This is a genomic window from Chromobacterium sp. FG89, assembly GCF_057808735.1.
In genome coordinates this window covers 1-57,671 of record NZ_JBMDIQ010000002.1, presented here as the reverse complement: position 1 = coordinate 57,671, position 57,671 = coordinate 1, and the positions used below count along the sequence as shown (strand labels likewise).

The window sequence follows — 57,671 nt, the reverse complement described above, 5'->3', positions numbered from 1 at the left end:
CCTTGCCGTCTGCCTGTCGTCTGGCTTACTCGATGATGAACAACGGCTCGCCGAATTCCACCGGCTGGCCGTCTTCGACCAGAACGGCCTTGACCACGCCGGAGCGGTCGGCTTCGATCTCGTTCATCAGCTTCATCGCTTCGATGATGCACAGGGTGTCGCCGGCGTTGACGCTCTGGCCCACTTCGATGAAGCTCTTGGCGCCCGGGCTCGGCGAGCGATAGAAGGTGCCCACCATCGGCGACTTCATCGCGTTCTTGTCGTTGTTGGCCGGCGCGGCGGCTTCGGCTGCCGGCGCGGCCACGGCGGCGGCTTGGGCGTTGGGCACTTGCAGCGCGGTCATCGGCTGAGCGTAGGCCATCTGCGGCGCGGCGGATACGCGGGTAATGCGGACTTTTTCTTCCCCCTCGGTCACTTCGAGTTCGGCGATGCCGGATTCCTCGACGAGATCGATCAGCTTCTTGAGTTTACGGAGATCCATTGATAATCCTTCGAGTGGGATATTCGGTAGAGTGAGTTAGGCCTGCGCGGCAAGATGCCGGATGGCGTGCGCAAGCGCCAGTTCATAGCCGTGGGCGCCGAGTCCGCAGATCACGCCGACCGCGAGGTCGGAGAAATAGGAATGCTTGCGGAACGGTTCGCGGGCATGAACGTTGGAAAGGTGGACTTCGATAAACGGCACTTGCACCGCCGCCAGCGCGTCGCGCAAGGCGACGCTGGTATGGGTGAAAGCGGCCGGATTGACCAGAATGAAGGCAGTACCGTCATGCAGGCACTGCTGCACGCGATCAATCAACACATGTTCCGCATTGCTCTGCAATGCCGACAATTCAAACCCCGCGGCGCTAGCCTGCTGTTCCAGCCGCTGGTTGATATCGTCAAGCGTTTCCCGGCCGTAGTGCTGCGGCTCCCGCTGTCCCAGCAGATTGAGGTTGGGGCCGTGCAACACGAGGATTTTTCCGGTCAAAGCCTGCTCCTGTTTATCATCTTGGGCGCGAGTTTGCCGCAATTCGCTGCAAGATGTCTAGCTTTTGCATCATTTCAAACAGTTGTTTGGATGGCGAACACGGCAGATCTTCGAGTCAAAGCACTAGTATCCACGGGCGTTTTTCCGCCTGGCAAGTTTTTACCGCCTGGCCGAAAATCGATGTTGATTCAGCGCAAATCCCGCCACTTCGCTCACTAAGCTGATGCCGGCCGGCGGCGGCGCGGGTATAATTTGCCGATTCTGAATCTTTTACGCCTTATGCAGCTTTCCGACTTCGACTACCACCTGCCCGAGCACCTGATCGCCCAGCACCCTCCGGCAGAGCGCGGCGCCAGCCGCCTGCTGCGCGTGGCCGGCCATGACCGCGCCAATCTGCGCTTCACCGACTTCATCGATCAGGTCAGCCCCGGCGACGTGATGGTGTTCAACGACACCCGCGTGATCAAGGCCCGGCTGTTCGGCGAAAAAGCCAGCGGCGGCAAGATCGAGGCGCTGATAGAACGCGTGCTGGACGCGCATACCGCGCTGGCCCACGTCCGCGCGTCCAAATCGCCCAAACCCGGCACCCGGCTGATCTTCGCCGATCGCTGGGAGGCGGAAATGGTAGAGCGCCACGGCGAACTGTTCAAGCTGCGCTTCCTGGCCGAGGACAATCTCTTCGACATCCTGGAAGCTTCCGGCAAGCTGCCGCTGCCGCCTTATATAGAACGCGGCGCCGGCCACGAGGATGACGAGCGCTACCAGACCGTCTACGCCCGCGAGCGCGGCGCGGTGGCCGCGCCCACCGCCGGCCTGCACTTCACCGAAGACATGCTGGAACAGCTGCGCGCCAAGGGCGTGCAACTGGCCTATGTCACCCTGCACGTCGGCGCCGGCACCTTCCAGCCGGTGCGGGTGGACAATATCGCCGAGCACAAGATGCACAGCGAAATCTACGAAGTGCCGGAAACCACCCGCGCGCTGATCGCAGAAGCCCACGCCGCCGGCCGCAAAGTGCTGTCGGTGGGCACCACCAGCATGCGCGCGCTGGAATCCGCCGCGCGCGGCGGCGAACTGGCCGCCGGCTGCGGCGAAACCGACATCTTCATCACCCCGGGCTACCGCTTCCGGGTGGTGGACCGCCTGCTGACCAATTTCCACCTGCCCAAGTCCACGCTGCTGATGTTGGTGTCCGCCTTCGCCGGCTACGAGGAAATCCGCGCCGCCTACCAGCACGCGGTGGAGCAGGAATACCGTTTCTTCAGCTACGGCGACGCCATGCTGCTGGAACGCAAAGACTGATGCGCGGCTTAATCGGCCGCCTTTGAGGATCAGACCATGTCCGGACTCTCTCCCGACGCGCCCGCGCCGCAGGAAATCCAGCTGCACGCGGTGTCGCGTGTGCTGGAAATCAGCTTCGACGACGGCGCCCGCTTCGAGCTGCCCTGCGAATACCTGCGCGTCTACTCGCCCTCGGCGGAAGTGCGCGGCCACGGCGCCGGCCAGGAAGTGCTGCAAGCGGGCAAGCGCCATGTCGCCGTCACCGCGCTGGAGCCGGTGGGCCATTACGCGCTGAAGATCACCTTCGACGACGGCCACGACAGCGGACTGTACAGCTGGAGCTATCTATACGAGCTGGGCGCCAAGCGCGACCAGTACTGGCAGGATTATCTCAATCGCCTCGCCGCCGCAGGCGCGAGCAGGGAGTGACCATGGACAAGACGACCCACTTCGGCTTCAAGACCGTTGCCGAAAGCGAAAAAGCCGCCAAGGTGGCCGATGTGTTCCACTCGGTGGCCAAGAAATACGATGTGATGAACGACCTGATGTCCGGCGGGCTGCACCGGGTGTGGAAACACTTCACCCTGACCACTTCCGGCGTCAAGGCCGGCGACAAGGTGCTGGACATCGCCGGCGGCACCGGCGACCTGTCGCGCGGCTGGGCCAAGCGCGTGGGCAAGAGCGGCGAAGTGTGGCTGACCGACATCAACAGCTCCATGCTGACCGTGGGCCGCGACCGGCTGCTGGACGACGGCCTTGTGCTGCCGGTGTCCTTGGCCGACGCCGAGAAGCTGCCCTTCCCCGACAATTACTTCGACGCGGTGTCGGTGGCTTTCGGCCTGCGCAATATGACCCACAAGGACGCGGCGCTGAAGGAAATGTGCCGGGTGCTGAAGCCGGGCGGCAAGCTGATGGTGCTGGAGTTCTCCAAAGTCTGGAAACCGCTGTCGCCGTTCTACGACTTCTACTCCTTCAAGGCGCTGCCGGTGATGGGCAAGTTGGTGGCTAACGACCCCGACAGCTATCAGTACCTGGCCGAATCCATCCGCATGCATCCCGATCAGGAAACGCTGAAGCAGATGATGCTGGGCGCCGGCTTCGGCAAGGTGGATTACCACAATATGAGCGGCGGCGTGGTGGCCCTGCACAAGGGCTACAAGTTCTAAGACCCTGTTCAAGGTCTGCAGCGCTTCAGCGATACGGCGTTGAAACCAAGCTCAAAATGCTCATGTGCCACGCGTACATTCCGCTTTTTCGCTCGTTTTCGCCTTGTCTCGCTCTTGCCCGCAAGACTTTGAACAGCTTCTAAGAGCCTGATTACGATCCGCGGCGCTCCGGCAATGCGGCCTTAGACCCCTTCACCTTCCAATCACGGCGGAGACAGCGCATGGGCATCCAGATCGCGGCATTCAACCATCTGTTGAACCAACACCCGGCGGTGCGGGCGGAACTGGCCGCGCACGCCGGCCGGCGCGTCGCCGTGGCGCTGCCGCCCTTCCACGTGGCCGGCGTGTTCACCGACGACGGCTGGCTGGCCGCCTGCGAGGGCGAGCCGGAAGCCACGGTACGGCTCAAACACGCCGTCGCGCTGGCGGCGGCGGCCGGGCGCGACCCGGCGCTGAGCGACATCCAGCTGGAAGGCGACGCCGAACTGGCCGCCGCCCTCGGCCGCCTGCTGGGCCGCCTGCAATGGAACGCCGCCGAGGATCTGTCCCGGCTGGTGGGCGACGCCGCCGCCCAGCGCGCGGAAACCCTGGCCCGCGGCCTGCTCGGCTTCAAGGGCCAGGTGGCCTGGCGGCTGGCCGCCAACTGGGTGGAACATCTGCGCGAGGAAACGCCGGTGCTGGCCGGCCGCCGCCAGGTGCAAGGCTTCGTCGCCGCGGTGGACACCTTGCGCGACGACGCCGGCCGCCTGGAAAAACGCCTGGCGCGGCTGCAGGCCGCGCTGCAACAAGAACAGACAAAGGCCTGACGGCACATGCGGACTTCGCGCTTCATCAAGATCGTTTCCACCTTCTACCGCTTCGGCCTGGACGACTTCCTGGAAGGCCATTCCAAGCTCGGCTTCGTCCACAAGCTGTTCGGCCTGCTGCCGCTGCGCCGCGACACCAGCGCGCCGCTGCCGCAGCGGGTACGGCTGGCGCTGGAAAGCCTGGGACCCATCTTCGTCAAATTCGGCCAAGTGCTGTCCACCCGCCGCGATCTGCTGCCGCCGGACTACGCGGACGAACTGGCCCGGCTGCAAGACCGGGTGCCGCCCTACGACGGCCTGCAGGCGCGCGAGATGATAGAACGCAGCCTGGGCCGCAAGGTGGACGAACTCTACGTCGATTTCGACAACACCCCGGTGGCCAGCGCCTCCGTAGCCCAGGTGCACAAGGCCTGGCTGCGCCGGCCCGACGGCGGCCGCGGCCGCGAAGTGGCGGTCAAGGTGCTGCGCCCCGGCATCCAGCCGGTGATCGAGCAAGACCTGGCGCTGATGGGCACGCTGGCCGGCTGGGTGGAGAAGCTGTTCACCGACGGCAAGCGGCTGAAGCCGCGCGAAGTGGTGGCCGAGTTCGACAAATACCTGCACGACGAACTGGACATGATGCACGAGGCCGCCAACGCCTCGCAGCTGCGCCGCAACTTCAAGAACTCGGACATGCTGATCGTGCCCGAGGTGTTCTACGACTACACCAGCCGCGACGTGCTGACGCTGGAATGGATGCACGGCATCCCGGTGGGCCAGGTGGACCGGCTGCGCGAAGCCGGCGTGGACCTCACCAAGCTCAGCCGCTTCGGCGTGGAAATCTTCTTCACCCAAGTGTTCCGCCACGGCTTCTTCCACGCCGACATGCACCCGGGCAATATCTTCGTCGCCGCCGACGGCCGCTACATCGCGCTGGACTTCGGCATCGTCGGCACCCTGACCGACACCGACAAGCACTATCTGGCGGTCAACTTCCTCGCCTTCTTCAACCGCGACTACCACCGCGTGGCCACCGCCCACATCGAATCCGGCTGGGTGCCGAAAGACACCCGCGCCGAGGAGCTGGAAGCGGCGGTGCGCACCGTGTGCGAACCCATCTTCGAGAAGCCGCTGTCGGAAATCTCCTTCGGCATGGTGCTGCTGCGCCTGTTCGAGACCAGCCGCCGCTTCAATGTGGAAATCCAGCCGCAACTGGTGCTGCTGCAAAAGACCCTGCTCAATATCGAAGGCCTGGGCCGCCAGCTGGATCCCAATCTGGATCTGTGGGACACCGCCAAGCCCTTCCTGACCAAGTGGATGAACGAACAGATAGGCTGGCGCGGCCTGCTGCGCACGCTGAAGCACGAAGCGCCGCAATGGGCCACCACCCTGCCCACGCTGCCGCGCAAGCTGAATGACGCGCTGTCCTCCGCCAACAGCGAGCTGCTGATCAGCGGCTACATCCAGCTGATGCGGGAACAGAAGCGCCAGAACTGGCTGCTGGCGCTGATCGCCATCCTGCTGGCGGCCTTGCTGCTGAAGAACTGGCTCTGAGGCCCTCGTAAAGCATGATTTCACTCATGCCCTGCTTCAGCAGGCCCTCAAGCAGACATGACGGGATCAAGGTTTCCAAGCTTCAGCCGCCCGCCATCCTGCAAACAGGAGCGCCCGTTTCAATGGCGGCGCTCCGTGCATCTGCAAGCCCCCTTGCCAAGCCAAGCGGGGCTTTTATCTTTATTGGGTGCGGCTGACGGGACGGACCGCGCTTCCATTCTTCACAGGGAAAACTCGAAACGCCGGTTTGAGGGCGACAACATGTCTTCCTCGGCAATCGCCACGCCCATTTCACCCATCCGGATGCCAATCCGATCACGCAAGGCCTGCAAATCTTCCCATGCCTGCGGGTGAAGCGCCTCGGCCACCATCAGCACGGTGTCCGTGGTCGGGGAAATCACAGACTGAGCGCCTTGCCGGAAAACCCAGCGGCGGGAATGCGCCTGATGATCTTCATCGGCGAAAATGATTTCACCCACGGCCGGCCGCTCAATCTCGCCGGAAAATGCCTGATACGCCTCCAGACCGTTCGCCGGTCTGACCACCACGCCTCCTCTAAGGCATGCGCAATCGAATGCCGCAATCGGAATGGCCGCATGCATGGACTCCGCGTTAAGCGCGTCGATCAGCGGCAAGACATGAGGTAGGCATCCCTCCTTCCGGAAACGGCGCAGCAGCGCCTCTGCCGCGCAGCGATACTGCGTGGGCTTCAAACCCATCTCAGCATAGGTTTGGCGCCATGCCTGCAGCGACGGGACCTCGCTCTCGGCCCTCTCCGCCTGCAGAGCGGCAACCTCTGCATAAGTGGAGTCAAGCGCTCCCGCATTCAGTCCGGCGTTTCCAGCCTGTCGCAGAACCAGAACCAGGGCTCTCAGTTCCGGGAATCGCCCCCACACTTCGTCAGAATGATGAAAGTACATCTTGCGTAGCCCCCTTTGTCGTCATGCCTGGGTTTGCCATCACGGGATGAACGAATGCCGCTCACACTTGCGGCACCGTCTCCAAACGCGCCGGAATCGTCAGCACCAGAATGGCGAGCATCACCGCCGCGACGCCAACGGCTTGGCTCATTTCAATTTGCTCGCCCAGAACCAGCGCGGCAAGCAGCACCGCAGTCAAGGGCGCAACGGCGGTGAATGTGGCGGCCTCGCTTCCGCTTACCCGCGCGGCCCCGCCATACCACAACAGAAAACCGCCGACGGTCGGCACCAGCGCATACCAGATCACCGCCGCAATCGCCTCGGAACCCGGCATGGCAAACGGCAGCTCGAGGAAGGCAACGGGCAAGGACACCAACAGACCCAGAACCGTCATCGCCGTGGTCTGCAACAATGGCCGCAAAGGCACTCGCATGCGCTTGTTGAGCAGAATGAAAGCGCTTTCGCAGACGACGGCCCCCAAGATGCAGGCCATGCCGATGAGAGACAGCGGCCCGGAGCCTTTCCACGCCACCGCCATCACGCCAATGGTGGCGAGCCCTACCGCAATGAGCAGCCGCGCGCTTGGCCGCTCCCCCAAAACCATGACAGAAAAAAGCGCGGAGACCGCGGGAAGCGTTCCAATGATTACACCCGCATCGGCGGCAGGAAGATAGGACAGGCCGGAAATCAACAAGGTCGTGTAACCGACGCTCCCCGCCCCCGCCTGGAGCAGAAGCAAAAACCCGTCGCTGCGCGTAAGTTTTGGCCACCTCTCCCTCTGCAGGAGAAGCAAGGGAATCAACACAGGCAGTGCGAGAGCAAACCGCAGCGCCGTCGCAAAAAAAGGAGGCATGCTCCCCGCGATGAATTTTGAGGCGATCACGGTAGAACCAACAGTCATCATCGCCAACGTCAACATCAGATATCCGAGAGTGCGGTTTGACAATTCCACCTCCGTTCATGGCTAAGCTCACAAACGGATTTACTTCACGCGCTATTTAAAATCAAGCCTTTAAAAATATCGTCAATAGCTATTGATTTTTGTAGCTTCCAAGAAAGTTCGCTTCGCAAGCATCCATCCATGGCGATGGCGTTCAGCGAATTCCTGGGCAAGTTATGCCATACAGCACTTATTCACATCGATACATTTCAAATAAGGCGGCCAAGATGCTTTTGACTTTCTGAAGGGGAATGCTGGCCCTGGGTTTTCGCAAGGGCGGGCACCATGAATCTCTCCCGAGCCCCAGGCGTTCATACCGCTTACGCCAACAAGCCGGCTGCCTATGCAACGGCTGAGCAGGGGTTTCATGAACGGACAAAACAAGGCATCTCATGTCCGCCCCGCCTTTGACCACGCTTGCCCGGCGGCGGCATCAAGCCTTTTATAACCATGACATGCAAAGGACGGACAGAGGCGGTGTAATAAAAAAGGGAAACGCCCGCCTCCGCGCATCGCCTTAAGGTTCCGGCGGCGGCCCGGCGCGGTTTGAGCTGTGCCCGCATGATTATCCGAGCCCGAGACGGGCATGAATGCAACAGCGCATCCATTCACAGCTCGCGCAGCGCCGTGCCCTCCGCCGGCTTGCGCAGCCAGCCTTCCAGCAGCTTGTAGCTGTCCAGATCGAAGGACGGCGCGCCCTCCAGCGGGCCGCCGTCGCCCTGGCGCGAGCCCAGATAGCACCAGCGGTCGAACACATGCTCGGCGCGCTCGCCGGTCACCTCATCGGTTTCCACCACCGCGATGGCGCCGGCGAACGGCCAGGCCTTCACCTTCAACTTGGCCAAGGCGCCCAGCAGCCGGATATTGTGCACCTCCGCCGGCTCGCGGCCGATGCAGGCGCCGCGGCAGCGGCCCAGCTTCAAAGCCGCGCACGGCGCGCCCTTGCGGCTGGTCACCGCCTCCACGCCCAATACCGACTGGCACAGCGCGTTGCCCAGCGCGATTTCCGCCAGGATCTTGCGCGCCTCGCGCGCATGGCGGAACAGGCCGTACAAATCCGCGGTGCGGCTGAAATCCAGCTCGCGCGCGTACACCACCTTGGGGCGGGTGAAGCCGTCCTCCGTCTCCAGCTGGATGGAGCACAGCTCCGGGCTCAGCTTGCCGCGGTGGTTATGCTGCGGCTTCAAGGCGTGAATCAAGCGCAGTTCCAGCAAGTGCGCGCCGAACTCGCCCAGGGTCTCCTGCCACTCCACCCGGCCGATGGGCTCGCCGATATGCACCTCGCGGCTCTTGCCGCCGCCCTTGACCGCGGCGAAATGCGCCAGCACCCGCGTGCGCAGATTGCCGCCCTTGCCCACGTACAAGGGTTTGCCCTCCTCCCCGTACAGCGCGTACACCCCCGGCACGTCCGGCAGCAGCTCCAGTTGCTCTTGCAGCGCCGCCGGCAGGCCGGCCAGTTCCGGCGGCGCGGCCAATACCGCCGCCATCGCCGCGCCCACGGCCGCTTCGCCCAGTTCCTGGCTGGCGATGCCGAGGAAGCGATGCACCGCTTCCGCGTCCGCCAAGGCCCGGTGCCGCTCCGGCAGGCGGATGTCGTAGCGCTCTATCAGGCTGTCCAGGCTGTGCTTGAAAAACTGCGGGTAGAGCCGGCGCGACAGCTTGACCGTGCACAGCGACTGGCTCTGAAAGCGCAGTCCGGCGCGGCGGAATTCGTTTTTCAGGAAGCCGTAATCGAAGCGCGCGTTGTGCGCCAGGAACAGGCGGCCGGACAGCATGGTCAGCAAGCGCTCGGCCAGATCGGCGAAGCTCGGCGCCGCCGCCACCATGGCGTCGGAGATGCCGGTCATGTTCTCGATGAAGGGAGGGATGGGCTGGCCGGGGTTGATCAGAGAGCTGAAGCGCTCCACCCGGTCGCCGTCGATCAGGATGACGCCCACCTCGGTAATGCGGTCGCGGCTGATGTGGCCGCCGGTGGTTTCCAAGTCGACGATGGCGCAAGGCTGGGCAAACAGAGGGTTCAATGTCTGGCTTTCAAGTGCGGCGCGCGGCGGCTTGATTGCACTATAGCCGCCGCCCTGGCCCCGCAGGTTGCAAATCAAGAGCGGCATTTTACTCCAAGAGCCGGGGCCCCATCCGCTTTCCGCCGCATCCGGCCGCGCCTACTTCGCCTTCGCCACCGGGATGTCCTCCCAGCGCGTGGTGTAGGCCGGCGACAACATGTCCTGCTTCATCTTCCACGGCTGCTCCAGCCCTTCCGCCAACAGCTTGACCGTGCCGCGGCCCATGCGATGGTTGATCGCGTCCAGCGCCGCCATCAGGCGCCGCGCCTTTTCCGGATCCGGTCCCTCCGCGAACAAATCCGGCTGCGCCCGTTCCGCGTCCACCAGCTGCCAGGCCATCACCCCGCATTTCTGATAGCCGGCGCCGGGCCGCCACAAACGCTCCACCGCCCGTCCGGCCGCGGCCGCCAGCACCCGGCTGTCCGCGCTGGCCGGCAACAAGGGCACCACCTCGCTGTCCCGCTGCACCGTGCCTTGCTGATACACGCCGCGCTGCAAGCTCACCTGCAGAAAGGAAGCCAGCGAGCCCTGACGCCGCAAGCGCTCCGCCACCTGCGCCGCGTGCATCGCCACCGCCTCGCGCGCCTCCTCCAAACGCGTCACCTTGTGGCCGAAGGAGCGCGTGGACATCAAGGATTGCCGCGGCGGCAGCGCCTCTTCCAGGCTCAGGCAGGACAGGCCGTCCAGTTCGTCGGCGATGCGCGCCACGGTGACGCCGAAACGGCGGATCAGCCAATCCCGGTCCGCCGCCGCCAGCGCCGCGGCGTGGCCGATGCGCTCCAGACGCAGCTTGGCCGACAGCTTGCGGCCCACGCCCCAGATCTCCTCCACCGCCACCTCGGCCAGCAGCGTTCGCCGCTCCGCCGCGTCCAGCGCTTGCAGATTCATCACCCCGTCGCGGGACGGGTCCAGCTTGGCCAGGTGGTTGGCCAGCTTGGCCAAGGTCTTGCTGGGGCCGATGCCGACGCATACCGGCAGGCCCAGGCCGCGCGACATGGCGTCGCGCATCCGCTGCGCCAGCCGCTCCGGTTCCGGTTCGCCGCCGATGTCCAGAAAGCATTCGTCTATCGAATACACCTCCTGCGCGCGCGCGAAGCCGGCCAGCAGCCGCATCGCGCGGCCGGACAAATCGCCGTACAGCGTGTAATTGGACGAGAACACCGCCACGCCCAGCTGCTCCAGCCGCGCCTTGTGCAGGAAGTAAGGCGCGCCCATCGGCACGCCCAGCGCCTTGGCCTCGGCCGAGCGCGACACGATGCAGCCGTCGTTGTTGGACAACACGACAATGGGCGCGCCGGCCAGGCGCGGGTTGAACACCCGCTCGCAGGAAGCGTAGAAGGAATTGCAATCGACTTGGGCGTAGCAGGTGGACATGGCTGGGCTAAGGGGCGCGAATCCGGCGCGGCGGCGATGCTTGCAGTGTAGCGCCCGCGGCCCGGCGGAGGCGAGCGCGCGGCAAAAAACGGCGCGCCGTCATCGGAGGGCGCGCCGTCTTCAACAAGCTCCAGCGTCTAAAGCCGTTCAGAGGCCCAGGCTGTCCAGCAAGGGCGAGGAGAACAGGCGGTAGGGGTCATACGTCGCCAGCGCCGCCTTGGCCGCATCCCAATTGGCCGCCGCCGGCTGGCCGGCGCGGAAGGCGTTGGGAATGGTCGTTTGCAGCATGGCGGAATCCGCCCACGCTGCCTGGTCGGTATAGCCCCAGCCCTTGGACCATTCCGGACGCACCGCCGCGTAGGAGCCGTTGAAATTGGCCTCAATCCACTGCTCTATCTCGCGATAGAACTGGTTGGCGTAAGGCGTGCCCGGCAGCGTCAGGATGTCCAGCCACACCGCGGCGTTCCATTCCGGATGGTCCGGCCGCGGGCGGATGGCGGACAAGGCCGGCGCCACGCCGCCGCTCAGCGCCACTTCGCTAGCATCGTCCAGCCCGGTCACGCGGATTTCCACCGGCCCGTTCATCGGATAGCGGCCCTGTTGCTGATAGGCCTGCACCCGCGCCTGATAGAAGGTGACGAACTCGTTGAGCACGCGCTGCACGTTTTCGCGGCGGGTCAGCACCGCGTAGCCGTTGGCGGTGACGCGCAAGGTGGTGGGCTTGACGTAGAGCAGCAGGTTTTTGGACCAGCCCCACAGGTCCCAGCTGGCCGTCGCCACCAGGCCGGCGCTGGCCGCGGCGAACTGCGCCTTGCCGAAGGCCGGCGTCAGCTTGCCGTCGCCCAGCGACAGAATCTTGTTGGCCAGATCGGTCACTTCGTCGGGCAGATTATCCGAGAAGGGGTAGTTGAACGGCTTGTCGGTCTGACGGGAGAACAGCGGCTTGTTCGGCGTCACCGTCCACACCTTGAGCCAGGGATTGCTGGTGAAGGGGAACCAGATCGCCTCCACCCGGCCGGCGCTGTCCAGATAGCTGGCGAAGGTGCGCCCGCCGCTGCCCGCCGCGGCGAACATTTCGCCGTAGGGAATATTGAACCAGCTCTGACAGCGCAAGCGCTGGTTGGGCGCCGCCTGCAAAGTGGCCTCCACGATCAGCGAACGGCCCACGTGCGCCAGCAGCGGCGCGATCTGCGGATCGTTGCGGGCAAACTTGCGCAAGGCGTAGCTGCCGCTGGCCTTGTCGTAGACCACGGCGGTGAGGCTGAGCACCAGATTGCTGATCGAGCCGTAGCTGGCGCCGGCCAGGCGGCGTTCGCCCTTGGCCGGAATCGCGGTGCCGTGGCCGTTGATGGCCAGCACCCCGCCCAGGGTCAGATCCCCGGGCGCCGGCGCGGCGGTCACGCCCAGACCGGCCTTTTCCATTCCGGTGAGCAAGGCTTCCATGGTGATGCCGGCCTGGGCGGTGACCTTGGCCACCGGGCCCGAGGCGTCGACGGACATCGCGGTCAGATAGCGCGTGGTGTCCAGCAAGACCACCGCCGGGCAGCTGACGCCGGCGGCCAGCGTCAACGGCGACCAGTTGTGCATCATGCCGCGCGCGCGCACTTTGTAGCCGTTGTCCTTGGCCCAGTTGGCCACCTTCACCACTTCGTCCGCGGAACGCGGCGCGCAAGTCCAGACATCGTCCACCTTGATGTCGCCGGCCCAGTTTTTGAAGCTTTGCTTATATAGGGGAATGTCCGCCGGGAAGTTATTGGGCTGGCTGCAAGTCAGCCTCGCCGCCATGATCCGCTCGGCCGGCAACCAGCCCGCCAAAGCCCCGGCGGAAGTCAATTTCAAGGCCCCGGTCAAAAAGTCGCGACGGCTGGCGGCCAATGGTTTTTCCGCATCATTCGAACTCATTTCAAAACTCCTCGCAAATGCAAAAGTAAAGATAAAAACAATACGAGTTAAACAAGCAACATTTAAACCGTATTCAGCAAGAATATTTGAAAATCAATAATGCGAATCGCTGCATCAGCTATCCCATTATCTTAATAGAATGACGCTATCATGTACCGCAAGTATTAAAAACCTGACTTATTTACCAGTTAAATTGCTTCACTAATTTAATTCACATCGGTGTAGATTTACGCGACACACAAGGCAGTACAAAAGCATATTTCGGCATAATACTTTCTAAATAAGATTGGAATAACTCAAATGAAAACCTTCCCGCTTACACGCCGGCAGCTGGAAATCTATTTTCATCAATCGTTATTCTCCGCGCCCGAACTGTTCAATATCGGCGGTTTCATCAAGATCCAGGGCGCTCTCGATATCGAAACCCTGCGAACCGCGCTCGTCTCCCTGATGGAACACACGCCGGCGTTGCGCATCGCCATAGACGAAGCCGGCGGTCAGCCGCGCCAAGTGCTCTGCCCGCGCCACCCTTGCCCGCTGACGGTGATAGACACCCGCGGCGAGGCGGACCCGGAGGCCGCGGCCAAGCAATGGACCGAGCGCGATTTCGCCCGCGCCTTCCCCTTCGACGGTCAAACGCCGCTGGCCGCCTACACCTTGCTACAGCACGGGGAAGAGGATTTCATCCTGTACGGCCGTTTCCACCACATCGCCTTCGACGGTTGGGCCATCGCCCGGCTCTACGGCGAGAAATGCCGCTACTACAACAGCCTGCGCCAAGGCCTGTCGCCGGAGCCGGCGTCGACGATGACGCCGGCCGAGCAGGTGGAGGAAGAGGATGGCTACTACGCGTCGCGCCATTACGAGAAAGACCGGCAATACTGGCAAGACAAGCTCGCCGGCTACTCAACCCGGCTGTTCGCCGACGCCGGCGGACAACTGGCCTGCGGTCAGCGCAGTTTCCAGCTATCGGCGGAAAGCTATAGCCGCATCGGCGAACTGGCCGCCGCGCACCAGGCCACCGTCTTCCACTTTTTCATCGGCCTGATCTACACCCACGCGCTGCGGGAATTCGGCGCCGACGATCTGCTGCTGGCGCTGCCCATCCTCAACCGCCGCAGCGCCTTGGCCAAGAACACCCCCGGCCTGTTCGCCAGCCTGTGCCCGCTGCGTCTGAAGCTGCGGCCGCACTGGAGCTTCGCCGAGCTGCTCAGCCTGATCCAGCGCGAGCTGAGAGCCGACTTCCGCCATCACCGCTTCCCGATAGGCGAAACCGAAGGCCTCGGCCGAGACCGGCTGCCCTACGAAATCAGCCTGTCGTTTGAGAAGCACGATTACGACGCCATGTTCGACGGCACCGTCAGCAATATGACCGCGATGCGCGCCTTGTCGCAGCACTATCCCTTGAAGGTGTTCGTGCGCGAGGCGGACTCCCGCCAGCCGGTGAAAGTGGACCTCGATTACAATCTGGCCGGCTTCGCCGAGCTGGACGCCGCCGCCTTCATCGACGGCGTGGAGCCCTTGCTGCACAGCCTCTTGCGCGATCCGCAGCAAACGCTGGCCAAGCCGCCGCGCGCCGTCGCCTTGCCCGCTTCCGTCGCGCCGCCGCATCCCGATCTGTGCAGCTGGTTCGAACACGCCGCCCAGGCCTTCCCCGAACGTATCGCCGTTCAGGGCGACACCGCCGCGCTGCGCTACCGCGAACTGGACGCCCGCGCCAATCAACTGGCTCGGCAATTGCTCCAGCTCGGCGTGCTGCCCGAGCAGCGCGTCGGCCTGTGCTGCCAGCGCCAGCCCGATCTGCTGGTCGCCATCCTCGCCATCCTTAAAGCCGGCGCCGCCTATGTGCCGCTGGACCCCGGCTATCCCGCCGAGCGCCTGGAGTTCCTGGTCCGCGACAGCGCCATCCACGTTGTCGTCGGCGACGCCGAATCCGCCGACGCCCTGCCCGCCGGACTGGCGCTGCGCTGGCTGGACGTCGCCGTCTCCTCCGGCGACGACACCCCGCCGCCGCGCCGTCTGCACCCGCAGCAGGCCGCCTACGTCATCTACACCTCAGGTTCCACCGGCACCCCCAAGGGCTGCGTGGTCAGCCATCACAATGTGGTCCGATTGATCGCCGCCACCTCGGAGCGCTTCGCTTTCGGGCCCGACGATGTCTGGTCGCTGTTCCACTCCTACGCCTTCGATTTCTCGGTGTGGGAGATCTGGGGGCCGCTGCTGTTCGGCGGCACTTGCCTGGTGGTGCCTTATTGGGTGTCCCGCTCGCCCGAGGCCTTCGCCGGCTGGCTGCAACAGCACCGGGTGTCGGTGTTGAACCAGACCCCGGCCGCCTTCCGCCAGTTGATTCCCGCCGCCGCCGCTCACGCCTTGCCCGACTTGCGCCTGGTGATCTTCGGCGGCGAGGCGCTGGAGCTGGCCAGCCTGGAACCCTGGTTCCAACAACGCAGCGATAGCCGTCCCGAGCTGGTCAATATGTACGGCATCACCGAAACCACCGTGCATGTGACCCAGCGCGCCATCCGTCAGGCCGATCTGGACGCTCGCCGTGGGCAGGTCATCGGCCAGCCGATTCCCGATCTGGCCTTCCATCTGCTGGACCGCTTCCTGCAGCCGGTGCCCGTCGGCGTGCCCGGCGAGATCTATGTCGGCGGACCCGGCGTCGCCCGCGGCTACTGGAACCGCCCGGCGCTGACCGCCTCCCGTTTCCTGCCCAACCCCTTCGCCGCCGACGGCTCCCGCCTCTATCGCTCCGGCGATCTGGCTCGCCGCCGCGCCGACGGCGAGATCGAATACCTGGGCCGCGCCGATCATCAGGTCAAGCTGCGCGGCTTCCGCATCGAGCTGGGCGAGATCGAAGCCGCGCTGTGCCGGCTGCCCGCGGTGCGCGAGGCGCTGGTGCTGCTGGACCGCCCCGCCGCCGGCGAACCGCGGCTGGTTGCCTACGCCGTCGGCGACGCCGAACCCACCGCGCTGCGCGCCGCGCTGGCCGCCGAGCTGCCCGAACACATGCTGCCCGCCGTCATCGTGGCGCTGGAGCGTTTCCCGCTGACCCATCACGGCAAGGTGGACCGCGCCGCGCTGCCCGCACCGCAAGCGGCCAGCGCCGCCCTGCGCGTCGAAGCCCGCTCGGACGCCGAACGCGCGCTGGCCCAAATCTGGGCCGACGTCCTCGCCGTGCCGCTGCCCGGCATCGACGACAACTTCTTCGCCCTCGGCGGCGACTCCATCCTCTCCCTGCAAGTGGTCGCCCGCGCCCGCGACCAGGGCCTGGCCCTGAGCGTGCAAAAACTGTTCAGCCTGCCCACCATCCGTCAGCTGTGCGAAGCGCCGGACGCGGCCGGCAACGACGAAGCCGCCGCGCGGCAAGCCTTCGCCCAGATAGCCCAAGCCGACCGGCTGCGCTTGCCCGACGATGTGATCGAAGCGCTGCCGATGTCGCGGCTACAAGCCGGCATGCTGTTCCACAGCGAGCTGTCGCAAAACGGCGCCATCTTCCACGACATCTTCAGCTTCGACCTGCGCCTGCCCTGGGATGAGGCCGCCTGGCGCGCCGCCGTTCGCCGCCTGGCGGAACGCCACGCCGCGCTGCGCACCACCTTCCACTGGAACGCCTACTCGGAACCGCTGCAACTGATCCATCGCGACGGCGACATTCCCTTGAGCGTCGCCGACTTGCGCGCACTGGCGCCCGAGGCGCAAAGCCGGGCGCTGGCCGACTTCGTCGCCGCGGAAAAAGCCCGGCCCTTCCAGCCGCAATCCCCGCCGCTGCTGCGCCTCGCCCTGTTCCGGCTGGAAACGGGCCGCGCGCGGCTGACGCTGAGCTTCCATCACGCGATTCTGGACGGCTGGAGCGTGGCCACCCTCGTCACCGACTTGCTGCGGCTGGCGCGCCAGCCGGCCAGCACAGCCGGCAGCGACGCGGACGGCGCGCTGAGCGCGCTGTTCATCGAACAGGAAAAACAGGCCGAGAAGGACCCGGCGCTGAAAGCGGCCTGGCAACGCCGGCTGGCCGGAACGGAAGCGTCCATCCTGCCCCGGCTGAGGCCTGCGCGCCCAGCCGCCGGCGCGCGCAGCGTCCGCCGCCTCAGCCGCATGCTGCCGGCCGAGCTGTCCGGCGCGCTGGACGCCGCCGCCGCGCGGCTGGCGCTGCCGCTCAAGACTGTGCTGCTGACCGCCCATCTGCGCGTGCTGGCGCTGCTGACCGGTTCCGCCGCCGCCAGCACCGGCTACGTCACCCACAGCCGCCCCGAGCGCGAAGACAGCGCCGCCGCGCTGGGCCTGTTCCTGAACACCCTGCCGCTGAACGTGGCGCTGCAAGCCGGCAGCTGGGCGCAATTGGCACGCGGCGTCTTCGCCGAGGAAACCGCGCTGCAGCCCTTGCGCCGCCTGCCGCTGGCCGCCGTCATGCAGCTGAATCAGGGGCGGCGCGGCTTCGAGGTCGGTTTCAACTACATCCACTTCCATGTCTACGGACAGGCGCTGCGCTTGCCTGAGGTGACGGTGGAAGGCGTGGAAGTGTTCGAGGAAACCGACTTCCCTTGCCTGGTGCAGTTCAGCCGCGACCCCCGCGACCAGGGCCTGGAGCTGACGCTGGCCTGGGACGAGGCGGAATTCGACGCGCCGCAGATCGAAGAGATGGCCGCCTATCTGCAACAGGCGCTGACGGCGCTGGCCGCCGACCCGGACGCCGACTGGCTGGCCGCGCCGCTGCTGAACGCCGAGCAAACCGCCCAGGCCCTGGGCCCGACGCCTCTCGTCGTCGCGCCGCCGCATCCTGATCTCTGCGCCTGGTTCGAACACGCCGCCCAGGCCTTCCCCGAGCGTATCGCCGTCCAGGGCGACAGCGCCGCGCTGCGCTACCGCGAACTGGACGCCCGCGCCAATCAACTGGCTCGGCAATTGCTCCAGCTCGGCGTGCTGCCCGAGCAGCGCGTCGGCCTGTGCTGCCAGCGCCAGCCCGATCTGCTGGTCGCCATCCTCGCCATCCTTAAAGCCGGCGCCGCCTATGTGCCGCTGGACCCCGGCTATCCCGCTGAGCGCCTGGAGTTCCTGGTCCGCGACAGCGCCATCCACGTTGTCGTCGGCGACGCCGAATCCGCCGACGCCCTGCCCGCCGGACTGGCGCTGCGCTGGCTGGACGTCGCCGTCTCCTCCGGCGACGACACCCCGCCGCCGCGCCGTCTGCACCCGCAGCAGGCCGCCTACGTCATCTACACCTCAGGTTCCACCGGCACCCCCAAGGGCTGCGTGGTCAGCCATCACAATGTGGTCCGCCTGATCGCCGCCACCTCGGAGCGCTTCGCTTTCGGGCCCGACGATGTCTGGTCGCTATTCCACTCCTACGCCTTCGATTTCTCGGTGTGGGAGATCTGGGGACCGCTGCTGTTCGGCGGCACTTGCCTGGTGGTGCCTTATTGGGTGTCGCGTTCGCCCGAAGCCTTCGCCGGCTGGCTGCAACAGCACCGGGTGTCGGTGTTGAATCAGACCCCGGCCGCCTTCCGCCAGTTGATTCCCGCCGCCGCCGCTCACGCCTTGCCCGACTTGCGCCTGGTGATCTTCGGCGGCGAGGCGCTGGAACTGGCCAGCCTGGAGCCCTGGTTCCAACAACGCGGCGACCAGCGTCCCGAGCTGGTCAATATGTACGGCATCACCGAAACCACCGTCCACGTGACCGAGCGCGCCATCCGTCAGGCCGATCTCGACGCTCGTCGCGGCCAGGTGATCGGCCAGCCGATTGCCGATCTGGCCTTCCATCTGCTGGACCGCTTCCTGCAGCCGGTGCCCGTCGGCGTGCCCGGCGAGATCTATGTCGGCGGACCCGGCGTCGCCCGCGGCTATTGGAACCGCCCGGCGCTGACCGCCTCCCGTTTCCTGCCCAATCCCTTCGCCGCCGACGGCTCCCGCCTCTATCGCTCCGGCGATCTGGCCCGCCGCCGCGCCGACGGCGAGATCGAATACCTGGGCCGCGCCGATCATCAGGTCAAGCTGCGCGGTTTCCGCATCGAGCTGGGCGAGATCGAAGCCGCGCTGTGCCGGCTGCCCGCGGTGCGCGAGGCGCTGGTGCTGCTGGACCGCCCCGCCGCCGGCGAACCGCGGCTGGTCGCCTACGCCGTCGGCGACGCCGAACCGGCCGCCTTGCGCGCCGCGCTGGCCGCCGAGCTGCCCGAACACATGCTGCCCGCCGTCATCGTGGCGCTGGAGCGTTTCCCGCTGACCCATCACGGCAAGGTGGACCGCGCCGCGCTGCCCGCGCCGGAGCCGCAGGCCCGGCGCGCGTTCGAAGCGCCGCGCACGCCCAGCGAATACCTGGTGGCCGAAGCCTTCGCCGAGCTCTTGCAGCTGCCGCAAGTCAGCCGAGACGAAAGCTTCTTCGAGCTGGGCGGCGACTCCATCCTGGCAGTGCGCGCCGCCAACCGGCTGCGCGAGCGCCTGGGCGTGCCGCTGCCGCTGCGCCTCTTGTTCGAACATCCGCGCGCGGCGGAACTGGCGCAAGCCGCCGACGCGCTGCGCGGCCAGGCCTCGGCCGCCGCGCCGGTGCGGCCGGCGCGCCGCCAACTGGCGCGCGTCACGCCCGGCGCCGACGGCGACACCTCATTCCAGCAGTCCAAGCAAGGCCAACCATGAACGCAATCGACGCCCACGCCTCTTTCGACGCCTATGTTTTCCCGCAATCCGGCGCCCAGCGCCGCTTATGGACGCTGACGGACCTTGAGCCGGACTCCACCGCCTACCACATCCCGCTGGCCCTGCGCCTGCGCGGCGCGCTGGACGCCGACGCACTGCAAGCCGCGCTGGGCGCCCTGGTGGCGCGCCACGAGATCCTGCGCACCCAATACGATCTGATCGACGGCGAACCCTGCCAATTGATCCGCCCGGAAGCCGGCTGCGAGCTGCCGCTCACCGCCTGCGACGAGGCCGGCCTGACGGCGCTGCTGCGCGCGGAAGCCGCCCTGCGCTTTGATTTGCGGCGCGATCCGGTGATCCGGGCCCGCCTGTTCGTCCTCGGCCCGCAACATCATGTGCTGTCCATCGTGATCCATCACATCGCCTGCGACGGCTGGTCGCTGGGCGTGCTGGTGCGCGAGCTGGGCGCGCTCTATCCGGCGCTGGCCGCCGGTCTGCCCGCGCCGGCCCTGCCCGAGGCGCTGCAATACGCCGATTTCTCGGAATGGGAACGCGAAACCCGCGTCCAAGACGACGAGGCCTTGAGCTACTGGCGCGAACGGCTGGCCGGCCTGGACGGCGAGATGGAGCTGCCCGGCGATTACGCCGCCGGCCCAAGCCGGAGCGAAGCCGCCGGCCACGTCAGCCTGACGCTGCCGGCCGCGCTGGTCGACCCGCTGCGCAAGCTGGCCCGCGCCGCCGACGCCACCTTGTTCATGGCCCTGCTGTCCGGCTTCCAGGCGCTGCTGCAGCGGCTGAGCGGACGCGAGGATATCTGCGTCGGCAGCCCGGTGGCCAACCGCGACCGCGCCGAGTTCGAACAAACCCTGGGCTTCTTCGTCAACACCCTGATCCTGCGCCAGGATTTGAGCGGCGCGCCCAGCTTCGCCCAATTGCTGGCGCGCAACCGCGCCGCCTGCCTGGACGCCTTCGCCCATCAGCACGCGCCCTTCGATCAAGTGGTGAAGCTGGCCGGCCCGCGCGCCCAGGCCCAGGACGCGCCGTTCCGCGCCTTGTTCGCGCTGCAGAACGCGCCGCTGGGCCGCCTGGACTGGCAGGGCGTGGAGGCGGAAGCGCTGCCGCTGTTCCCCGCCGACGCCAAGTTCGACCTGAGCCTGATGCTGGAGCCGGACGGCGACGGCCTGCGCGCCACGCTGGAATACCGCGCCGGCCTGATCGGCGCCGACACCGCCGCCCGCTGGCTGGAACACTACCGCCAGCTATTGCAGGCGGCGACGGCGCAGCCGGATTGCCCGCTGGCGCGGCTGCCGCTGCTGAACGCCGAACAAGCCGCCCAGGCCCTGGGCCCGACGCCTCTCGTCGTCACGCCGCCGCATCCCGATCTTTGCGCCTGGTTCGAGCATGCCGCCCAGGCCTTCCCCGAGCGTATCGCCGTCCAGGGCGACACCGCCGCGCTGCGCTACCGTGAACTGGACGCCCGCGCCAATCAGCTGGCCCGCCAATTGCTGCAACTCGGCGTGCTGCCCGAGCAGCGCGTCGGACTCTGCTGCCAACGCCAGCCCGATCTGCTGGTCGCCATCCTCGCCATCCTCAAGGCCGGCGCCGCCTATGTGCCGCTGGACCCCGGCTATCCCGCCGAGCGCCTGGAGTTCCTGGTCCGCGACAGCGCCATCCACGTCGTCGTCGGCGACGCCGAATCCGCCGACGCCCTGCCCGCCGGACTGGCGCTGCGCTGGCTGGACGTCGCCGTCTCCTCCGGCGACGACACCCCGCCGCCGCGCCGTCTGCACCCGCAACAGGCCGCCTACGTCATCTATACCTCCGGCTCCACCGGCACCCCCAAGGGCTGCGTGGTCAGCCACCACAATGTGGTCCGACTGATCGCCGCCACCTCGGAGCGTTTCGCCTTCGGGCCCGACGATGTGTGGTCGCTGTTCCACTCCTACGCCTTCGATTTCTCGGTGTGGGAGATCTGGGGGCCGCTGCTGTTCGGCGGCACTTGCCTGGTGGTGCCTTATTGGGTGTCCCGCTCGCCCGAGGCCTTCGCCGGCTGGCTGCAACAGCACCGGGTGTCGGTGTTGAACCAGACCCCGGCCGCCTTCCGTCAGCTGATTCCCACCGCCGCAGAGCACGCCTTGCCGGACTTGCGCCTGGTCATCTTCGGCGGCGAGGCGCTGGAGCTGGCCAGCCTGGAGCCCTGGTTCCAACAACGCGGCGACCAGCGTCCCGAGTTGGTCAATATGTACGGCATCACCGAAACCACCGTGCACGTGACTCAGCGCGCCATCCGTCAGGCTGATCTCGACGCTCGCCGTGGGCAGGTCATCGGCCAGCCGATTCCCGATCTGGCCCTCCATCTGCTGGACCGCTTCCTGCAGCCGGTGCCCGTCGGCGTGCCCGGCGAGATCTATGTCGGCGGCCCCGGCGTCGCCCGCGGCTATTGGAACCGCCCCGCGCTGACCGCCTCCCGTTTCCTGCCCAATCCCTTCGCCGCCGACGGTTCCCGCCTGTATCGCTCCGGCGATCTAGCCCGCCGCCGCGCCGACGGCGAGATCGAATACCTGGGCCGCGCCGATCATCAGGTCAAGCTTCGCGGCTTCCGCATCGAGCTGGGCGAGATCGAAGCCGCGCTGTGCCGGCTGCCCGCGGTGCGCGAGGCGCTGGTGCTGCTGGACCGCCCCGCCGCCGGCGAACCGCGTCTGGTCGCCTACGCCGTCGGCGACGCCGAGCCGGCCGCGCTGCGCTCCGCGCTGGCCGCCGAGCTGCCCGAACACATGCTGCCCGCCGTCATCGTGGCGCTGGAGCGTTTCCCGCTGACCCATCACGGCAAGGTGGACCGCGCCGCGCTGCCGGCGCCGCAAGCGGCCAGCGCCGCCCTGCGCGTCGAAGCCCGCTCGGACGCCGAACGCGCGCTGGCCCAGATCTGGGCCGACGTCCTCGCCGTGCCGCTGCCCGGCATCGACGACAACTTCTTCGCCCTCGGCGGCGATTCCATCCTCTCGCTGCAAGTGGTCGCCCGCGCCCGCGCGCAAGGCCTGGCGCTGAGTCCGCGCCAGCTGCTGCTGGAGCCCAGCATCCGCCAGCTGGCCGCCGCGCTCAGCACGGCGGCGGCCGAGGAAGACGCCGCGGCCGCCGGTCCGCTGCCGGCCACGCCCATCCAGCGCTGGTTCGCCGGCCAGGAGCTGGCCGAGCCGCGGCATTGGAACCAGGCGCTGGCGCTGCAACTGGCCCGCCCCGTGGACGCGGCCCGGCTGCAAGCCGCGCTCGACGCCGTGGCCGCGCGCCACGACGCCTTCCGCCTGCGCTTCGCGCCGGAGCCGGCGCTGGCCGAGGCGGCCGGCGGCTGGCCCTGCCGCGAACTGGAACTGGCGGACGAGAGCGAGGAGGCCGCGCGCGCGGCGATAGAACAGGCCCAGCGCCAGCTGGACCCGGACGCCGGCCCGCTGGCCCGCGCGCTCTTGCTGCGACGCGGCCGGCAAGCGCCGCTGCTGGCGCTGATCGTCCACCATCTGGCGGTGGACGCGGTGTCCTGGGGCATTCTGCTGGACGATCTGACGCAAGCACTGGACGCGCTGACGCGCGGCGAAGCCCCGCGGCTCGCCGCCGTGCCCGCCAACTGGCGGCGCTGGGCGGAGCGGCAGCGCGCCGACGCCGCCGAGGCGGACCCCGCGCCCTGGCTCGGCCAGGCCGCGGCCGGCTTCCCGACGCTGCGCCGCGACTTCGCTGCGCCGGCGGCCAATACCGAAGCCGCCTCGCGGCTGCTCAGCCGCGAGCTGGACGCGGCCTTGACCGGCCGCCTGCTGGCCGCCGGCGCCCGCGCCGCCGGCCAGCGCGTCAGCGCCCTGCTGCTGTTGGCCTTATGGCGCGCGCTGGCCTCCCGGCTAGACGCGCCGCGCTTCGCGGTGACGCTGGAACACCACGGCCGCGATGCGGAATCCGGCCTGGACCTGTCCCGCACCATGGGCTGGTTCACCGCGCTGTATCCGCTGAGCGTGGCCGGCGACGCCGCCACCGCCGGCGCGGCCGAACTCTTGGCCGCCATCGCCGCGCCCTTGTCGCTGTTGACCCCCATCGCGCCGGAATACGGCCAGGCGCGCTGGCTGGGGCCGGACAAAGAGGCGCGCCGGCGGCTGGACGCGGCCGGCCTGCCGGAAATCAGCTTCAATTACCTGGGCGCGCCGCGCGGCGTCGACAACGCCTGGTTCCAACTGCGGCCCGAACTGATTGCCGGCGAACGCGCCGCCGCCAACCTGCGCCCCTTCGCGCTGGACCTGGTGCTGGTGGTGCTGGACGGCAGGCTGCGCGTGGACTGGCGCTACCCCGGCGGCCAGTTCGAAGCGGCCACCGTCGCCGGCTGGGCCGACGCCTTCGCCCGCGAACTCGCGCTGGCGCTGGACGAGATCGAGGCCGCGCCGCTGCTGGCCGCCGATTACCCGCTGGCGCGGCTGGAGCAGGCCGCCGTGGAGGAGCTGGCGCGCCGGAGCGGCCCTTTCGACGACCTCTATCCGCTGTCCCCGCTGCAACAGGGCATGCTGTTCCACAGCGTGGCCGACGCCGCCGACGGCGCTTATCTGGAACAGCTCAGCAGCGTGGTCAGCGGCCCTCTGGACCCGGACGCCTTCGCCGAGGCCTGGCGCGCGATGCTGGCGCGTCATCCGCTGCTGCGCTCCGGCTTCCACTGGCAGGGCCTGGCCCAGCCGCTGCAGGCGGCGATGCGCGCGGCGCCGCTGCCGATCAGCCGGCTGGACTGGTCCGGCCTGGCCGAGCCCGAGGCCGCGCTGGCCGACTATCTGGCCGCCGACGCCGCGCGGCCGTTCGCGCTGGACGCCGCGCCGCTGATGCGGCTGGCGCTGATCCGCCTGGGCCAGGACCGCTGGCGCTGGATCTGGAGCTATCACCACCTGCTGCTGGACGGCTGGTCGCTGCCGCTGTTCTTCCGCGAGCTGCTGACCCTGTACCGCGCGCTCAGCCGCGGCGAGGCCCCGGCCCTGCCGCCGGCGCGGCCGTTCTCCGCCTATATCGGCTGGCTGGACCGCGCCGGCCGCCGCGCCCGCTCGGACGAGCGCTTCTGGCGCCGCTATTTCTCCGGGCTGGAACAGCCCACCCTGCTCGCCGGCCCCGCCGGCGGCGGCGCCGACTTCGTCGAGCGGGAAATCCGGCTGTCGCCGGAGTGGAGCGCGCGCGCCGCCGCCGCGATGCAGGCTTGCGCCAGCACGCTGAACACCCTGTTCCAGGCCGCCTGGGCGCTGACCCTGGCGCGCAGCGGCCACGGCGAGGACATCGTGTTCGGCGCGGCCCTGTCCGGCCGCAACGGCGATCTGCCCGGCATAGGCGAAATGATAGGGCTGTTCATCAACACCCTGCCCTTGCGGGTGCGGCTCAATCCGGCCGCCGACGCGCGCGCGCTGCTGGCCCAGGTGCAGGCCGATCAGGCCCGGGTGCAGGACTACGCCCACAACCGGCTGGTGGACGTCCAGCGCTGGGCCGGCCGCGACAACGCCCAGTTGTTCGACTCCCTGCTGGTCTTCGAGAACTACCCCGCCGACGCGCTGCTGCGCGACGAGGCCGCCGGCCTGGGCTTTGAAACGCCGCGCTTCAGCGAACACACCAACTACCCGCTGACGCTGGCCGTGATCCCCGGCGCGGCCCTGACCGTCAAGCTCACCTTCGACCGCAGCCGCGTCGCCGACGCGGCGGCCGAGGAATTGCTGCAACGCTGGCTCGCGGTGGCGGAACGCATGGTCGCCGCGCCGGACGCCGCCGTCGCCTCCATCGAGCTGCTGCCCGCGGACACGCGGCGGGCGCGGATCGCCGACGCCGCCCGGCCGCCGCTGGCCTCGCCGGAACTGGCGCAGCGCCTGTTCGAGCGCCAGGCCGCCGCCGCGCCGCGCGCGCCGGCGCTGCTGGACGAGAACGGCGCGCTCGATTACGCCGGACTGGAGCGCCGCGCCAACCAACTGGCCCACCGGCTGCAAGCGCTGGGCGCCGGCCCGGAAACCGTGGTGGGCGTGCTGCTGCCGCGCGGTGCGGACGCGGTGACGGCGCTGCTGGCCACGCTGAAGGCCGGCGCCGTCTATCTGCCGCTGGACCCGGCCTATCCGGCCGAACGGCTGGACTATATGCTGGCCGACAGCGGCGCCGCCATCCTGCTCAGCGAAACGCGCCTGCTGCCGACGCTGAGCCGGCTGCCGGCCAAGCTGCTGTTGCTGGATCAAGCCGCCGACTCGCCGGACGCCGCGCCGCCCTGCGCCGCCTGCGTCGACAATCTGGCCTATCTGATCTACACCTCAGGCTCCACCGGCTGGCCCAAGGGCGTGGGCGTCAGCCATCGCGGCGTCGCCAACCTCTGCCGCGCCCAATGCGAGGTTTTCCAGGTGGACGCCGGCAGCCGCGTCTATCAGTTCGCCCCGCTGAGCTTCGACGCCTCGGTGTCGGAAATCTTCATGGCCCTGGGCAGCGGCGCGGCCCTGTGCCTGCCGGAAGCCGACGCCGCTCAAGACCCGGCCGGCGCACTGCGCCGCGCCGCGCGGCGTCACGGCCTGACCCACGCCACCCTGCCGCCGGCGCTGCTGGCGGCGCTGGAGCAAGACGACCTGCCCGGCCTGCGCACCCTGATCTCCGCCGGCGAAACCGCCGCGCCCGGCCTGCTGGCGCGCTGGGCCGCCAAGCGCCGCGTGGTCAACGCCTACGGCCCGACCGAGGCCACGGTCTGCGCCAGCATGCAGGCCTGCGACGCGCTCGAGCCGCTGCCGTCCATAGGCCGCGGCATGGCCGGCGTCCGCCTCTATCTGCTGGACCGCTGGGGCGGCCTGGTGCCGCCCGGCGTGCCCGGCGAGCTGCACATCGGCGGCGAGGCGCTGGCGCGCGGCTATATCGGCCAGCCCGGCCGCACCGCCGCCAGCTTCGTGCCGGACGCGGTGTCCGGCCTGCCCGGCGCGCGGCTGTACCGCAGCGGCGACCTGGGCGAATACCTGCCCGACGGCGGCATCCGCTTCCTGGGCCGCGCCGGCGGCCAGGTCAAGCACCGCGGCTACCGCATCGAGCTGGACGGCGTCGCCGCCGCGCTGAACGCCCATCCGGACGTGGACGAGGCGCTGGCGCTGATCCGCCGGGACGGCGAGCGCCGCCAGCTACTGGCCTACGCCCGGCTCAAACCGGAGGCCGCCGCCGACGCCGCCGCGCTGCGCGAACACCTGGCCGCCCGGCTGCCGGCCCACGAGCTGCCGCAGGCCATCCTGATCCTGCGCCAATGGCCGCTGACCCCGGCCGGCAAGATAGACCGCGCGGCGCTGCCGTCGCCGGAAGACGCCGCGCCGGACGCGCCGGACGCGGACGCCGCGCTGAGCCCGGCCGAGGCCGCGCTGCTGGAGATCTGGCGCTCGGCGCTGGGTCGCGGCGGCATCGGCGTTCACGACAATTATTTCGCCACCGGCGGCGATTCCATCCTGGCCCTGCAAATCGTCTCGCGCGCCAAGCAGGCCGGTTTCGACATCGAGCCGCGCGCGCTGTTCGCCCATCCCACGGTGGCCGGGCTGGCGGCGGTGGCCGGCGCGACAGCGCGGCGGACCCACATCGAGGAGCCGGAGCAGGCCGAGGCGCCGCTGGCGCCCATCCAGCGCTGGTTCCTGCAACAAGACTGGCCCGCGCCGCAGCACTGGAACCTCAGCCTGCGGCTGAGCCTGGACGCCGCCGCGGACCCGGCCGCGCTGCGGGCGGCGCTGACGGCCGTGGCCCTGCGGCACGACGCGCTGCGCCTGAGGCTGCGCCGCGAGCCCGACGGCGGCTGGAGCCAGCATTACGGCCCGCGCGCCGCGCCGCCGCTTGAAACGCTGATCCTGCGGGAAACGGAAGCGGCCGCGCGCGAGGCGGAGCTGCAAGCCCACGGCGCGCGCTTGCAAGCCTCGCTGGACCTGGAGCGCGGCCCGCTGCTGCGCGCCGTGCTGATCGAGGCCGGGCCGGACGGCCGCCCCGAACTGCTGCTGATCGCCCACCACTGGGTGCTGGACGTGGTGTCCTGGCGCATTCTGCTGGACGACCTGGACCAGGCCTACGGCCAGGCCGCGGACGGCGTAGAGATCTCGCTGCCGCCGGTGGCCGTCAGCTACCGGGCCTGGGCGCGCTCGCTGGCGGAAGCCGCGCCCGCGCTGGCCGGCGAACTCGGCTACTGGCGCGCCGCCGTCGCCCCGCTGGCCGCGCCGCCCGGACTCTCTGCCGTCGGCCGCGTGGCGGAACGCCGCCGCGCGACGGTCGGCCTGGACGCCGACGCCAGCGCCGCGCTGCTGGAAGGCGGCGCGGAACGCTACCGCGCCCAGCCGCAGGAACTGCTGCTGGCGGCGCTGACCCTGGCCTGGCGCCGGCTGAGCGGCCTGCCCGCGCTCGCCCTGGACCTGGAAAACCACGGCCGCGGCGCGGCGGCGGGCCCCGCTCCCGATCTGTCGCGCAGCGTGGGCTGGTTCACCTGCCTGCACCCGCTGCGCATAGAGCCGGCCGGCGACGGCTGGGAGCCGGCGGCGGCGGCGGCCAAGGCCGCGCTGCGCGGCGTGCCCGGCGGCGGCATCGGCTTCGGCGCGCTGCGCTATCTGGGCGATCCGGCCCAGGCCGCCGCGCTGGACCAGGCGCCGCCGCGGCCGCTCAGCTTCAACTATCTGGGCCGGCTGGACGACGCCGCCGACGGCGTGCTGCCGCGGCTGCGCGCGCGGCTGTCGGCGCGGGAGGCCGGACCGGCGCAAGACCCGCGCCAGCGGCTGCCGCACGCCGTCGCCGTCAACGCCCGCATCGAGAAAGGCCGCCTGCGGCTGGACTTCGACTACGCCGACGCCCACGACACCCCGGCCCTGGCCGAACAGTGCCGCCTGGCGCTGGAAGAACTGGCCGCGCTCTGCCGCGCCGGCGGCCTGCCCGCCGTCGCCTACCACACCTCGGACTTCGCCGGCGTCGCGCTGGAAGAGAACGAATTGGCCGCCTTGCTGGACGACCTCACCGACATAGAATGACCATGACAAGCACACCGAACCTCAAAGACCAGATCCAGGACATCCTGCCCCTGAGCCCGCTGCAACGCGGCGTGCTGTTCCACACCTTGTTCGCGCCCGGCTCGCCGGTCTATTTCGAGCAATTGATCTGCCGGCTGGACGGCGCGGTGGACCCCGCCGCCATGGCCGACGCGCTGGAGCGGCTGGCCGAACGCCATCCCATCCTGCGCACCGCCTTCGTCACCAAGGGCCAGGCCGAGCCGCGCCAGGTGGTGTTCCGCCGCGCCCGCGCGCCGCTGGCCGTCCACGACTGGAGCCAAGACGATGCGGCCGAGCGCGAGCGGCGGCTGGAGGCGCTGCTGGACGAAGACCGCCGCCTCGGCTTCCAGCTGAACCGGCCGCCGCTGATGCGGCTGACGCTGCTGCGCTACGGGCCGGCGGAATGGCGGCTGATCTGGAGCCACCATCACATTCTGCTGGACGGCTGGTCGCTGCCCATCCTGATGCGCGATTACTTCGCGCTGCTGTCCGGCGCGGCGCTGCCGCCGCCGCCGCCGCCCTTCTCCGCCTATCTGAGCTGGCTGGGCCGCCAGGACCAGGACGCCGCCGCCAGCCGCTGGCGCGCCCTGCTGGGCGATCTCGCCGCGCCGACGCCGCTGGGCCTGGACCGGCCGGCGCTGCCGGGCGCCTTGGCCGGCGCCGACGTCGGCCAGATCGAACGACGGCTGGACTACCGCGTCGACGGCGACCTCGCCGCCGCCGCCGAACGCTGCCGGGTAACGCCGGGCACCCTGCTGCTGGGCGCCTGGGCCATCCTCCTCAGCCGCTACGCGCGCCAGGACGACGTGGTCTTCGGCCTCACCCTGTCCGGCCGCGCCATCGACCTGCCCGGCGTGGACGGCATGGCGGGCCTGTTGATCAACTCCCTGCCGCTGCGCCTGGCGACGCCGGCCGACGCCGCGCTGCCGCAATGGCTGGCCGAGGTGCAGCGCCGCCAGCTGGAGCTGCAATCGCTGTCGCACAGCGATCTGGCCGAAGTCCAGCGCCACAGCGGCGTGCCGCGCGGCCAGCCGCTGTTCGAAACCCTGGTGGCGATAGACAACTTCCCGATAGGCGACGCCCTGCCCTCGGACGGCTTGGGCTTCCGGATTTCCGACGTTTCCCAGCGCGAGCGCACCCACTACCCGCTGACGCTGACCCTGGTGCCGGGCGCGGACGGCTTGAGCTTGAAGCTGGGCTTCGACCGCGCGCGGGTGGACGAGGCGCCGGCCGCGGCGCTGGCCGAGGCTTATCTGGAGCTGCTGCGCCAGATCGCCGCGCGGCCGGACGCCGCGCTGCGCGAACTGGGCCTGGTGCGGCCCAGCGCGGTTCAGCCGCCCGCGCCGCTCCCGCCGGCCGGCCGCGGCGGGCCGGACACCCTGGCCGCCGCCTTCCTGGCCGCCGCCGAGCGTTTTCCGGACCGCGTCGCCGTCAGCGACGGCCCCGCGACGCTGAGCTACCGGCAGCTGCGCGCCCAGGCCGCCGCCATCGCGGAACGCTTGCGCCAGGACGGCGTCGCGCCCGGCGTCAGGGTGGGCGTCTGCCTGCCGCGCTCCGCCGGACAAATCGCCGCCATGCTTGGCGTGACGCTGGCCGGCGGCGTCTATCTGCCGCTGGACCCGGATTATCCGGAAGAGCGGCTGGCCTATCAGCTGGACGACAGCCAGGCTTTGCTCACGCTGACCGACGCCGAACACAGGCCGCGGCTGCCGGCGGAACACCGCTGCCTGTCGCTGGCGGAAATAGGCTGCGGCGCCAGACCGGCGGCGCGGCCGCCCGCCGGCCTGGAAGCCGGGCACGGCGCTTACGTGATCTACACCTCCGGCTCCACCGGCCAGCCCAAGGGCGTGCTGGTTTCCCACCGCAATGTGCTGCGCTTGTTCTCCGCCAGCGCCCGCCATTTCGCCTTCGACGAGAACGACGTCTGGACTTATTTCCACTCCTTCGCCTTCGATTTCTCGGTGTGGGAAATCTGGGGCGCGCTGCTCTACGGCGGCCGCTGCGTGGTGGTGCCGCGCGAACTCAGCCGCGATCCGGCCGCCTTCGTCGAACTGCTGGGCCGCGAGGGCGTCACCGTGCTGAACCAGACCCCGTCGGCGTTCAAGCTGGCGATCGCCGCGGAAAGCGCCGCGCCGCTGCCGCGGCCGACGACGCTGCGCTGGGTGATCTTCGGCGGCGAGGCGCTGCGGCTGGCGGAATTGGGCCCGTGGCTGGAACAGCACGGCGACGACAGCCCGCGGCTGGCCAATATGTACGGCATCACCGAAACCACCGTCCACGTCACCTTCCGCCGCATCCTCGCCGCCGATCTTGAGACCGGCGGCGAACTCAGCCCGATAGGCGAGCCGCTGGACGACCTGAGCCTGGAACTGGCGGACCCCTGCGGCCACCCCGTGCCCTTGGGCGCGCCCGGCGAAATCCTGGTCGGCGGCGCCGGCGTCAGCCTAGGCTATCTGAACCGCCCGCAATTGAACGCCGAGCGTTTTCCCGGCGTCGGCGCGGAACGGCGCTACCGTTCCGGCGATCTGGCGCGGCGCAGCGCCGACGGCGAACTGCTCTACTGCGGCCGCATCGACCATCAAGTGAAGATCCGCGGCTTCCGCATCGAGCTGGGCGAAGTGCGCGCCGCGCTGCTGAGCCATCCGGCGGTGAGCGACGTTCACCTCGTCGCCGCCGACGACCAACTCATCGCCTATCTGCGCGCCGACGACCCGGCCGCGGCCGGCGCCGACGCCTTGCGCCGCCATCTGGCCGCGCGCTTGCCGGCCCACATGATTCCGGCGGCCTTCATCGTGCTGGCCGAGTTTCCGCTCACCCTCAACGGCAAGGTGGACGCGCGCGCGCTGCCGTCGCCGCAAGGCGCGCGCTCGGCGCTGGACACGCCCTACGTCCCCGCCGCCACCGCCAGGCAAAAGCTGCTGGCCGAGATCTGGAGCCAGGTGCTGGGCCTGCCGCGCGTCGGCATCCACGACAATTATTTCTCGCTGGGCGGCGACTCCATCCGCAGCGTGCGCATCGCCGGCCTGGCCAAGGAGCGCGGCTGCCCGCTGAGCATCCAGGACATTTTCCGCCACGGCACCATCGCCGCCATCGTCGAGGCGATGGGCGAAGGCGAAGACGAAAACACCAGCGCGCCGGACCCAGTCCTGCCGCCCTTCGCGCTGATAGACGCCGCCGACCGCGCGCGGCTGCCGCCCGAGGTGGAAGACGCGCTGCCGCTGGCCAGGCTGCAGGCCGGCATGCTGTTCCACAATGAATACGACGACGGCCGCAATCTGTACCACGATGTGTTCTCCCACCGGCTGCGCGCCGACATCGCCCCGGAACGCCTGCGCCAGGCGCTGGCGGAGCTGAGCCGCGAACATCCGCTGCTGCGCACCGGCTTCGCGCTGGCCGGCTACTCCCAGCCGCTGCAGCTGGTCTGGCGCGATCTGACGCCCAGCCTGGACATCGACGACCTGCGCGGCCTGTCGCCGCAGCAGCGGGACGAGGCCGTGGCCAGCCAGCTGCGGCAATTGAGCGAACAGCGCTTCGCGCCGGAACGGCCGCCGCTGCTGCGCGTCGGCTGCCTGCGGCTGGCCGACGACGAATGGCAGCTGACGCTGGCCTTCCACCACGCCATCCTGGACGGCTGGAGCGTGGCCACCCTGTGCGCGGCCCTGTTCAAACGGATGCGCGGCCAGACCGGCCCCGCGCCGGCTCCGCGCGCGGCCTTCCGCGACTTCGTCGCCGCGGAGCGGGCGGCGCTGGCCGATCCGGCGCAGCAGGCTTACTGGCGCGCCCAATTGAGCGGCCTGCCGTCCGCCGCCATTCCGCGCTGGCCGCAGCATGCCGCGCCGACGGGCAAGTCCAGGGTGGGCGCGCAGGAAATCGGTTTCCCGGCCGCCGTCGCCGCCGCGCTGATCCGCCTGGCCGCCGACAGCGGCCTGCCGCTGAAGACCCTGTTGCTGGCGGTGCACGCCCGCACGCTGGCCTGCTTGTGCGGCCAGGACGAAATCGTCACCGGCCTGGTCAGCAACGGCCGCCCGGCCGACGCCGACGGCGCCGAAGCGCTGGGCCTCTTCCTCAACACCCTGCCGCTGCGCGTCCGCGTCGGCGGCAGCTGGCGCGCGCTGCTGGCGGAAACCATGGCGGCGGAGGGCAACAGCCTGCCTCACCGCTTCTTCCCGCTGGCGGACATCCTCAAGCTGGGCGAAGCCGCCCGCTTCGAAGCCTCCTTCAACTACGTGGACTTCCACGTCTACCGCGAACTGGGCGAGGCCGGCGCGCTGGAAGTGCTGGACAGCAGCCGCCTGGAAGCGGTGGACATCCCGCTGGCGGTCACCTTCAGCGCCAGCCGCGCCGAGGGCGCCGTCACCCTGGGCTTTTCCTACGACCGCGCGGCCTTCCCCGACGCGCAAGTGGCCGCCATCGGCCGGCTCTACCTGGCCGCCGCCGAGGCGCTGACGCGTAACCCGGACGCCCTGTGCCTGGACGCGCCGCTGACCCAGAGCGCGCCCAAGCCGCTACGCGGCCCGTCCGCCGGCCTCGCCGACTTCTCGGTGCCGCAGGCCATCGCCGCCGTCGCGCGGCAACGCCCGGACGCGGTGGCCGTGGCCGGCGAGGGCGCGACGCTGAGCTACGCCGAACTGGACGCCCGCGCCAATCGGCTGGCGCGCCGGCTGCTGGCGCACGGCGCCGGCCCGGACGCGGTGGTGGCGCTGGACTTGCCGCGCTCGCCCGAGCTGGTGGTGGCGATGCTGGCGACGCTGAAAGCCGGCACCGCCTATCTGCCGCTGGACCGCGGCCAGCCGGAAGCGCGCCGCCGCGACATCCTGCAAGAGGCCGCGCCGGCGCTGCTGCTCAGCCTGGACCCCGCCGCTGACGCGCCGCCCGGCTGCGCCGTCTTGCAAGCAAACCTGGCCGAAGATCTGAACGATGAAGACGCGGCCGCCCCCGTCGCGCCGGTCCATGGCGACGCGCTGGCCTATCTGCTGTTCACCTCCGGCTCCAGCGGCCGCCCCAAGGGCGTCGCCGTCGGCCGCGCCGCGCTGGACAACCACATGGCCTGGATGAAGCGCCGCTACCCGCTGGACGCGGACGACGCGGTGCTGCAGAAAACCCCGGTGGGCTTCGACGCCTCGGTATGGGAATTCTGGGCGCCGCTGACCCAGGGCGCGAAGCTGCTGCTGGCGGCCGAGGACGGCCACCGCGACCCGGACTACCTGATCCGCGCCGTGCGCGAACAAGGCGTCACCGTGCTGCAGCTGGTGCCCAGCCTGCTGGCCGTGCTGCTGGCGATGCCGGACTTCGCCGGCTGCCGCGCGCTGCGCCGGGTCTTCGTCGGCGGCGAAGCGCTGCCGGCCGCCACCCTGGCCCGCTTCCACGCCGCGCTGGACATCCCGCTGGTCAATCTCTACGGCCCCACCGAAACCGCCATCGACGCCTCCAGCGCGGAATACCTGCGCTCGGACCCGCCGGCGCTCGCCGTCGGCATCGGCCAGCCCATAGACGGCGTCGTCTTCCACGTGCTGGACGCCCGCCTCAATCCGGTGCCGCCCGGCGTGCGCGGCGAACTCTACATCGCCGGCTGCGGCCTGGCGCGCGGCTATCTGGGCCAGCCGGCGCAGACCGCGCGGCGTTTTATCCCGGACCCGCTGTCGCCGCTGCCCGGCGGCCGCCTGTACCGCAGCGGCGACATCGTGCGCCTGCTGCCGGACGGCGCGCTGGAATACCTGGGCCGCGCCGACGGCCAGGTCAAGCTGCGCGGCCAGCGGGTGGAACTGGAGGAGATCGAAGCCGGCCTCGCCGCCTGCCCCGGCGTGCGCCAAGCCGCCGCCGCGCTCTACCGCGACCGCTCCGGCGCGGACCGGCTGGCCGCCTACGTCCGGCTGACGCCGGAGGCCGAGGCCGGCGACTGGCGCGCGGCCATGCTGGCGGCGCTGCGCCTGCGCTTGCCGGAATACATGCTGCCGGCGCAATGGATCGCGCTGCGGCAATGGCCGGTCGGCCCCAACGGCAAGACCGACCGCGCCGCCTTGCCGGCGCCGCAGACGGACGCGGCGTCCCCGGTCCGCGGCCGCGCGCCCGACACCCCGCAAGAGCAAGCCTTGGCCGCGATCTGGCAACAAGTGCTGGGCCGCGAGGACATCGGCGCCGACGACAACTTCTTCCAATTGGGCGGGGACTCCATCCTCGGCCTGCAGATCGTGGCCCAGGCCCGCCAGGCCGGCCTGGCGCTGGCCGCGCGCGACATCTTCAGCCATCCCACCGTCGCCGAACTGGCCGCCCAGGTTCGCCCGGCGCGGCCGGAAGCCGAACTGCCGGAGATTCCGTCCGACACGCCGCTGCCGCTGACCCCGGCCCAGCACTGGTTCTTCGAACGCCTAAGCGCCCTGCCGCGTCCCGGCCACTGGAACCAGGCGCTGCTGCTGAGCGTGGCCGCCGGCGTGTCCGCGCCGGCGCTGCGCGACGCCCTGCTGCGGCTGGAACAAAGCCACGACGCCTTCCGCCTGCGCTTCGCCGCCGGCGCCGAAGGCTGGCGTCAACACTACGCGCCGCGCGAGGCCTTGAGCGAAGAAGACTGGCTGGAGCGCGTCGATCTGAGCGCGCTGCCGGCCGCGGAGCGCGCCGCCGCCATCGAGGCCCGCGCCGAAGCGGCGCAGCGGGAGTTGGATCTGGAACGCGGGCCGCTGCTGCGGGCCGTGCACTTCGACTGCGGCGACGGCGAAGCCGGCCGGCTGCTGTTGCTCATCCATCATTTGATCGTGGACGGCGTGTCCTGGCGCGTGCTGTTGCAGGATCTCGCCGGCCTGCTGGCCGGCGTGGCCCCGCCGCCGGCGCGCGTCGGCTTCGGCCATTGGGCGCTGCGCCCGCGCGCGCCCTCCGCCGAAGAACGCGCTTACTGGCTAGACCAGGCGCGGCTGGCCGCCGACGCGGTCCGCGTCCCGCTGACGGCGGAGGCGGAACGCGACAACCGCTACGGCGCGGCCGACACCGTGGAACTGTCGCTGGACGGCGGCGAAACCGCCGCCCTGCTCCGCGGCGGAGCGCTGCGCGCCAGCGCCGAGGAAATGCTGCTGGCGGCGGCGCTGGGCGCGCTGCGCGACTGGCTGGACGCCGACGCGCTGTCCATCACCATGGAAGGCCACGGCCGCGACGACGAGACGCTGGACCTCTCCCGCACCGTGGGCTGGTTCACCGCCCTGTACCCGCTGACCGTGAGCGGCCTGGCCGAAGCCACGCCGCAGCGCCTGCTGCGCCGGGTCAAGCAGACGCTGCGCGCGGTGCCGGCCGGCGGCGCCGGCTACGGCGCGCTGCGGCAGGCGGACGACGCCGACGCCCGCGCGCTGGCCGCCGCTCCGGAGCCGCAGATCGCCTTCAACTACCTGGGCCAGTTCGACACCAGCCTGCCGGCCGACGGCGCGCTGGCGCCGGCGCCGGAATCAGTGGGCGCGATGGAAGACCCGGACGGCCTGCGCCCGCGGCTGATCGACATCGTGGCCCTGGTCAGCGACGGCAAGCTGTCGCTGCGCTGGAACTACGGCCGCGCCGCCCTGCCGCGCGCGACGGTGGAAGCCCTCGCCCGCCAGACGCGGCAGCGGCTGCTGGCGCTGCTAAGCCTGGACGCGGACGCCGACGCCGCGGCGTCGGCCCTGACCCCGGACGATTTCCCGCTGGCCGCGCTGGACGAGGCCGGCCTGCCCGCGGCGCTGGGCGCGCATGGCGACATCGTCGACCTGTGGTCGCTGACCCCGGTGCAGGAAGGCATGCTGTTCCACACGCGGATGGAAGCCGCCGCCGGCCCGGCCGGCGTCTATATCGAACAAGTGGTCGCCGAACTGGACGGCGCGGTGGACCCGGCCTTGCTGCGCCAAGCCTGGGAACAGGTGCTGGCGCGACACGACGCGCTGCGCGTCAGCTTCGCCTGGGAAGGGCTGGCCGCCCCGCTGCAGCGGGTCCACCGCGCGCCCGCGCTGCCGTTCTCGGTCCGCGAAACGCCGGACGAGGCCGCGCTGGAACGCTATCTGGCCGCCGACCGCGCCGCCGGCTTCGCGCTGGACGCCCCGCCCTTGATGCGCCTCGCGCTGCTGACGCGTAACTGCGCGCCGTGGCGGCTGGTCTGGACCCATCACCACGCGCTGCTGGACGGCTGGTCCATGGCCGTCGTCTTCGACGAGGCGTTGACCCTGTACCGCGGACTGAGCCAGGGCCAGAGCGCGGCGCTGCCGCCGGCACCCTCTTTCGGGCGCTTCATCAAATGGCTGCGCGCGCACAGCGACCGCCAGGTCCAGCAAGCCTTCTGGCGCGACTACTTCAGCGGCTACGCCGCCGCGGCCGATCTGGCCCTGCTGCCGGCCGGCGGCCCGGCCCGGCCGCGTTCCCAGTCGCTGCGGCTGAGCCCGGAACTGGGCGCCGCGCTGCGCAAGACCGCGCGCGAACGCAAAGTCACGCTCAACACCCTGTTCCAGGGCGCGCTGGCGGTGGCCCTGTCCCGCATCGGCCGCTGCGACGATCTGGTGTTCGGCGTCACCATGTCCGGCCGGCCCGAATCGCTGCCCGGCCGCGACGCCGCCGTCGGCCTGTTCATCGCCACCCTGCCGCTGCGCGCCGACTGCTCGGCCGCGCAGCCTATCGGCGATTTCCTCGGCCGGCTGCAAGACGCCCAAAGCCGGCTGGTGCCGCACGAAGCCAGCGCCCTGGTGGACATTCAGCGCTGGAGCGGCCTGTCCGCGCGCCAGCCTCTGTTCGACGCGGTGCTGGTCTATGAGAACTACCCGATCCGCGCCGAGGTCGGCGACGCCGCCCAGGCGCTGCGCGTGGGCGCGGCCTCCGCGCGCGAGCAATCCAACTACCCGCTGACCCTCTACGTCAAACCCGGCGCCGACTCCATCGAGCTGGACGGCGTCTTCGACGCCGGCCGCATCGAGGCGGAACGCGTGGACGCGCTGCTGCACGCGCTGCCGCGGCTGCTGCGCCAGATCGCCGACGGCGCGGACCGCGTCGGCGATCTGCGCCTGGCCGAGCCGACGCCGCCGGCCGCCTTCCCGCCGCCGGACGGCGACACCGTGCTCGCCATGCTGAGCGCCGCCGCGCGCCTCAAGCCGGGCAAGACCGCGGTCGCCGCCGAGGACGGCAGCCTGAGCTACGGCCAACTGGTGAGCGGCGCGCGTGCGCTGGCGCGCCGGCTGATCGCCGACGGGGTGTCCCCGGGCGACACCGTGGCGCTGGCGCTGCCGCCGGACGCGCGCGCGCTGACCGCGCTGCTGGCCACGCTGTGGGCCGGCGCGCAATACCTGCCGCTGGACCCGGCGCTGCCGCCGCTGCGCCGCGACGCCATCCTGGAAGACGCCCGCCCCGGCCTGATCCTCGTCGACGGCGACGCCTCCGGCTGGCCCGCCTCCGCCAAGCTGCTGACGCTGCCCGCGCCCCTGCCGCCCGCAGCCGCGGACATCGACGAGGGCCCGCTGCCCGGCGACGCGCTCCACCCGGAAGCGCCGGCCTACACCCTGTTCACCTCCGGCAGCACCGGCCGGCCCAAGGGCGTGCAGATCGCCCATCGCTCGCTGGCCAACATCCTGAGGCATTTCCGCGCCGAGCCCGGCTTCAGCGCCGACGACGTCTTGCTGTCGGTCACCACCTGGTCCTTCGACATCGCCGCGCTGGAACTGCTGCTGCCCCTGGTCTGCGGCGGCACCGTCGCCATCGCGCCGGCCTCGGCCGCCGGGGACGGCCCGGCGCTGGCCGCCGAGGCCGCGCGCCGTGACGCCGGCGTGATCCAGGCCACGCCGGCCAGCTGGCGCATGCTGCTGGAAGCCGGCTGGAAGCCCGCGCCCGGCCTGCGCGCCTGGTGCGGCGGCGAGGCGCTGCCCGCCGATCTGGCCCGCGCGCTGCTGGACGCCGGCGCCGCGCTGTGGAACGTCTACGGGCCCACCGAAACCACCATCTGGTCCGCGCTGCACCGGGTGGACGGCGGCCAGCTGCCGCCGCCGGCCGGCCACGCCATCCGCCGCACCACGCTGTGGACGGCCGACCATCACGACCAGCCGCTGCCGCCGCATCTGGCCGGCGAACTGCGCATAGGCGGCGACGGCCTGGCGCTGGGTTATCTGGGCGCGCCGGCGCAAACCGCCGCCCGCTTCCTCCCCGATCCGCTGGCCGGCCGGCCCGGCGCCCGCGTCTACCGCAGCGGCGATCTGGCCTGCCTGCTGCCGAACGGCGAGGTCCGCGTGCTGGGCCGGCTGGACGGCCAGGCCAAGCTCAACGGCTTCCGGCTGGAGCTGGAGGAAGTGGAAACCAGGCTGCGCGAGCTGCCCGGCGTGCGCCAGGCCGCGGCGGCCATCCGCCGCGACCCGCAAGGCCACGCCCGGCTGATCGCCTATTTGGTGCCGGACGACAGCGGCGCCTGGCGCGCCGGCGACGAGGCCGATCCGGCCGCCTTGCAGCGGGTCCGCGCCCGGCTGTCCGCCGCGCTGCCCGGCTATATGCTGCCCAGCCGCTTTGTCACCCTGGAGCGGCTGCCGCTGACGGCCAACCTCAAGCTGGACCGCAAGGCCCTGCCCGAACCGGCGGCGAACGCGCCGACCCGCGCCGGCAGCGCGCCCCAGGGCGCGCTGGAGCAAGCGGTGTGCGCGCTGTGGGAAGAAGTGTTCGAACGCGCCGGCGTCGCCGCCGACGACGACTTTTTCGAACTGGGCGGCCATTCGCTGCTGGCCACCCGCATCCAGGTGCGCGTCAACAAGATCTTCCGGCAGACCCTGCCGCTGCGCGCCACCTTCCACGCCCAGACCCCGCGCGCCCTGGCCGCGCTGCTGGCCGAACGCGAGTCCGCGCCCGGCCTGGCCGCCAAGATCGCCGCCGTCTACCTGAAGCTGCGCGGCATGTCCGACGCCGAGCGCGACGCGCTGCGCCAGGCCGCCGCCCAAACCACCACCATGGAAACCGCAGAATGAAACTGGAACACATCAACGCCATCGTCAGCGGCGCCGCCAGCGGCATAGGCCGCGCCTTCGCGCTGGAACTGGCCCGCGCCGGCGCGCGGGTCCACGCCGCCGACCTGGACGCCGCCGGCCTGCGCCGGCTGGAGGAAGACGCCGCCGGCCTGCCCGGCGCGGTGCGCGGCTCGGTGCTGGACGTGAGCCAGGAAGCCGCGGTCCGCGCCTTTCTGAAAACGGCGTCTGAGGACGCGGAGCCGGCCAATCTGCTGGTCAACAACGCCGGCATCCTGCGCGACGGCTGGCTGGTGAGGCTGGACGTGGAAGGCTTCGTCCGCAAGCTGCCCACCGCGCAATGGCGGGCGGTGCTGGACGCCAATCTGACCGCGCCCTATCTGCTGAGCCGAGAATTCGCCGCCGCCCGCGTGGAGTCCGGCCTCAAGACGCCGGGCCTGATCGTCAACGTCTCCTCCGTCACCAGCGCCGGCAATCCCGGCCAGTCCAACTACGCGGCGTCCAAGGCCGGCCTGGACGCGCTGACCCGGACCTGGGCGCTGGAACTGGCATCCTTCGGCATTCGCGTGGCCGGCCTCGCGCCCGGCCTGACCGACACCCCGATGGCGGCGGGCCTGGCGCCGGCCACCCGCGAGGACTTGATCGCCCAGGTGCCGCTGCGGCGCATGGCCGAGCCGGCGGAAATCTGGCAGGGGCTGAAATTCATCATCGAATGCGATTACTTCAACGGCCGCATCATCGCCATCGACGGCGGAGCGACCTTCTCGTGAAGCCGACACTTTCCGCTCCGGAGGCGGGCATTCCGCGCCGCATCCATCAGATCTGGTATCAAGGCGCCGCCGCGCTGCCGGACAAATACCGCCGCTACCGCGACAGCTGGATGCGACGCCATCCGGACTGGGAGTTCGTGTTCTGGGACGCGCCCAAGATGCAGGCGCTGGTCGACGAACACTATCCCTGGTTCGCGGCTCGCTACGCCGGCTTCGAGCGCGACATCCAGCGCATAGACGCCGCGCGCTATCTGTTCCTGGCGCGGCACGGCGGCTTCTACATCGACATGGACATCGAAAACCTGCGGCCCATAGACCCGCTGCTGCCGGAGAGGCGGCTGATCCTGTCGCGCACCCACGGCTTCAACAACGCGCTGATAGGCAGCGCGCCCGGCCACCCCTTGTGGGACACCGTGCTGGACCGGCTGGCCGCCGGCCAGTGCGCGCCGCTGGACCCGGCGATGCCGGCCCGGCTGCGCGAATCGCCGGCGATGCGCACCGCCATCACCGTGGGGCCGCGCTTCTTCACCTGGTGCGTGCAGCAAAGCGGCTGCCTGGACGACGCGGCCACGCTGTGCTGCCCCGGCTATTACTTCGAACCCGGCTCGCCCACGCCGGACGGCAGCTCCTGGCCGCCGGCCGACGATCCCGACGGCGGCTACGCCCGCCACCACATGGACCTCAACTGGCTGGACCTGCGCCACCGGCTATTGTCCCGGCTGAACCGGCTGCTGCTGCCCTGGCTGACGCGACGGCTGCCTTTGCAATGAAAAAGTCGCCGCGATGCGGCGACTTCAAAAACAAGACATAGAAACCATTAATTCGCGGAAGGGGAAGCCGTTTGATTTTCCTGCATGAATTGTCTCAGGCTCAAGGGACGCATATCCGTCCAGTTCTTTTCAATATAGTCCAGGCACTCCTGTTCCGCGCCGCTGACGCCAAGCGAGCGCCAGCCGGCTGGAATGTCGCGATATTCCGGCCATATCGAATATTGCTCCTCGTGATTCACCACCACGATGTATTTGGTTTCGTTCATCGCGTCCTGCGTCATATCAACCTCCGTGCCGTCGCTAGAAAATTAAAACAGTTTCTAAATAAATCTATTTATCCAACCAAAACATTGCTAATTGGAATTGTTTAAATCGGAGAATACCGACTCACAAAACCCGCCAAAGAATATACCGCATAAATTGAATATTTTTACAGACCTCGAAAAATAATCGAAATCAAATCGGGCGCGATGGACGCGCAGCCCGATGGGCGCCGACAACACATCACCTGGAAAGCCATTGAAATGAGCGTTAGCGATTGGAACGATAACGACCTGGACCTTCTCGACCATTTGCTGGAACAAGAACTGGACGTCTTGCTCCCGGCCCCCGCGCCCGTCGATGGCGGGCGGATCGCCCGCGGCGACGCCGCCTCCGGCCCGCTGTCCTTCCAACAACAGCGGCTCTGGTTCCTGCACCAATTGAGCGCCGGCGCCGCCGCCTACAATATCTGCTCCGCCTTCCGCCTGAGCGGCGCCTTGCAGGCGGACGCGCTGTGCCGGGCCTTTGATTGCGTGGTGGCGCGCCACGCCTCGCTGCGCACCGCCATCCGCGAAGTGGACGGCGCGGCGGCGCAGATCCCGCAGCCGGCCGGCCGCGCGACCATCGAGCGCCTGGACTGGTCCGGCCTGCCGGCCGAAGAAGCCGCCTCCCGGCTGGAGGCGCTGGCGCGCCGCGAAAGCGCCCACGCCTTCGACCTGTCCGTCGGCCAGCCGCTGCGCATCGCGCTGCTGAAGCTGGCGGCGGACGAACACGCGGTGGTGCTGACCCTGCATCACATCGTCGGCGACGCCTGGTCGCTGACGGTGCTGATGGACGAGGCGGCCCGCGCCTACGCCGCGCTCAGCCGCGGCCGCGCGCCGGAACTGCCCGAGCTGCCCATCCAGTACCTGGACTACGCGCGCTGGCAGCACGCCAACGGCCGGCAAGACCGCTGGGACGCCGACCTCGCCTACTGGAAAACCCAGCTGGCCGGCCTGCCCACGCTGGAGCTGCCCACCGACAAGCCGCGGCCGCCGGTGCAGGGCTTCGACGGCGCCACCGTGGGCTTCGACATCGGCGCCGATACCGCCGAGCGCCTGCGCCGGCTGGCGGCGGCCGAACGCACCACCCTGTTCTGCCTGCTGCTGTCCGCCTTCCAGGCGCTGCTGGCCCGCCACGCGCGTCAGGACGATCTGGCCATCGGCACCTCGCTGGCCGGCCGCGAACGGGTGGAAACCGAGGGACTGATCGGCTTCTTCGCCAATATGCTGGTGATCCGCGGCCGCATCGGCCCCGCGGACAGCTTCCGCCAGTTCGCGCGCCGGCAATCGGACACCATGCGCGACGCGGTGGAGCACGCCGCCGTGCCCTATGACCAACTGGTCGGCGCGCTGGGCCAAGCCAGCCGCGACCCCAGCCGCAACCCGCTGTTCCAGGTCGCCTTCACCCTGCTCAACATCCCGGCGGCGATGCCGACGCTGGACGGGCTGCGGCTGACTCCGGTGCTGAGCCAGGAGGCCGCCCGTTTCGATCTGGAGCTGTTCATGCGCGAGACCGAGGACGGCCTGTCCGGCGCGTTCTCCTACAACACCGCGCTGTTCGAGCGGCTCTCGGTGGAGCGCCTCGCCGAACAACTGAGCCTGCTGCTGGACGCCGCCAGCCGTCAGCCGGACGCGCCGCTGGCCGCGCTGCCGCTGACCACGCCGCAACAGGCCGCCGCCCTGCTGACCTTGCCGCGGCAGGCCGCCGCCGTCGATTGCGAGCCGGTGCACCGCGCCTTCAGCCGCTTCGCCGCGCGGCAAGCCGACGCCGCGGCGCTGCGCTGCGACGGCCGGGAACTGAGCTACGGCGAGCTGGAACGGCTGTCGGACGCCGCCGCACGGCGGCTGGCGGCCGCCGGCGTGCGGCCGGGCGAACCGGTGGGCCTGTGGCTGACGCCCTCCTTCGAAATGCTGATCGGCGTGCTGGCCGCGCTCAAGGCCGGCGCCGGCTATGTGCCGATGGACCCGGCCTATCCGGCCGACCGCATCCGCTACATCCTGGAAGACAGCGGCGCGCGCGCCGTGCTCAGCACCGAGGCATTGGCGCCCTCGCTGCCGCCCTTCGCCGGCCCGCTGCTGACGCTGGACGCGGCGGAACCCGCGCCGGCGGCGGCGCTGCCGGCCGGCGACGACCCGGACGGCCTGGCCTACATCATCTACACCTCCGGCTCCACCGGCCGGCCCAAGGGCGTGGCGGTCAGCCACCGCAACTGCGCCCGGCTGTTCTCCAGCAGCGCCGAGCTGTTCCGCTTCGGCCCGCGCGAAGTGTGGACGCTGTTCCATTCCTACGCCTTCGACTTCTCGGTGTGGGAAATCTGGGGCGCGCTGGCCCACGGCGGCGTCCTGCTGATTGTGCCGCCGCTGCTGGCCCGCTCCTCGGACGCCTTCTACCAGCTGTTGTGCGAGGAAAAAGTCACCGTGCTGAGCCAGACCCCGTCGGCCTTCCGCCAATTGATGGCCGCCGAGGAAGCGAACCCGCGCGAAGGCGATCTGGCGCTGCGCTACGTCGTCTTCGGCGGCGAAGCGCTGGACCTGAGCAGCCTGGAACCCTGGCTGGACCGCCACGGCGACGACTACCCGCAGCTGATCAATATGTACGGCATCACCGAAACCACCGTGCACGTGACCTTCCGCCGCATCGGCCTGCCCGAAATCAAGCGCAAGCTGGGCAGCGTGATCGGCGCGGCGCTGCCCGATCTGTGCATCCGTCTGCTGGACGACGCCCTGCAGCCGGTGCCGCCGGGCATGGTGGGCGAAATCCACGTGGGCGGCGCCGGCGTGGCGCTGGGCTACGTCAATCAGCCGGAGCTGAGCGCCCAGCGCTTCATGCCGGACCCGCACCTGGACAGCGGCCTGCGCTTCTACCGCAGCGGCGATCTGGCGCGCGTCACCCCGCGCGGCGAGCTGGAATACCGCGGCCGCGCCGACCAACAGGTCAAGCTGCGCGGCTTCCGCATTGAAACCGCCGAAATCCAGGCCCTGCTCAGCCAGCACCCGGCGGTGGCGGAAGCCGCCGTGGTGGTGCGCGGCGACGGCGATCAGGCGCGGCTGGTCGCCTACGTCGCCAAGCGCAGCGGCGTGGACGCCGCCGCCAAGGACAAGGACAAGGGCTGGCTGCCCGCCTTCGACATGATCTACGAGGACGCGCCGGCCGAGGACGCCGACCTCGACCTGGTCGGCTGGACCGACTCCTACGACAACGCGCTGATTCCCGCCGAACACATGCGGCGCTGGCGCGACGAGATCCTGAGCCGCATCCGCGCGCTGAACCCGCGCCGGGTGCTGGAAATCGGCGTCGGCAGCGGCATGCTGCTGCTCGCCGTCGCCCCGGACTGCGAGCATTACCACGGCCTGGACTTCTCCGCCCGCGCGCTGGAGCGCCTGGGCCGCACCGTGGCCGCGCGCGGCCTGGAACAGGTGACGCTGGAGCGGCGCGAAGCCCGCGAGCTGGCCGGCCTGCCGGACGACTTCGACACCGTGATCGTCAATTCCGTGGCGCAATACTTCCCCGACGCCGCCTACTTCCTGGACGTGGTGGACCAGGCGCTGGCGCGGCTGCGCCCCGGCGGCAAACTGCTGCTGGGCGACCTGCGCCACCTGGGCCTGCTGCGCCACTTCCAGGCCAGCCGCCTGCTGCGCCGCCTGCCCGCCGTCGCCCGCCCGACGCGGGCGGAACTGCGCCGTCAACTGGACGCGCTGATCGCCGAGGAAAAGGAACTGCTGGTGGACCCGGCGCTGTTCCGCCGCCTGGCGCGCCGCCGCGGCGACATCGCCGCAATCGAAATCCGCCTGAAGGAAGACGGCGGCGATTGCGAGCTGACCACCTACCGCTACGACGTGGTGCTGAGCAAGGGCGCGCCGCGCGCCGCCGCCGCGCCGGCCGCAGACGCCTCGCGCTTGCGGCCCGGCCTGGCCAACCGCCGCGCCGCCGAGGTCAACCGCTTCCTCGCCTGGCTGGATCATGATCCGGCCAACAGCGCGGCCGACGACGAAGCCGCCGACGGCCAGCCCTGGCGGGCGCAAGCGCCGTCTGACGCCGCCGAGCCGGCCGAACTGCTGGCCGAAGCCGCGGCCGCCGGCCTGGCCGCCCGCCTCAGCTGGAGCGAGGACGCCGCCGACGGCCGTTTCGACCTGGCCTTGGCCGCCGCGGCCGACGCCCTGCCGCCGCTGGCGCTGGAACGGCTGGACGGGAACGACGACGGCGAGCCCACCGCCTGCTTCAACACCCCGGCGCAAAGCCAGCCGCGCGACGCGCTGGGACCCGAGCTGCGCCGCCATCTGGCCGCGCACCTGCCCGACTACATGCTGCCGGCCGCCTTCGTCACCCTGGACAAACTGCCGCTGACCCATAGCGGCAAGCTGGACTGGCGCGCCTTGCCCGAGCCCGGCCAGGCCCAACAAGGCGGCGCCGACGCCGGAGCGCCGCCGCGCAACCGCGCCGAAAACGAAGTGGCCCGCCTCTGGGGCGAGGTCTTGGGCGTCGGCGGCCTGGGCCGCGAACAGAACTTCTTCGAAGCCGGCGGCCACTCCCTGCTGGCCACCCGGGTCATGTCCAGGCTGCGCGCCGAATTCGGCGTCGAACTGCCGCTGCGCACCCTGTTCGAACACCCGACGGTGGCCGAATTCGCCGCCGCGCTGGCGGCACGCGTCGCACTGGAAGACCCCGCCGCGCCGGCCTCCGCGCCGGAGCGCCGCATCCCGCCGGCCGACCGCTCGCGGCCGCTGCCGGCCTCCTTCGCCCAACAGCGCTTCTGGTTCCTGGAACGGCTGGACCAGGGCGAACACGGCGTCTACAACATCGCCCAGGGCCTGCGCCTGCGCGGCCGCCTGGACCTGGCCGCGCTGCGCGCCGCGCTGGCCGGCGTGGTCCGCCGCCACGAGGCGCTGCGCACCCGTTTCGCGCTGAGCGACGGCGAGCTGCGGCAAATCGTCGACGGCGGCGACGGGCCGGAACTGCAGGAACTGACGCTGCGCGTGGACGCCGGCGACAGCCTGGACGCGGCGCTGAATCGCGCCGCCGACGCCTTCGCCCGGCCCAAGTTCGACCTGGAGGCCGCGCCGCCGCTGCGCTTCGCCCTGCTGCGCATCGGCCCGGACGACGCCGCGCTGCTGATCGCGCTGCACCACGCGCTGTCCGACGGCTGGTCGCTGGGCGTGCTGGTGCGTGAATTCGGCGAGCTCTACGCCGCCGCGCGGGAACAACGCCCGCCCAGCCTGCCCGCCCTGCCCATCCAGTACGGCGACTTCGCCCAATGGCAGCGCGACGCCCTGTCCGGCGAACGCTACGACCAGATGCTGGCGCGCTGGAAAACGCGCCTGGCCGACGCCCCGGCGGCGCTGGAACTGCTGGGCGACCGGCCGCGCGGCGCCGACGGTCCGCGCCGCGGGCGCTTCGTCCGCTTCGATTTCTCGCCGGCGCAGACCCAGAACTTGCGCCGGCTGGCCGAGCGCGCCGGCGGCACCCTGTTCATGGTGCTGCTGGCCGGCTACGCCGAACTGCTGTCCCGCTACAGCGGCCAGCGCGATCTGGTGATAGGCAGCCCCATCGCCAACCGCAATCACCTGGACCTGGAGGGCCTGATCGGCTGCTTCGTCAACACCCTAGCGCTGCGCGTCGATCTGAGCGGCGCGCCCAACGCGCTGCAACTGCTCTCGCGGGTCCGCGACGTGGTGCTGGAAGCCTACGAACTGCAGGACATGCCGTTTGAAACCATCGTCGACGCGCTGCGGCTGGAGCGCTCGCTGGCGCGCAACCCGCTGTTCCAGACCATGCTGGTGCTGCAGAACGCGCCGCTGGACACGCTGCGCCTGCCGGGGCTGGAGCTGGAAACCCTGTCCAACGACGACAGCTCGCCGCGCTTCGACCTGACCCTGACCGTGCACGAAGCCGACGGCGGCCTGCAGGCGATGCTGGAATACGACGTCGACCTGTTCACCAACGCCGGCGCGCGCAGCCTGGCCTCCCGGCTGCAACGCTTGCTGCTGGCCATGGCCGATCAGGCGGAACAGCCCTTGCCGCGCCTGGCGCTGCTGGACGCGGGCGAAAGCCGGCGGCTGCTGGCGGACGACGGCGACGCGGCGTCCGCGCCGGCCACCCTGCTGCCCCTGATCGAGGCCAGCGCCGCCGCCGCGCCGGAAGCGACGGCCTTGAGCGACGAGCGCCGCAGCCTGAGCTACGGCGAACTCAACCGCCGCGCCAACCAGCTGGCGCGCGGCCTGATCCGGCTCGGCGTCGGCCCGGAAGACATCGTCGCCATCGCGCTGCCGCGCTCCGCCGACGCCGTGGTGGCCATGCTCGCCGCGCTGAAAGCCGGCGCCGCCTATCTGCCGCTGGACCTGGACTACCCGGCCGCCCGTATCGCCTTCATGCTGCAAGACGCCGCCCCGCGCTGCGTGCTGACCCTGAGCGACGCCACGCTGCCGGACGGCGCGACGCGGCTGAATCTGGACGAGCCGGCCCTGCAAGCGCAACTGGCCGCGCTGCCGGACGGCAACCCCGCCGACGCCGAGCGCGTCCGCCCGCTGCGGCCCGAGCACCCCGCCTACCTGATCTACACCTCCGGCTCCACCGGCGTCCCCAAGGGCGTGGCGATCCAGCACGGCAATCTCCACGCCTCCACCGCCGCCCGCCTCGCCTTCTATCCGGCGGAACTGTCGCGGCCGGGCACCGCCTTCCTGCTGCTGCCCTCCTTCTCCTTCGATAGCTCGGTGGCCCTGCTGTTCTGGTCGCTGGCCTGCGGCGGCCGGCTGATCCTCAGCCGCGCCGGCGGCCAGCTGGAGCCCGGCTACCTGGCCGGCCTGGTGGAGCGCGAGCGGGCCGAAGTCTGGCTCAGCCTGCCCTCGCTGTACCGGACTGTGGCCCAGGCCCAGCCCGCCGGCTGGGGCGGATCGCTGCGCGCGGTCCTGTTCGGCGGCGAAACGGTGTCGGCCGGCGACCTGATAGGCCAAGGCCGGCGCTTCTACAACGAATACGGCCCCACCGAGGCCACCGTCTGGGGCACCGCGACGGAAATCGCCGCGCGCGACGGCCAGCCCGTCGACATCGGCCGCGCCATCCCCGGCTACCGCGCCTACATCCTGGACGAGGCCTTGCAGCCGACGCCGCCCGGCCTCGCCGGCGAACTCTACCTCGCCGGCCCCGGCGTCGCCCGCGGCTATCTGCGCCGCCCGCGGCTCACCGCGGAGCGCTTCCTCCCCAACCCCTTCCGCTGCGGCGAGCGGATCTACCGCACCGGCGACCGCGCGCGCTGGCTGGCGGACGGCCGCATCGAATACCTGGGCCGCGGCGACCAACAGCTGAAGCTGCGCGGTTATCGCATCGAAACCGGCGAGATCGAAGCCGCGCTCAGCGCCCAGCCCGGCATCGCCGCCGCCGCGGTGGCGCTGCACCACGCGCCGCCCGCCGCCGCGCGGCTGGTGGGCTATCTGGTGCCGGCGGGCGGCGAGGCGGACACCGCCGCGCTGCGCCGCGCGCTGGCGGAGCAATTGCCGGAATACATGATCCCCAGCGCCTGGGTCAGCCTGCCGGCGCTGCCGCTGACACCCAACGGCAAGCTGGACCGCCGCGCGCTGCCGGCGCCGGAGCTGGCAGCGCGCGCCTACCGTGCGCCGGGCACCCCGCTGGAAACTCAGCTTGCCGCGCTGTTCGCCGCCGTTCTGGGCCTGCCGCGCATCGGCGTGGACGACAGCTTCTTCGACATGGGCGGCCACTCGCTGCTGACGCTGCAACTGCTGTCCCGCATCCGCGAGGAACTGGGCGTGGAGCTGCCGCTGGCCTCGCTGTTCACCTCCGGCACCGTCGCCGAGTTCGCCCGGCTGGTGGCCGAGGCCGGCCAGGCCGCCGCGCCGTCGGTGCTGGTGCCGATCCGGACCGACGGCGACGACGGCGCCCTGCTGCTGGTGCACGACGGCTCCGGCCAGATCATCGGCTATCAAAAGCTGGTGGAGCGGCTGTCGCCGCGCTGGCGCGTCTACGGTCTGCAAGCGGCGGGGCTGGACCCGGCCGTCGCCGCCGACGACAGCGTGGCGGCCATGGCCGAACGCTACGCCGCCGCCGTGCGGCAAGCCGGCCTGCCCGGACCGCTGATCCTGGCCGGCCACTCCTTCGGCGCCGCGGTGGCGGCGGAGCTGGCGCGGCGGCTGGTCGAGACCGGCGTCGAAGTCAACCTGCTGGCGGCGCTGGACGCTCCGCCGCGCCCGGACGCCGGCTTCCTGAACGAACTGCCCCAGGACGAGGCCGGGCTGCTGCATTACATGGCCCGCACCGTGGAAATCGCCACCGGCAAAACGCTGGCCGTCTCGGAAGACATGCTGCGGCCGCTGGACCGCGCCGGGCGCTTCGCGCTGCTCAGCCGGCGGGTGCAAGACTCCGGCCTGTTCCCCCAGGGCATGGACCCGCGCCGGGTGGAAGCCATGTTCGACGTCTACCGCGCCAACCTGCTCAGCCTGCGCGGCCATCAGCCGCAAACCACGCCCTGCCCGGTGGCGGTGTGGGTCACCGACGGGCTGGCCGCCAGCATGGCCGGACCGGCCGACCTGGGCTGGTCCGACTACGCCGCCGGCCCGGTCCAGGTGTTCCGCGCCGCCGGCGAACACGCCGACATGCTGCGCGAGCCGCATGTGGCCGGGCTGGCGGACAGCCTGGAGCGCGCGATGCGAGAACGCCATGTCTAAGCCCATGTCCGCCTCCCTCGCCGCCCCGCCGTCCTCGCTCTGGCGCGACCGGCGCTTTCTCTGGCTCTCCGCCGCCTGGTTCTGCTCCATCCTGGGCCAGCAGACCGCGCTGATCGCCCTGCCCTGGCTGGTGCTGCAGCTGGGCGGCGACGGCCTCGCCCTCGGCCTGGTCGTCACCGCGATGGAACTGCCGCGCGCGGTGTTCATCATCGTCGGCGGCGCGGTGGCGGACCGGCACTCGCCGCGGCGGGTGTTCCAGTGCTCGCTGCTGTGCTGCGCGGCGCTGCTGGCGCTGCTAGGCTACGCCGCCTACCGCGGCGGGCTGCCCTTGGCCTGGCTCTATCCCTTCGCCGCCACCATGGGCGTCGTCGCCGCCTTCACCGGGCCGTCGGCCGCCGCCCTGCTGCCCAACACCGTGCCGGAAGACAGGCTGCAACAGGCCAACTCCGTGTTCATGGCGGTCAACCAGCTCACCTTGCTGACCGGCCCCATGTTGGCCGGCGTGCTGATCGCCCTGCCCGGCGTCCGCGCCGGCGGCGGCCTGGGCCTCGCCTTCCTCTTGGGCGCCGCCTGCTTTCTGAGCGCCGGCCTGATGCTCAGCCGGCTGCGGCCCCGCGCCGCCGCCGCGCAGGCGCAATCGACGCAATCCGCCGCCGGCATCCTGCGCGCCATCCGCCGCGGCGCCGCCTGGACTTGGGGCGACGCCACCCTGCGCGCGCTGTTCTTCTACTGGGCGGTGATCGCCTTCCTGACCGCCGGCCCCATCCAGATCGGCCTGCCGCTGCTGGTCAAAACCGCGATGGGGCTGGACGCCGGCCATTTCGGCACCCTGCTGTCCGCGCAAGGCGCGGGCAGCCTGCTGGGCATGGCCCTGCTCAGCCTGCTGCCGCCCAAAGCGCTGGGCCGGCTGGGATGGATGGTATTCTGCGCGGACGCCCTGATGGGCGCGATGATCATCGGCCTGGGCCTGTCCCCCGCGTTTGCCGCCAGTTGCGCGATGATGTTCCTGATCGGCCTCTTCGGCGGCCTGGTCCAAGTCCGGCTGATGGCCTGGATCCAGGCCCGCATTCCGGCGGAAATGCGCGGCCGGGTGATGAGTTTTTTAATGTTCATGATGGCGGCGGTCACGCCCTTGTCCACCACGCTGGCCGGCGTGAGCCTGGCGTCCGCGCCGGTGCGCGCCTTGTTCGCCGGCGCCGGCCTGCTGCTGATCGGCGTCGCCGTGCTGGCGCTGTGCAGCCCCCGGCTGCGCGCCATCGGCGCGCCCGGCTGCACCGGCCCGGCGGAGCTCCGCCCCACCCCTTCCCTGCAAACAGGAGACTGAATCGATGCACCCCTCACCCTGGCTCCAGCGCCAGTCCGCCAGCCAGCCGCCGCGGCTGCGCCTGTACTGCTTTCCCTACGCCGGCGGCCATGCCGGCGCCTATGCCGGCTGGCAAGGCCGGCTGCCTCCCGAAGTGGAAGTCTGCGCCGCGCAACTGCCCGGCCGCGCCGCCCGCTTCCGCGAAGCCGGCTTCAAGGCGCTGCCGCCGCTGGTGGACGCGCTGGCGCGGGAATTACCCTTGGACGACGAACTGCCCTTCGCCTTCTTCGGCCACAGCATGGGCGGGCTGATCGCCTTCGAACTGGCGCGGCGGCTGCGCGCCCAAGGCCGGCCGCAGCCGCTGCGGCTGATCGTGTCCGGCTGCGACGCGCCGCAACACCGCCAGCCGCCGCGCATGCTGCACCGGATGGACGACGACGGCTTCATCGACGCGCTGCGCGACTACAACGGCACGCCCGCGGAAATCCTGGCCCACCGGGAAATGATGGATCTGCTGCTGCCCACCCTGCGCACCGACTTCGAACTGGTGGAAACCTATCGCTACCAGCCGGCCCCGCCGCTGGCCCTGCCCATCACCGTGCTGGCCGGGCGCGGCGACCGGCAACGTCTGCCGGAACAGACCGAAGGCTGGCAGCGGGAAACCGCCGCGCCCGCGCGCGTGCACTGGTTCGACGGCGACCACTTCTTCATCGCCAGCGCCCGGGACGCCGTGCTCGCGCGCCTCAACAGCGAACTCGCCGAGACGCTGTCCAGCCCTGCAGCCGCCATGCCGGACCTTGCCTAAGAACCTGTTCACGATCTTTTCTGATCGGGAGTATTGTTCAAGGCATTGAATCCGCTTCGCGGATGATGATTTAGGGCCGGTTCCGCCCTGACCGAGCGAGGCAAGCGTAGCGTCGCGAGGGAATAAAACGGAAAGGGGAATTTGCGCGGCCAAATTCCCCTTTACCCCAAAGGCCGCCCTGCAAGCCTGGCCTACGGCTTCCCGCCGGTTCCCGTCAGTCCCGAGGCGCGGCTGAACTCTCTACGTGCGAATCTCTGATTCGCTCAGTGATGGCGCGCTAACGTCGCGCTGCTCGAACAAGCAGCCGCTTAAGACCTCGGGCCTGCCACCCGTCGGCAGGCTTGAAGGGACCTGGGGCGCGTCGGATACGTGGTCTCCTACATATCTAGCAGCGTTTAACCACACCTACAAAAGATCATAAACAGACTCTAAGCCTCTGCCGCCGGAGGAAACACCGAACTCAAACGCGCCCGGCCTCGCTGCGCCGCCATAGCGGACGCCCGCCCCTTGCCTCCCCGCCACAGGCACGTGATAATCCGGCCGTGCTGTGCTTCAGCACCGGGCGTAGGAACCCGAGTTGCATCATGGCGGACATCACTGCGAGAGCAGCTGTGTCCGTGTGCCTTGTCATGCCCTCATAGGCGGACCGGGCGAGGCAGCCCGCGGGCTGGCCGGTTCCATGGTGCCGGTATTCCTACCCTCGTTCGGGCTGCCGCCCACCGTAGGAAGTGGGCTGCGGAAAACATACCGTACATCATGGAGGCACCATGTCTAACGCCCCTCACCCCCACCACATCCCATCGCTATCTACCTTGCTGTTCCAACTGAAAAGCTTGCGTCAGCAGGATGCCACGCTCCACCCGATTGACCCGCTATTGCGGCAACTCGACGCGTACTGCGAACACTTCGATCACAGCCTTCATCTGCTCAGCCTGGAATTCAATCAAGTCAGCACCGCCTTGTCGGCGCTGGCGGCGATGCTGGAGCAATCCAAGCTAGACACGCTAGAATGCAAACAGGTGTATTGCCTGCTGGAACCCTTCGCCCACCGCTTGCAACAGACTACGATGCAGATGCAGGAGCTTGCTTGAGCCTTATAAACGACAAAGCCCCGGGAGGGGCTTTGGGGAGGCTTGGGCTTACTAAGTTACGGCGCGTCCAAAGGCAGTGTTGGCAAGGTACCGCGTGGGTAAGCCTTTTGGCTTGCACACGCTACTTACTCGGCCTCTCCCAATTTCTGAATGGTTACCCCTTGCTGCACCACCGCAGCAAGGAATGAGACAACCACATTCATATCTACCTTAACAGCAAGTCGGTACCTGATATATGAAATTGCCAAAACACCACTTCGGCTATCCAGCAACCGAAAATCACTTAAATCTTTCTCTGAAAACCCCTCAAAGCTGCCAACATCCCCTCCCTTAAGCAAAGAGACATTTCTCCCAAGGACCAATCCAATTTTATGAACAATATCCGAATCAGGAATTATACTATTCATTTTTTGCCTTTTGCCACCCGACCCAAATATCAAATCAAAACACCCACATCAAAACCAATACGACATCACACAACAACCTCCCTAATCATTTCCAGCTTTCCATCCACAAAAACATATCTACGCATCCAACTCCCTTCCTCTACCTCTGAGCGATACAAAAATTTAACTTCTTCCAGCCCTGACAGCAAAGCCATTAAAACATCAGGCTCTACAACCTCATTAGCCTCCAGCAACCAAACACATTCTTTAAAATCCTCCTCCTGCCACTCATTATCGCTAAAATTCCTAATCAGACGATAGCTGGTACCACCCTCACCCATTGCAAGGTAATACTCTCCCAAAAAACCACTTCCATGAGGCAAAAAACAAACCTTTAGCATTTCCCCAAGCAGGCGCACCACATCACCTACATCTTGCTTCTCAACCCCATAATGATCATAAACATTCATTTTCACATTCCCAGTTTAAAAATATGCGAGGGGCCTTTTAGCGTATCGGAAATATTATCATAAAACATAAACTCCACTGGACGACCTGATTGCTGAGACAATATTTTTTGCATTTCACGCAAACCAAGCAAACTGGCCTGTTCTGTACTTAATGGACCAATACGATCTGGCATAGTTTTCACTTTAAATCCAGCAGTTCTACCAAAGCCCAAAGATTTTAGATAAAGATCATCATTCACCAATGCAATATCGTAGTCACTTAAGCGACCATAATCAAATGGCGCACCCAGTATTTTACTATATGGTGAGCTACGACCAGAAACAGAACTACCTTTAAAAACAATAGAAGTATTCTCTGGCAGACCGGCTTTGAGCACATCAACAAACGCGCCATATTCTCTAAAATCCTTAAACCCATATGGCAATGGTGCACCTGAGGGGTCAAATGCTCTAGCAGGCCCCCCTCCGGCACCGCATACATCCTCAGCCCCGGCGTACTCTGCTCTGCCAAACGGTCCAGTCTCGGCCCAAACGCTTCCACTGTATCCCTTGCCAGCAAACGCGTGCCCATGCCTGCCTCTATGCTCAGCAGGCTGGACCCGCGTAGCAAACGCGACCCTGGCGCCCAGGACAACAAGGCATTGCCGGCCAATGCGCCAGCCTGCTCCTTGCTCAGTTCTCCAAGGTTCTTCGCAAAATACATCAGCTCACCCGCCGTCTTGCCTAGCGCATCCGGCAAACCGCGGACCAACGCCTCATTACGCACGGTAGCGCCTCAGTCGTCAATCAGCCCTCCGCTGAGTAAGATCGCCGCCAGTTCGTAGGGTGAGCAAATCCCGATTTGCCCACACGGCAAACGCGGCCTCGCACGAGCAAACCCTTGGGCTTTACCACCCTACTTGCCACACCCATCGACCCGCTATTGCGCCAGCTCGACGAGTACTGCGCACCGCGCCCGCCCGATCATCCCCCAGCTTGGCCAGGTCAGCAGCGCGCTGGCGGCAATACTGGAACTATCCAATCTCGACACGCTGGAATGCGAATAGGTGTATTGCCTGTTGGAACCCTTCCCCCGCCGCTTGCAACAGACTGCGATGCAAATGCAGGAACTGGCCTAATCCCTCCAAACGACCAAAGCCCCAAGAGGGGCTTTGGTCGCTGGGTTACTATGTTTTTTCACTCAGATAAATTCAAAATTATTCGCACAATAATCTTTATCGAAAACTACATGAACATACTATTCCCACGCAAGGAATATAACTATTATGCGGCATAAACGGTAGCAGCCCGCAGTATTTCTGCAGTCATCTTCCAAGTAATTTCTTCAAAATCCACAACTTCATCCATATTCTTATAGAGTCCACTCATACCCCTTGTAAACTCAGAAAACCCAGCAAGAAACTGGCCAAGAGCAACACTACCCCATCATCGCTATTATTTTTATAATCTTGATTCAGACATTAAACAAACCGAACAAAATTCGCCCTTGATTTCACAAATTTCGCAAAGGCACAAAGCTCATCACCGGTCATTTTCACTTACCCCACGAACCCAAACACCCTCCCTCATCAAGTTCAATATTTTCACACCGGCCAAATAAACATGAATTTTTATTCAAAACAGCACCAATTAATCAACATAAAAAATAATATCATTACATTTATGTAACCCTCCCTATCGATACCCCTTTAAATAATGATACACATCAAGAAATGACATTCCCACCCCTGAAGCCCCCCCTGAAATAACTGCCCACTTGAGCGCCCTAAAAAAAAGCCCCTGATCTAGATTCCAATTAAAATACCCAACAAAAGGCCAAGAAATAATTGGTGAAGCAAAAATAGCAAAAATATAACCAAAAACAAAAATCAATACAAACAAAAGAGTTTGCACGAGTAACCTAGTCAAAAAAAACTTTAAAAACACAATCACTTCTTCTCTCCATTACGTTGTAACGCATTAACAACATTGCCCCCAGTTGCTTCCTGAGTAATTCCACCCAGATTATTACCAACAAAAGAGGGAAGCCCGCTCGGCTGATTCCATCCCTTTACCTCATATGGTCCAACGGTTATCCAGTCTGACCGATACCATGGATTCAGCTTCAAATTTAGTTGTCTAGCTACAACGCTACCAATACCAAAACCAACAACACTACCTGCTGCGGCACCAGCCATACCAGGCAAAGGGTCCTGCCCCTGAAAGCCAGAACTTACACTAGCGGCATAAGTATTGAATACAACCGTTCCTGTCAAGCTTGCACCATTCGTCCACCACCCCCCAACAGTCCCTAGCCCAACATCTAGCCAATTCACAGGTTGATTTGGATTGAACACCCTCTGTGCCCCATAGTTTATCCCCCCTCCAAAAATAGCCGTCGTAAATTTACTAGCTAGGCTAGCGCCCTCTGCAACCACAATTCTCCCTAGCATCGGCAAGCCCAACAACATCTCAAAATAGACATTGTTCAGCGCTTCACTTTCTGCTGTTGGCAGTTTCCAATTCGCAGCATACTCTGTTTGAGCTTTGGCTGAATTGTGAGGCTTTACCTTACCCTTCATTGCACTCGAACGAGCCGGATCAGGAGCAGCCTTAGCCGCTGTCGCGCGTTGCGCCATCGGCTCGTCGTCCACCACAGCATAAGCAGCCTCGTTGCTCACCGAATCCAGGCTGAGCCAAGCTGGCTCCAGGGCTTCCGCCCGGCCGCTAAAGCCCCAGTCGCGCACCTGTTTGGCAAATGCCGCCTTCTGCTGTTGCCGTGCCCTATCCTGATTTTGGATGCCGCTCACCACCTGGTCTCCTAGCGCGCTGCCGAAGGATTCCGCCGCAATCGCGCTCCAGTTAGGACGCTGGCCGGTCAGTTGCGATTGGATACCTCCCGACACCAGGCCGCGCAGCGTGCCGTAGCCCACATTGGCGACTGGGTCCTTGCTGCTCCAGCCCAAGCCCTCCGCCATCCAGCCGCTGGCCCCAGCCGCCGCGCCGCTGGCCGCTATCGCGGTCCAGTTGAAGGACTTTTGCAGCCCCGTGGCCATGGCTACGCCCTGGGTCATCGCGTTGACCGCCATCGTCCGCGCCACCGTCTCGCCCAGCCCCTTGCCGGCAAAGGCCGACAACGAGGAGGTATTGGACGCCCCCGCCAGGCCAGCGGTCGCCGCCGTCGAGAACGCCGACAGCCCCACCTGCCCCCAGGAGAAGCGGTCCTGCATCCCCATTGCCATCGCCACGCCCTGGCTAGCTATGGACCCCACCGCGCCGGCAATGCCTGCCGCCGCTAGAGCGCCCAGACTCGCACCTGCGCTACCCAAGACCGCAAGACCGGAGGCCATCAACCCGCTCCCTGCTGCTACGAGCCCCGGCGCCAGGATCGGGGCCAGCGCTCCGGCGGTTACCACCACCGCCACCACGGCGACAATGGCAACAAAGATGGAGCCGAAACCGCCGCAGCCCCCTCCGCCCCCGCCTTGTTGCGGCGGCGGCGGCGGATCCGGCAGCGTCGGGGTCACATCGCCAATCGCCTCACCTGGGCTATACACCCGGTAAGTGCCGCTGTTGTTGTGCACATTCGTCACTTTGTTCGGCACTT

Annotated in this window: 26 protein-coding genes and 1 pseudogene; 14 read left to right on the top strand and 13 right to left on the bottom strand. The window is 68.6% G+C overall.

Translation table 11 applies throughout. The annotated features are described in order from the left end of the window. Positions 1 to 25: 25 nt before the first annotated feature. Both accB and aroQ read right to left on the bottom strand, forming a co-directional pair. Positions 26 to 481, bottom strand: coding sequence for an acetyl-CoA carboxylase biotin carboxyl carrier protein (gene accB, locus ACODRW_RS02155; protein ID WP_107798091.1), 456 nt, complete (start codon positions 479 to 481; stop codon positions 26 to 28). A gap of 36 nt (positions 482 to 517) precedes the next feature. Next, positions 518 to 967: a type II 3-dehydroquinate dehydratase gene (aroQ, locus tag ACODRW_RS02150; protein ID WP_107801626.1), complete on the bottom strand. Its 450-nt coding sequence runs from the start codon at positions 965 to 967 to the stop codon at positions 518 to 520. Positions 968 to 1,246: 279 nt separating this feature from the next. Between aroQ and queA the strand changes: the two genes are divergently transcribed. From queA to ubiB, 5 genes are all read left to right on the top strand, one after another. After that, a complete protein-coding gene (gene queA / locus ACODRW_RS02145; protein ID WP_253313777.1) occupies positions 1,247 to 2,269 on the top strand; it encodes a tRNA preQ1(34) S-adenosylmethionine ribosyltransferase-isomerase QueA in 1,023 nt (340 codons plus the stop codon). 36 nt (positions 2,270 to 2,305) lie between these two features. Continuing rightward, positions 2,306 to 2,677 (top strand): gamma-butyrobetaine hydroxylase family protein, encoded by a 372-nt coding sequence (locus tag ACODRW_RS02140; RefSeq protein ID WP_227106830.1) that lies wholly within the window; start codon positions 2,306 to 2,308, stop codon positions 2,675 to 2,677. A 2-nt stretch (positions 2,678 to 2,679) separates the two neighbouring features. Then, entirely contained in the window at positions 2,680 to 3,414 is a 735-nt protein-coding gene (ubiE, locus tag ACODRW_RS02135; RefSeq protein WP_488905098.1) for a bifunctional demethylmenaquinone methyltransferase/2-methoxy-6-polyprenyl-1,4-benzoquinol methylase UbiE, read from the top strand. Positions 3,415 to 3,635: 221 nt separating this feature from the next. Continuing rightward, positions 3,636 to 4,220 (top strand): ubiquinone biosynthesis accessory factor UbiJ, encoded by a 585-nt coding sequence (locus ACODRW_RS02130; protein ID WP_107798088.1) that lies wholly within the window; start codon positions 3,636 to 3,638, stop codon positions 4,218 to 4,220. Positions 4,221 to 4,226: 6 nt separating this feature from the next. Next, positions 4,227 to 5,753 carry a ubiquinone biosynthesis regulatory protein kinase UbiB gene (gene ubiB, locus ACODRW_RS02125; RefSeq protein WP_235084480.1) on the top strand — a complete coding sequence of 509 codons (1,527 nt, stop codon included), beginning with the start codon at positions 4,227 to 4,229 and terminating at the stop codon, positions 5,751 to 5,753. Positions 5,754 to 5,974: 221 nt separating this feature from the next. Here ubiB and ACODRW_RS02120 read toward each other — a convergent pair whose 3' ends face one another. The 5 genes from ACODRW_RS02120 to ACODRW_RS02100 all read right to left on the bottom strand — a co-directional run bounded on the left by ACODRW_RS02120 (position 5,975) and on the right by ACODRW_RS02100 (position 12,949). Then, entirely contained in the window at positions 5,975 to 6,673 is a 699-nt protein-coding gene (locus ACODRW_RS02120; RefSeq protein ID WP_486636517.1) for a B3/B4 domain-containing protein, read from the bottom strand. A 61-nt stretch (positions 6,674 to 6,734) separates the two neighbouring features. Further along, positions 6,735 to 7,592: a DMT family transporter gene (locus tag ACODRW_RS02115; RefSeq protein ID WP_488905097.1), complete on the bottom strand. Its 858-nt coding sequence runs from the start codon at positions 7,590 to 7,592 to the stop codon at positions 6,735 to 6,737. A gap of 629 nt (positions 7,593 to 8,221) precedes the next feature. Beyond that, entirely contained in the window at positions 8,222 to 9,721 is a 1,500-nt protein-coding gene (locus ACODRW_RS02110; protein WP_107798085.1) for an exonuclease domain-containing protein, read from the bottom strand. A 51-nt stretch (positions 9,722 to 9,772) separates the two neighbouring features. Further along, positions 9,773 to 11,047 (bottom strand): Y-family DNA polymerase, encoded by a 1,275-nt coding sequence (locus tag ACODRW_RS02105; protein ID WP_486636515.1) that lies wholly within the window; start codon positions 11,045 to 11,047, stop codon positions 9,773 to 9,775. Between the two features lie 147 nt (positions 11,048 to 11,194). Beyond that, the gene (locus tag ACODRW_RS02100; protein ID WP_488905096.1) at positions 11,195 to 12,949 is read right to left on the bottom strand and encodes a cholesterol oxidase substrate-binding domain-containing protein; all 1,755 of its coding nucleotides are present in this window, start codon (positions 12,947 to 12,949) and stop codon (positions 11,195 to 11,197) included. A gap of 300 nt (positions 12,950 to 13,249) precedes the next feature. Between ACODRW_RS02100 and hmlA the strand changes: the two genes are divergently transcribed. Genes hmlA through ACODRW_RS02075 form a run of 5 tightly spaced genes read left to right on the top strand, consistent with a single transcriptional unit; the run spans position 13,250 to position 41,055 of the window. Then, positions 13,250 to 19,576, top strand: a complete 6,327-nt coding sequence (gene hmlA, locus ACODRW_RS02095) for a jagaricin-like haemolysin non-ribosomal peptide synthetase HmlA (RefSeq protein WP_488905095.1) — start codon at positions 13,250 to 13,252, stop codon at positions 19,574 to 19,576. Next, complete coding sequence (gene hmlB, locus ACODRW_RS02090) at positions 19,573 to 28,569, top strand: jagaricin-like haemolysin non-ribosomal peptide synthetase HmlB (RefSeq protein WP_488905094.1); 8,997 nt, start codon at positions 19,573 to 19,575, stop codon at positions 28,567 to 28,569. The genes hmlA and hmlB overlap by 4 nt, the downstream gene beginning before the upstream one ends. Next, the gene (gene hmlC, locus ACODRW_RS02085) at positions 28,566 to 39,518 is read left to right on the top strand and encodes a jagaricin-like haemolysin non-ribosomal peptide synthetase HmlC (protein WP_488905093.1); all 10,953 of its coding nucleotides are present in this window, start codon (positions 28,566 to 28,568) and stop codon (positions 39,516 to 39,518) included. Before hmlB ends, hmlC begins: the two co-directional genes overlap by 4 nt. After that, positions 39,515 to 40,285, top strand: coding sequence for an SDR family oxidoreductase HmlD (hmlD, locus tag ACODRW_RS02080; protein WP_488905092.1), 771 nt, complete (start codon positions 39,515 to 39,517; stop codon positions 40,283 to 40,285). Before hmlC ends, hmlD begins: the two co-directional genes overlap by 4 nt. Beyond that, positions 40,282 to 41,055: a glycosyltransferase family 32 protein gene (locus ACODRW_RS02075; protein WP_488905091.1), complete on the top strand. Its 774-nt coding sequence runs from the start codon at positions 40,282 to 40,284 to the stop codon at positions 41,053 to 41,055. The genes hmlD and ACODRW_RS02075 overlap by 4 nt, the downstream gene beginning before the upstream one ends. 47 nt (positions 41,056 to 41,102) lie before the next feature. On the opposite strand, the gene ACODRW_RS02070 is transcribed toward ACODRW_RS02075, so the two are convergent. After that, entirely contained in the window at positions 41,103 to 41,336 is a 234-nt protein-coding gene (locus ACODRW_RS02070) for an MbtH family protein (RefSeq protein ID WP_107798078.1), read from the bottom strand. A 243-nt stretch (positions 41,337 to 41,579) separates the two neighbouring features. On the opposite strand from ACODRW_RS02070, the gene hmlG reads away from it, so the two are divergent. The 4 genes from hmlG to ACODRW_RS02050 all read left to right on the top strand — a co-directional run bounded on the left by hmlG (position 41,580) and on the right by ACODRW_RS02050 (position 53,229). Beyond that, on the top strand, positions 41,580 to 50,030 hold the full coding sequence (gene hmlG / locus ACODRW_RS02065; RefSeq protein ID WP_488905090.1) for a jagaricin-like haemolysin non-ribosomal peptide synthetase HmlG: 8,451 nt from the start codon (positions 41,580 to 41,582) through the stop codon (positions 50,028 to 50,030). After that, a complete protein-coding gene (gene hmlH / locus ACODRW_RS02060; protein ID WP_488905089.1) occupies positions 50,023 to 51,354 on the top strand; it encodes a jagaricin export MFS transporter HmlH in 1,332 nt (443 codons plus the stop codon). Before hmlG ends, hmlH begins: the two co-directional genes overlap by 8 nt. A gap of 4 nt (positions 51,355 to 51,358) precedes the next feature. Continuing rightward, positions 51,359 to 52,138 (top strand): thioesterase II family protein, encoded by a 780-nt coding sequence (locus tag ACODRW_RS02055; RefSeq protein ID WP_488905088.1) that lies wholly within the window; start codon positions 51,359 to 51,361, stop codon positions 52,136 to 52,138. 767 nt (positions 52,139 to 52,905) lie between these two features. Next, positions 52,906 to 53,229 (top strand): hypothetical protein, encoded by a 324-nt coding sequence (locus ACODRW_RS02050; protein WP_488905087.1) that lies wholly within the window; start codon positions 52,906 to 52,908, stop codon positions 53,227 to 53,229. Positions 53,230 to 53,354: 125 nt separating this feature from the next. Here the strand turns inward: ACODRW_RS02050 and ACODRW_RS02045 are convergent, their stop codons facing one another. The 5 genes and pseudogenes from ACODRW_RS02045 to ACODRW_RS02025 all read right to left on the bottom strand — a co-directional run. Next, a complete protein-coding gene (locus tag ACODRW_RS02045) occupies positions 53,355 to 53,636 on the bottom strand; it encodes a hypothetical protein (RefSeq protein ID WP_488905086.1) in 282 nt (93 codons plus the stop codon). Positions 53,637 to 53,701: 65 nt separating this feature from the next. After that, entirely contained in the window at positions 53,702 to 54,085 is a 384-nt protein-coding gene (locus tag ACODRW_RS02040) for a hypothetical protein (RefSeq protein ID WP_488905085.1), read from the bottom strand. A gap of 2 nt (positions 54,086 to 54,087) precedes the next feature. Beyond that, a complete protein-coding gene (locus tag ACODRW_RS02035; protein ID WP_488905084.1) occupies positions 54,088 to 54,510 on the bottom strand; it encodes a hypothetical protein in 423 nt (140 codons plus the stop codon). Between the two features lie 838 nt (positions 54,511 to 55,348). Continuing rightward, positions 55,349 to 55,498 (bottom strand): annotated as a pseudogene (locus ACODRW_RS02030) (DUF7660 family protein); the annotation flags it as partial. Positions 55,499 to 56,013: 515 nt separating this feature from the next. Beyond that, positions 56,014 to 57,671, bottom strand: a 1,658-nt coding sequence (locus tag ACODRW_RS02025) for a hypothetical protein (protein ID WP_488905083.1), incomplete at its 5' end; no start/stop codon positions are given.

Coding starts and splice junctions, on each gene's coding strand:
- hmlD (WP_488905092.1), top strand. CDS start 39,515: ATGAAACTGGAACACATCAACGCCATCGTCAGCGGCGCCGCCAGCGGC.
- ubiE (WP_488905098.1), top strand. CDS start 2,680: ATGGACAAGACGACCCACTTCGGCTTCAAGACCGTTGCCGAAAGCGAA.
- ACODRW_RS02040 (WP_488905085.1), bottom strand. CDS start 54,085: ATGAATGTTTATGATCATTATGGGGTTGAGAAGCAAGATGTAGGTGAT.
- hmlB (WP_488905094.1), top strand. CDS start 19,573: ATGAACGCAATCGACGCCCACGCCTCTTTCGACGCCTATGTTTTCCCG.
- ACODRW_RS02130 (WP_107798088.1), top strand. CDS start 3,636: ATGGGCATCCAGATCGCGGCATTCAACCATCTGTTGAACCAACACCCG.
- ubiB (WP_235084480.1), top strand. CDS start 4,227: ATGCGGACTTCGCGCTTCATCAAGATCGTTTCCACCTTCTACCGCTTC.
- hmlH (WP_488905089.1), top strand. CDS start 50,023: ATGTCTAAGCCCATGTCCGCCTCCCTCGCCGCCCCGCCGTCCTCGCTC.
- ACODRW_RS02050 (WP_488905087.1), top strand. CDS start 52,906: ATGTCTAACGCCCCTCACCCCCACCACATCCCATCGCTATCTACCTTG.
- hmlC (WP_488905093.1), top strand. CDS start 28,566: ATGACCATGACAAGCACACCGAACCTCAAAGACCAGATCCAGGACATC.
- ACODRW_RS02110 (WP_107798085.1), bottom strand. CDS start 9,721: ATGCCGCTCTTGATTTGCAACCTGCGGGGCCAGGGCGGCGGCTATAGT.
- ACODRW_RS02120 (WP_486636517.1), bottom strand. CDS start 6,673: ATGTACTTTCATCATTCTGACGAAGTGTGGGGGCGATTCCCGGAACTG.
- ACODRW_RS02100 (WP_488905096.1), bottom strand. CDS start 12,949: ATGAGTTCGAATGATGCGGAAAAACCATTGGCCGCCAGCCGTCGCGAC.
- queA (WP_253313777.1), top strand. CDS start 1,247: ATGCAGCTTTCCGACTTCGACTACCACCTGCCCGAGCACCTGATCGCC.
- ACODRW_RS02115 (WP_488905097.1), bottom strand. CDS start 7,592: ATGTTGACGTTGGCGATGATGACTGTTGGTTCTACCGTGATCGCCTCA.
- ACODRW_RS02140 (WP_227106830.1), top strand. CDS start 2,306: ATGTCCGGACTCTCTCCCGACGCGCCCGCGCCGCAGGAAATCCAGCTG.
- accB (WP_107798091.1), bottom strand. CDS start 481: ATGGATCTCCGTAAACTCAAGAAGCTGATCGATCTCGTCGAGGAATCC.
- hmlG (WP_488905090.1), top strand. CDS start 41,580: ATGAGCGTTAGCGATTGGAACGATAACGACCTGGACCTTCTCGACCAT.
- ACODRW_RS02055 (WP_488905088.1), top strand. CDS start 51,359: ATGCACCCCTCACCCTGGCTCCAGCGCCAGTCCGCCAGCCAGCCGCCG.
- hmlA (WP_488905095.1), top strand. CDS start 13,250: ATGAAAACCTTCCCGCTTACACGCCGGCAGCTGGAAATCTATTTTCAT.
- ACODRW_RS02045 (WP_488905086.1), bottom strand. CDS start 53,636: ATGAATAGTATAATTCCTGATTCGGATATTGTTCATAAAATTGGATTG.
- ACODRW_RS02070 (WP_107798078.1), bottom strand. CDS start 41,336: ATGACGCAGGACGCGATGAACGAAACCAAATACATCGTGGTGGTGAAT.
- ACODRW_RS02105 (WP_486636515.1), bottom strand. CDS start 11,047: ATGTCCACCTGCTACGCCCAAGTCGATTGCAATTCCTTCTACGCTTCC.